This window comes from Nocardioides pymetrozini (assembly GCF_046058985.1).
GTDB lineage: Bacteria > Actinomycetota > Actinomycetes > Propionibacteriales > Nocardioidaceae > Nocardioides.
This window is the reverse complement of sequence record NZ_CP175556.1, coordinates 2,730,287-2,781,524: the sequence shown is the minus strand read 5'-3', so window position 1 is coordinate 2,781,524 and position 51,238 is coordinate 2,730,287. Positions and strand designations below refer to the sequence as shown.

Annotated in this window: 74 protein-coding genes and 2 tRNA genes (2 of these 76 cut by a window edge); 18 read left to right on the top strand and 58 right to left on the bottom strand. The window is 69.3% G+C overall.

The annotated features are described in order from the left end of the window. Together ACJ5H2_RS13685 and ACJ5H2_RS13680 are read right to left on the bottom strand one after the other, a co-directional pair. Positions 1-625: the 5' portion of an ACP S-malonyltransferase gene (locus ACJ5H2_RS13685; RefSeq protein ID WP_408895962.1), read on the bottom strand. It extends 353 nt beyond the left edge of the window; 625 of the gene's 978 nt are visible here — the first part of the coding sequence; the start codon lies at positions 623-625; its stop codon lies beyond the left edge, outside the window. 262 nt (positions 626-887) lie between these two features. Beyond that, entirely contained in the window at positions 888-2,075 is a 1,188-nt protein-coding gene (locus ACJ5H2_RS13680; protein WP_408895961.1) for a PucR family transcriptional regulator, read from the bottom strand. Between the two features lie 145 nt (positions 2,076-2,220). On the opposite strand from ACJ5H2_RS13680, the gene ACJ5H2_RS13675 reads away from it, so the two are divergent. Together ACJ5H2_RS13675 and ACJ5H2_RS13670 are read left to right on the top strand one after the other, a co-directional pair. Beyond that, a complete protein-coding gene (locus ACJ5H2_RS13675; RefSeq protein ID WP_408895960.1) occupies positions 2,221-3,219 on the top strand; it encodes an alpha/beta fold hydrolase in 999 nt (332 codons plus the stop codon). A 20-nt stretch (positions 3,220-3,239) separates the two neighbouring features. Beyond that, the gene (locus ACJ5H2_RS13670) at positions 3,240-4,358 is read left to right on the top strand and encodes an SLC13 family permease (RefSeq protein ID WP_408895959.1); all 1,119 of its coding nucleotides are present in this window, start codon (positions 3,240-3,242) and stop codon (positions 4,356-4,358) included. A gap of 30 nt (positions 4,359-4,388) precedes the next feature. Here the strand turns inward: ACJ5H2_RS13670 and aceE are convergent, their stop codons facing one another. Then, a complete protein-coding gene (aceE, locus tag ACJ5H2_RS13665; RefSeq protein WP_408899637.1) occupies positions 4,389-7,136 on the bottom strand; it encodes a pyruvate dehydrogenase (acetyl-transferring), homodimeric type in 2,748 nt (915 codons plus the stop codon). A gap of 296 nt (positions 7,137-7,432) precedes the next feature. On the opposite strand from aceE, the gene ACJ5H2_RS13660 reads away from it, so the two are divergent. The 4 genes from ACJ5H2_RS13660 to ACJ5H2_RS13645 all read left to right on the top strand — a co-directional run bounded on the left by ACJ5H2_RS13660 (position 7,433) and on the right by ACJ5H2_RS13645 (position 11,360). Continuing rightward, the gene (locus tag ACJ5H2_RS13660; RefSeq protein WP_408899636.1) at positions 7,433-7,810 is read left to right on the top strand and encodes a DUF3052 domain-containing protein; all 378 of its coding nucleotides are present in this window, start codon (positions 7,433-7,435) and stop codon (positions 7,808-7,810) included. 44 nt (positions 7,811-7,854) lie between these two features. Then, positions 7,855-9,582 (top strand): AMP-binding protein, encoded by a 1,728-nt coding sequence (locus ACJ5H2_RS13655; RefSeq protein ID WP_408895958.1) that lies wholly within the window; start codon positions 7,855-7,857, stop codon positions 9,580-9,582. Then, positions 9,579-10,079, top strand: a complete 501-nt coding sequence (locus ACJ5H2_RS13650; protein ID WP_408895957.1) for a peroxiredoxin — start codon at positions 9,579-9,581, stop codon at positions 10,077-10,079. Before ACJ5H2_RS13655 ends, ACJ5H2_RS13650 begins: the two co-directional genes overlap by 4 nt. A gap of 354 nt (positions 10,080-10,433) precedes the next feature. After that, positions 10,434-11,360, top strand: coding sequence for a tyrosine-type recombinase/integrase (locus ACJ5H2_RS13645; protein WP_408895956.1), 927 nt, complete (start codon positions 10,434-10,436; stop codon positions 11,358-11,360). A gap of 86 nt (positions 11,361-11,446) precedes the next feature. On the opposite strand, the gene ACJ5H2_RS13640 is transcribed toward ACJ5H2_RS13645, so the two are convergent. From ACJ5H2_RS13640 to ACJ5H2_RS13545, 20 genes are all read right to left on the bottom strand, one after another. Beyond that, entirely contained in the window at positions 11,447-11,632 is a 186-nt protein-coding gene (locus tag ACJ5H2_RS13640) for a hypothetical protein (protein WP_408895954.1), read from the bottom strand. Between the two features lie 8 nt (positions 11,633-11,640). Further along, a complete protein-coding gene (locus ACJ5H2_RS13635) occupies positions 11,641-12,201 on the bottom strand; it encodes a hypothetical protein (RefSeq protein ID WP_408895953.1) in 561 nt (186 codons plus the stop codon). 10 nt (positions 12,202-12,211) lie between these two features. Beyond that, positions 12,212-12,544, bottom strand: coding sequence for a hypothetical protein (locus ACJ5H2_RS13630; protein ID WP_408895952.1), 333 nt, complete (start codon positions 12,542-12,544; stop codon positions 12,212-12,214). Then, entirely contained in the window at positions 12,541-13,392 is an 852-nt protein-coding gene (locus tag ACJ5H2_RS13625) for a tail fiber domain-containing protein (protein WP_408895950.1), read from the bottom strand. Before ACJ5H2_RS13625 ends, ACJ5H2_RS13630 begins: the two co-directional genes overlap by 4 nt. Then, on the bottom strand, positions 13,392-14,498 hold the full coding sequence (locus tag ACJ5H2_RS13620) for a hypothetical protein (protein WP_408895949.1): 1,107 nt from the start codon (positions 14,496-14,498) through the stop codon (positions 13,392-13,394). The genes ACJ5H2_RS13625 and ACJ5H2_RS13620 overlap by 1 nt, the downstream gene beginning before the upstream one ends. Further along, complete coding sequence (locus ACJ5H2_RS13615) at positions 14,495-15,484, bottom strand: hypothetical protein (protein WP_408895948.1); 990 nt, start codon at positions 15,482-15,484, stop codon at positions 14,495-14,497. Before ACJ5H2_RS13615 ends, ACJ5H2_RS13620 begins: the two co-directional genes overlap by 4 nt. A gap of 60 nt (positions 15,485-15,544) precedes the next feature. Then, entirely contained in the window at positions 15,545-16,444 is a 900-nt protein-coding gene (locus tag ACJ5H2_RS13610) for a hypothetical protein (RefSeq protein WP_408895947.1), read from the bottom strand. 2 nt (positions 16,445-16,446) lie between these two features. Further along, on the bottom strand, positions 16,447-18,300 hold the full coding sequence (locus ACJ5H2_RS13605; protein ID WP_408895946.1) for a hypothetical protein: 1,854 nt from the start codon (positions 18,298-18,300) through the stop codon (positions 16,447-16,449). Further along, the gene (locus ACJ5H2_RS13600) at positions 18,291-19,352 is read right to left on the bottom strand and encodes a phage tail tape measure protein (RefSeq protein ID WP_408899635.1); all 1,062 of its coding nucleotides are present in this window, start codon (positions 19,350-19,352) and stop codon (positions 18,291-18,293) included. The genes ACJ5H2_RS13605 and ACJ5H2_RS13600 overlap by 10 nt, the downstream gene beginning before the upstream one ends. Positions 19,353-19,370: 18 nt before the next feature. Beyond that, positions 19,371-19,562 (bottom strand): hypothetical protein, encoded by a 192-nt coding sequence (locus ACJ5H2_RS13595; RefSeq protein ID WP_408895945.1) that lies wholly within the window; start codon positions 19,560-19,562, stop codon positions 19,371-19,373. A 17-nt stretch (positions 19,563-19,579) separates the two neighbouring features. Next, on the bottom strand, positions 19,580-20,029 hold the full coding sequence (locus ACJ5H2_RS13590; protein WP_408895944.1) for a hypothetical protein: 450 nt from the start codon (positions 20,027-20,029) through the stop codon (positions 19,580-19,582). A gap of 106 nt (positions 20,030-20,135) precedes the next feature. Continuing rightward, positions 20,136-20,585 (bottom strand): phage tail tube protein, encoded by a 450-nt coding sequence (locus tag ACJ5H2_RS13585; protein ID WP_408895943.1) that lies wholly within the window; start codon positions 20,583-20,585, stop codon positions 20,136-20,138. Positions 20,586-20,609: 24 nt separating this feature from the next. Then, positions 20,610-21,059 carry a minor capsid protein gene (locus tag ACJ5H2_RS13580; RefSeq protein ID WP_408895942.1) on the bottom strand — a complete coding sequence of 150 codons (450 nt, stop codon included), beginning with the start codon at positions 21,057-21,059 and terminating at the stop codon, positions 20,610-20,612. After that, positions 21,056-21,400, bottom strand: coding sequence for a minor capsid protein (locus ACJ5H2_RS13575; RefSeq protein ID WP_408895941.1), 345 nt, complete (start codon positions 21,398-21,400; stop codon positions 21,056-21,058). The genes ACJ5H2_RS13580 and ACJ5H2_RS13575 overlap by 4 nt, the downstream gene beginning before the upstream one ends. Before the next feature lie 14 nt (positions 21,401-21,414). Further along, positions 21,415-21,693, bottom strand: a complete 279-nt coding sequence (locus tag ACJ5H2_RS13570; RefSeq protein ID WP_408895940.1) for a hypothetical protein — start codon at positions 21,691-21,693, stop codon at positions 21,415-21,417. A gap of 35 nt (positions 21,694-21,728) precedes the next feature. After that, positions 21,729-22,124: a hypothetical protein gene (locus ACJ5H2_RS13565; protein ID WP_408895939.1), complete on the bottom strand. Its 396-nt coding sequence runs from the start codon at positions 22,122-22,124 to the stop codon at positions 21,729-21,731. A 3-nt stretch (positions 22,125-22,127) separates the two neighbouring features. Further along, positions 22,128-22,325, bottom strand: coding sequence for a hypothetical protein (locus tag ACJ5H2_RS13560; protein WP_408895938.1), 198 nt, complete (start codon positions 22,323-22,325; stop codon positions 22,128-22,130). A gap of 67 nt (positions 22,326-22,392) precedes the next feature. After that, complete coding sequence (locus ACJ5H2_RS13555) at positions 22,393-22,605, bottom strand: hypothetical protein (protein ID WP_408895937.1); 213 nt, start codon at positions 22,603-22,605, stop codon at positions 22,393-22,395. Beyond that, complete coding sequence (locus ACJ5H2_RS13550; protein ID WP_408895936.1) at positions 22,605-23,459, bottom strand: N4-gp56 family major capsid protein; 855 nt, start codon at positions 23,457-23,459, stop codon at positions 22,605-22,607. The genes ACJ5H2_RS13555 and ACJ5H2_RS13550 overlap by 1 nt, the downstream gene beginning before the upstream one ends. A gap of 17 nt (positions 23,460-23,476) precedes the next feature. After that, the gene (locus ACJ5H2_RS13545) at positions 23,477-24,271 is read right to left on the bottom strand and encodes a hypothetical protein (protein WP_408895935.1); all 795 of its coding nucleotides are present in this window, start codon (positions 24,269-24,271) and stop codon (positions 23,477-23,479) included. 388 nt (positions 24,272-24,659) lie between these two features. Here ACJ5H2_RS13545 and ACJ5H2_RS13540 point away from each other — a divergent pair, with 388 nt between their 5' ends. Then, complete coding sequence (locus ACJ5H2_RS13540) at positions 24,660-24,809, top strand: hypothetical protein (RefSeq protein WP_408895934.1); 150 nt, start codon at positions 24,660-24,662, stop codon at positions 24,807-24,809. A gap of 143 nt (positions 24,810-24,952) precedes the next feature. After that, complete coding sequence (locus ACJ5H2_RS13535; protein WP_408895932.1) at positions 24,953-25,108, top strand: hypothetical protein; 156 nt, start codon at positions 24,953-24,955, stop codon at positions 25,106-25,108. 368 nt (positions 25,109-25,476) lie between these two features. On the opposite strand, the gene ACJ5H2_RS13530 is transcribed toward ACJ5H2_RS13535, so the two are convergent. From ACJ5H2_RS13530 to ACJ5H2_RS13515, 4 genes are all read right to left on the bottom strand, one after another. After that, positions 25,477-26,571 carry a phage minor capsid protein gene (locus ACJ5H2_RS13530; protein ID WP_408895931.1) on the bottom strand — a complete coding sequence of 365 codons (1,095 nt, stop codon included), beginning with the start codon at positions 26,569-26,571 and terminating at the stop codon, positions 25,477-25,479. A 156-nt stretch (positions 26,572-26,727) separates the two neighbouring features. After that, positions 26,728-28,260 carry a phage portal protein gene (locus ACJ5H2_RS13525; protein WP_408895930.1) on the bottom strand — a complete coding sequence of 511 codons (1,533 nt, stop codon included), beginning with the start codon at positions 28,258-28,260 and terminating at the stop codon, positions 26,728-26,730. Beyond that, positions 28,247-29,539 (bottom strand): PBSX family phage terminase large subunit, encoded by a 1,293-nt coding sequence (locus tag ACJ5H2_RS13520; RefSeq protein WP_408895929.1) that lies wholly within the window; start codon positions 29,537-29,539, stop codon positions 28,247-28,249. Before ACJ5H2_RS13520 ends, ACJ5H2_RS13525 begins: the two co-directional genes overlap by 14 nt. Continuing rightward, entirely contained in the window at positions 29,536-30,069 is a 534-nt protein-coding gene (locus ACJ5H2_RS13515) for a helix-turn-helix domain-containing protein (protein ID WP_408895928.1), read from the bottom strand. Before ACJ5H2_RS13515 ends, ACJ5H2_RS13520 begins: the two co-directional genes overlap by 4 nt. Positions 30,070-30,173: 104 nt before the next feature. Between ACJ5H2_RS13515 and ACJ5H2_RS13510 the strand changes: the two genes are divergently transcribed. From ACJ5H2_RS13510 to ACJ5H2_RS13490, 5 genes are all read left to right on the top strand, one after another. Then, entirely contained in the window at positions 30,174-30,314 is a 141-nt protein-coding gene (locus tag ACJ5H2_RS13510) for a hypothetical protein (RefSeq protein ID WP_408895927.1), read from the top strand. Positions 30,315-30,579: 265 nt separating this feature from the next. Further along, positions 30,580-30,825 carry a hypothetical protein gene (locus ACJ5H2_RS13505; protein WP_408895926.1) on the top strand — a complete coding sequence of 82 codons (246 nt, stop codon included), beginning with the start codon at positions 30,580-30,582 and terminating at the stop codon, positions 30,823-30,825. Between the two features lie 103 nt (positions 30,826-30,928). Beyond that, the gene (locus ACJ5H2_RS13500) at positions 30,929-31,057 is read left to right on the top strand and encodes a hypothetical protein (protein WP_408895925.1); all 129 of its coding nucleotides are present in this window, start codon (positions 30,929-30,931) and stop codon (positions 31,055-31,057) included. Then, entirely contained in the window at positions 31,057-31,281 is a 225-nt protein-coding gene (locus tag ACJ5H2_RS13495) for a hypothetical protein (protein WP_408895924.1), read from the top strand. The genes ACJ5H2_RS13500 and ACJ5H2_RS13495 overlap by 1 nt, the downstream gene beginning before the upstream one ends. A 10-nt stretch (positions 31,282-31,291) precedes the next feature. Further along, positions 31,292-31,585: a hypothetical protein gene (locus tag ACJ5H2_RS13490; protein WP_408895923.1), complete on the top strand. Its 294-nt coding sequence runs from the start codon at positions 31,292-31,294 to the stop codon at positions 31,583-31,585. A gap of 255 nt (positions 31,586-31,840) precedes the next feature. Here the strand turns inward: ACJ5H2_RS13490 and ACJ5H2_RS13485 are convergent, their stop codons facing one another. The 4 genes from ACJ5H2_RS13485 to ACJ5H2_RS13470 all read right to left on the bottom strand — a co-directional run bounded on the left by ACJ5H2_RS13485 (position 31,841) and on the right by ACJ5H2_RS13470 (position 34,430). Further along, positions 31,841-32,674 (bottom strand): ribonuclease H-like domain-containing protein, encoded by an 834-nt coding sequence (locus tag ACJ5H2_RS13485; RefSeq protein ID WP_408895922.1) that lies wholly within the window; start codon positions 32,672-32,674, stop codon positions 31,841-31,843. A 356-nt stretch (positions 32,675-33,030) separates the two neighbouring features. Continuing rightward, the gene (locus tag ACJ5H2_RS13480; RefSeq protein WP_408895921.1) at positions 33,031-33,705 is read right to left on the bottom strand and encodes a hypothetical protein; all 675 of its coding nucleotides are present in this window, start codon (positions 33,703-33,705) and stop codon (positions 33,031-33,033) included. Positions 33,706-33,831: 126 nt separating this feature from the next. Then, positions 33,832-33,916, bottom strand: a tRNA-Ser gene (locus ACJ5H2_RS13475). A 319-nt stretch (positions 33,917-34,235) separates the two neighbouring features. Beyond that, positions 34,236-34,430, bottom strand: a complete 195-nt coding sequence (locus ACJ5H2_RS13470) for a hypothetical protein (RefSeq protein ID WP_408895920.1) — start codon at positions 34,428-34,430, stop codon at positions 34,236-34,238. Positions 34,431-34,470: 40 nt separating this feature from the next. Here ACJ5H2_RS13470 and ACJ5H2_RS13465 point away from each other — a divergent pair. After that, a tRNA-Val gene (locus ACJ5H2_RS13465) sits at positions 34,471-34,545 on the top strand. Between the two features lie 105 nt (positions 34,546-34,650). Here ACJ5H2_RS13465 and ACJ5H2_RS13460 read toward each other — a convergent pair. The 25 genes from ACJ5H2_RS13460 to ACJ5H2_RS13340 form a co-directional block, all read right to left on the bottom strand. Continuing rightward, positions 34,651-34,779, bottom strand: coding sequence for a hypothetical protein (locus ACJ5H2_RS13460; protein WP_408895919.1), 129 nt, complete (start codon positions 34,777-34,779; stop codon positions 34,651-34,653). 197 nt (positions 34,780-34,976) lie between these two features. Continuing rightward, positions 34,977-35,165, bottom strand: coding sequence for a hypothetical protein (locus tag ACJ5H2_RS13455; protein ID WP_408895918.1), 189 nt, complete (start codon positions 35,163-35,165; stop codon positions 34,977-34,979). A 468-nt stretch (positions 35,166-35,633) separates the two neighbouring features. After that, positions 35,634-35,816 (bottom strand): hypothetical protein, encoded by a 183-nt coding sequence (locus tag ACJ5H2_RS13450; RefSeq protein ID WP_408895917.1) that lies wholly within the window; start codon positions 35,814-35,816, stop codon positions 35,634-35,636. Beyond that, positions 35,813-36,145 (bottom strand): hypothetical protein, encoded by a 333-nt coding sequence (locus tag ACJ5H2_RS13445; protein ID WP_408895916.1) that lies wholly within the window; start codon positions 36,143-36,145, stop codon positions 35,813-35,815. Before ACJ5H2_RS13445 ends, ACJ5H2_RS13450 begins: the two co-directional genes overlap by 4 nt. Beyond that, positions 36,142-36,636: a DUF6378 domain-containing protein gene (locus ACJ5H2_RS13440; protein WP_408895915.1), complete on the bottom strand. Its 495-nt coding sequence runs from the start codon at positions 36,634-36,636 to the stop codon at positions 36,142-36,144. The genes ACJ5H2_RS13445 and ACJ5H2_RS13440 overlap by 4 nt, the downstream gene beginning before the upstream one ends. A 448-nt stretch (positions 36,637-37,084) precedes the next feature. Further along, positions 37,085-37,663, bottom strand: a complete 579-nt coding sequence (locus ACJ5H2_RS13435) for a hypothetical protein (RefSeq protein WP_408895914.1) — start codon at positions 37,661-37,663, stop codon at positions 37,085-37,087. Between the two features lie 358 nt (positions 37,664-38,021). After that, positions 38,022-38,189 carry a hypothetical protein gene (locus ACJ5H2_RS13430; protein WP_408895913.1) on the bottom strand — a complete coding sequence of 56 codons (168 nt, stop codon included), beginning with the start codon at positions 38,187-38,189 and terminating at the stop codon, positions 38,022-38,024. A 218-nt stretch (positions 38,190-38,407) separates the two neighbouring features. Next, on the bottom strand, positions 38,408-39,358 hold the full coding sequence (locus ACJ5H2_RS13425) for a phosphoadenosine phosphosulfate reductase family protein (protein WP_408895912.1): 951 nt from the start codon (positions 39,356-39,358) through the stop codon (positions 38,408-38,410). Between the two features lie 552 nt (positions 39,359-39,910). After that, positions 39,911-40,387, bottom strand: coding sequence for a single-stranded DNA-binding protein (locus ACJ5H2_RS13420; RefSeq protein WP_408895911.1), 477 nt, complete (start codon positions 40,385-40,387; stop codon positions 39,911-39,913). Positions 40,388-40,390: 3 nt separating this feature from the next. Then, positions 40,391-40,555, bottom strand: a complete 165-nt coding sequence (locus ACJ5H2_RS13415; RefSeq protein WP_408895910.1) for a hypothetical protein — start codon at positions 40,553-40,555, stop codon at positions 40,391-40,393. Between the two features lie 49 nt (positions 40,556-40,604). Continuing rightward, positions 40,605-40,898, bottom strand: a complete 294-nt coding sequence (locus ACJ5H2_RS13410; RefSeq protein ID WP_408895909.1) for a hypothetical protein — start codon at positions 40,896-40,898, stop codon at positions 40,605-40,607. Further along, a complete protein-coding gene (locus ACJ5H2_RS13405; protein ID WP_408895908.1) occupies positions 40,898-41,221 on the bottom strand; it encodes a hypothetical protein in 324 nt (107 codons plus the stop codon). The genes ACJ5H2_RS13410 and ACJ5H2_RS13405 overlap by 1 nt, the downstream gene beginning before the upstream one ends. A 97-nt stretch (positions 41,222-41,318) precedes the next feature. Continuing rightward, entirely contained in the window at positions 41,319-42,617 is a 1,299-nt protein-coding gene (locus tag ACJ5H2_RS13400; RefSeq protein ID WP_408895907.1) for a replicative DNA helicase, read from the bottom strand. Continuing rightward, positions 42,614-43,402 carry a hypothetical protein gene (locus ACJ5H2_RS13395; RefSeq protein WP_408895906.1) on the bottom strand — a complete coding sequence of 263 codons (789 nt, stop codon included), beginning with the start codon at positions 43,400-43,402 and terminating at the stop codon, positions 42,614-42,616. The genes ACJ5H2_RS13400 and ACJ5H2_RS13395 overlap by 4 nt, the downstream gene beginning before the upstream one ends. A 113-nt stretch (positions 43,403-43,515) precedes the next feature. Continuing rightward, on the bottom strand, positions 43,516-43,899 hold the full coding sequence (locus ACJ5H2_RS13390; protein WP_408895905.1) for a hypothetical protein: 384 nt from the start codon (positions 43,897-43,899) through the stop codon (positions 43,516-43,518). Between the two features lie 178 nt (positions 43,900-44,077). Then, positions 44,078-44,614, bottom strand: coding sequence for a hypothetical protein (locus ACJ5H2_RS13385; RefSeq protein ID WP_408895904.1), 537 nt, complete (start codon positions 44,612-44,614; stop codon positions 44,078-44,080). Beyond that, on the bottom strand, positions 44,611-45,267 hold the full coding sequence (locus ACJ5H2_RS13380; protein WP_408895903.1) for an ERF family protein: 657 nt from the start codon (positions 45,265-45,267) through the stop codon (positions 44,611-44,613). Before ACJ5H2_RS13380 ends, ACJ5H2_RS13385 begins: the two co-directional genes overlap by 4 nt. Then, on the bottom strand, positions 45,264-45,545 hold the full coding sequence (locus ACJ5H2_RS13375; protein WP_408895902.1) for a hypothetical protein: 282 nt from the start codon (positions 45,543-45,545) through the stop codon (positions 45,264-45,266). Before ACJ5H2_RS13375 ends, ACJ5H2_RS13380 begins: the two co-directional genes overlap by 4 nt. After that, on the bottom strand, positions 45,542-45,790 hold the full coding sequence (locus tag ACJ5H2_RS13370) for a hypothetical protein (protein ID WP_408895901.1): 249 nt from the start codon (positions 45,788-45,790) through the stop codon (positions 45,542-45,544). The genes ACJ5H2_RS13375 and ACJ5H2_RS13370 overlap by 4 nt, the downstream gene beginning before the upstream one ends. Before the next feature lie 26 nt (positions 45,791-45,816). Further along, complete coding sequence (locus ACJ5H2_RS13365; protein WP_408895900.1) at positions 45,817-46,020, bottom strand: hypothetical protein; 204 nt, start codon at positions 46,018-46,020, stop codon at positions 45,817-45,819. 71 nt (positions 46,021-46,091) lie between these two features. Beyond that, positions 46,092-46,454: a WhiB family transcriptional regulator gene (locus ACJ5H2_RS13360; RefSeq protein ID WP_408895899.1), complete on the bottom strand. Its 363-nt coding sequence runs from the start codon at positions 46,452-46,454 to the stop codon at positions 46,092-46,094. Then, a complete protein-coding gene (locus tag ACJ5H2_RS13355) occupies positions 46,454-46,975 on the bottom strand; it encodes a hypothetical protein (RefSeq protein ID WP_408895898.1) in 522 nt (173 codons plus the stop codon). Before ACJ5H2_RS13355 ends, ACJ5H2_RS13360 begins: the two co-directional genes overlap by 1 nt. Then, complete coding sequence (locus tag ACJ5H2_RS13350) at positions 46,975-47,337, bottom strand: hypothetical protein (protein ID WP_408895897.1); 363 nt, start codon at positions 47,335-47,337, stop codon at positions 46,975-46,977. Before ACJ5H2_RS13350 ends, ACJ5H2_RS13355 begins: the two co-directional genes overlap by 1 nt. Next, the gene (locus tag ACJ5H2_RS13345; protein WP_408895896.1) at positions 47,334-47,630 is read right to left on the bottom strand and encodes a hypothetical protein; all 297 of its coding nucleotides are present in this window, start codon (positions 47,628-47,630) and stop codon (positions 47,334-47,336) included. Before ACJ5H2_RS13345 ends, ACJ5H2_RS13350 begins: the two co-directional genes overlap by 4 nt. Positions 47,631-47,765: 135 nt before the next feature. After that, positions 47,766-48,038 (bottom strand): hypothetical protein, encoded by a 273-nt coding sequence (locus ACJ5H2_RS13340; RefSeq protein WP_408895895.1) that lies wholly within the window; start codon positions 48,036-48,038, stop codon positions 47,766-47,768. Between the two features lie 221 nt (positions 48,039-48,259). On the opposite strand from ACJ5H2_RS13340, the gene ACJ5H2_RS13335 reads away from it, so the two are divergent. Continuing rightward, entirely contained in the window at positions 48,260-48,703 is a 444-nt protein-coding gene (locus tag ACJ5H2_RS13335) for a helix-turn-helix domain-containing protein (RefSeq protein ID WP_408895894.1), read from the top strand. 93 nt (positions 48,704-48,796) lie between these two features. Here ACJ5H2_RS13335 and ACJ5H2_RS13330 read toward each other — a convergent pair whose 3' ends face one another. Continuing rightward, a complete protein-coding gene (locus ACJ5H2_RS13330; RefSeq protein ID WP_408895893.1) occupies positions 48,797-49,411 on the bottom strand; it encodes a TetR/AcrR family transcriptional regulator in 615 nt (204 codons plus the stop codon). Then, positions 49,408-49,956 (bottom strand): FBP domain-containing protein, encoded by a 549-nt coding sequence (locus ACJ5H2_RS13325; RefSeq protein ID WP_408895892.1) that lies wholly within the window; start codon positions 49,954-49,956, stop codon positions 49,408-49,410. Before ACJ5H2_RS13325 ends, ACJ5H2_RS13330 begins: the two co-directional genes overlap by 4 nt. A gap of 83 nt (positions 49,957-50,039) precedes the next feature. On the opposite strand from ACJ5H2_RS13325, the gene ACJ5H2_RS13320 reads away from it, so the two are divergent. The 3 genes from ACJ5H2_RS13320 to ACJ5H2_RS13310 all read left to right on the top strand — a co-directional run. Further along, positions 50,040-50,654, top strand: coding sequence for a hypothetical protein (locus ACJ5H2_RS13320; RefSeq protein ID WP_408895891.1), 615 nt, complete (start codon positions 50,040-50,042; stop codon positions 50,652-50,654). Positions 50,655-50,768: 114 nt separating this feature from the next. Next, positions 50,769-51,188: a hypothetical protein gene (locus ACJ5H2_RS13315; RefSeq protein ID WP_408895890.1), complete on the top strand. Its 420-nt coding sequence runs from the start codon at positions 50,769-50,771 to the stop codon at positions 51,186-51,188. Between the two features lie 6 nt (positions 51,189-51,194). Then, positions 51,195-51,238, top strand: partial view of a serine/threonine-protein kinase gene (locus ACJ5H2_RS13310; RefSeq protein ID WP_408895889.1) — the beginning only. It continues 835 nt past the right edge of the window; the window shows 44 of its 879 coding nt (coding positions 1-44); it begins with the start codon at positions 51,195-51,197; its stop codon lies beyond the right edge, outside the window.

Here is a 51,238-nt window from a genome sequence, read left to right as displayed (position 1 = left end):
CGGCCGCCACCGCCCGCGCGAGGCCGGCGACGTGGTCGACGGCCGGCGCCATGTGCGGGGAGTGGAAGGCCCCGGCGACCGACAGCGGCCGCAGCCGGGCGCCCTTCGGAGCGGCGTCGGCGAACGCCGCGAGCTGCTCCATCGTCCCGCCTGCGACGATCTGGCCGGGACCGTTGTCGTTGGACGCGGTCAGGCCGTGGGCGGCGATCGCGGCGCGGACCTCGTCGCGGTCCCCGCCGAGGACGGCGGTCATCCCGGTCGGGGTGACGGCGGCGGCATCCGCCATGGCGTTGCCGCGCTCGCGGACCAGGACCATCGCCTGCTCCGCGGACAGCACGCCGGCTCCGACGGCGGCGGTGATCTCGCCCACGCTGTGGCCGGCGACCGCGTCGGGGGCGGCGGCCAGCTGCCCTGCCGCGACCAGCCCGGCGGCCACCAGCAGCGGCTGCGCGATCTTCGTGTCGCGGATGGTCTCCTCGTCGGCCTCGGTGCCGTAGTGCACCAGGTCGAGCCCCGCGACGGCCGAGAGCCAGTCGGCGTACGCCGCGACGGAGGGCTCCGCCAGCCAGGGGCTGAGGAAGCCAGGGGTCTGCGCGCCTTGTCCGGGGGCCACGATCACGAGCACGTCCCCAGCCTGCCGTCCGGGTGCTCCGGATCGCGCCTGCACCCTCCACGAAGATGTCCGCGCGGGCTTGTGGAACCCCTACAAGTCTCGTGGGCCGAGCGTGTCGGATGTCGAGAGGCGCCTCGGAGAGCGAGGCCGCCTGTGGAGGAACCGGCCGGGTCCGGCGAGAAATGATGCGGTTTGGGACCAAACCCCGTGATCTCCGCGGCCGGACGTGCGGTCTGTGACCAAAGGGCGCTGTGGAGAACGTGCGGGGGAGCGGTCAGGCAGCCCCGGCCTGCCGGCCCAGCACCAGGGCCAGCTGGAGGGTGAGGGCGTCGCGGGGGACCGAGGGGGTCAGGCCGGTGAGGTCGGCGATCTGGCCGAGTCGGTAGCGCACCGTGTTGGCGTGCACGAACAGGGAGCGGGCGGTCGCCTCGATGCCGGCACCGTTGGCGAAGTAGGCCACCAGCGTCTCGACCAGCTCCCCGCGGGACTCCGCGAGCGGACGGTACAGGTCCTCGACGGCCTCCGTCCGGGCCAGGGCGTCGCCGGCGAGGATCCGCTCGGGGAGCAGGTCGTGCGCCGAGACGGGGCGGGGTGCGTCGGGCCAGCCGACCGCGGCGCGCAGCGCGTCGAGGGCGACCCGGGCCGAGGCGTGGGCGTGGGCGAGGTCGGTGGCGGTGGGTCCGACGACGACGGCTCCCTCGCCGAAGAGGTGGACGATGGCGCTCGCGTCCTTCTCGGGCCGGTCCACGCCGCCCAGGATCACCACGAGCAGATGTCCCTGGACCGCGCTGAGGGCGTCGAGGCCCCGGTCCTTCGCGGCACGCCGCACGTCCTCGAAGACCGCGGTCTGCGGTCCGTTCGCCTCGGGCGGGGCCGTGCCGACGACGACGGCGACCTCGCCACGGGAGGACCAGCCGACCGCGCTGGCGCGTGACAGCACCGCCTCGTCGGTCTCGGCGCGCAGCACCGCGTCGACCGCCAGCGCCTCGAGCCGCGCGTCCCAGCGGCCGCGGACCTCGGCTGCGCGGGCGTACACCTCGGCCGTCGCGAACGCGACCTCGCGGCCGTAGCGGAGCACGGCGGCGTGGACGTCGGGCAGGACCTCGGGGTCCAAGAGCCCCTCGATGTTGGCCTCGACCTCGTCGATCGTGAGCTTGATGAGGTCGACGGTCTGGTGCAGGTCGACGGTCCCGGCCATGGCGCGCGGCGCCGCGCCGAACACCTGTCCCACCAGCGCGTGGTCCCCGGGATCGGCGCCGCCACCGTCCGCGAACCAGTCCACGAAGCTCTTCACGCCGGCCTGGACGATCATGCCCACGTAGGAGCGCTCCTCGGCGCTCAGGTCCCGGAACCACGGCAGGTCGGCGTCCATCCGGGACGTCGCGGCGGTGCTGAGGGAGCCGCTCGCGGCGCGCAGCTGCCGCGTGGCCTCGGCTCGCTGTGCGGAACCGGTGGGGGACATGTCCTCAGCCTAGGGCGCCGCCGCCCGGCCGGGTCCGCCCGGTATCCGGAGGCGGGGATGTCGTGGCGCCCGTCCGCGTGGTTGAATCGTGCACCATTGCTAGCAGAAGCAAGCACTCTGCTAGCCGAGCGGAGGGGGCGCAGCGATGTCGGTGGGGGTCGACGACGTCCAGTACGTCACGCTGCACGGCAAGCGCCGTGCGTACGTCAAGAAGGGCTCGGGGCCGGCCGTCCTCCTGCTGCACGGGCTGGCGTGCGACCACACCACCTGGGCGGGGGTGATCGACCAGCTCGCCGAGAGGTACACGGTGATCGCGCCCGACCTGCTCGGCCACGGGCTCTCCGACAAGCCCCGGGCCGACTACACGCTCGGCGGGTACGCGAACGGGATGCGCGACCTGCTGACGGTGCTCGGCATCGACAAGGTGACGGTCGTGGGCCACAGCTTCGGCGGCGGGGTGGCGATGCAGTTCGCCTACCAGTTCCCGGAGCGCACCCAGCGGGTGATGCTCGTCTCCACCGGCGGCCTCGGCGGCGAGGTCACCCCGCTGATCAAGCTCATCCAGGTGCCCGGGTGGTTCCGCGTCGTCGGCGTGCTCACGCTCCCGGGCATCCGGCACGCGGAGACCTTCGCCCTGCGCGCCGTCGCCGCGCACGTCGACTTCGGGCCGCTGCGCAAATACACCCGCGACCTCGACGAGGTCGCCGACATCGTGGAGTCGTGGAAGAACCGGCGCACCCGGTTCGCGATCCGCCACCTGGTGCGGGCCGTCATCGACTGGCGGGGGCAGATCGTGACCATGTCGGACCGCGCCTACCTCAGCGAGGCGATGCCCATGGCCGTGCTGTGGGGCGCGCAGGACCAGGTCATCCCGGTCTCCCACGCCGACAACGCGCGGATGCTGGCCCCCGACGTGCGCGTCGACGTGATCGACGACGCCGGCCACTTCCCCCACAAGGACCACCCCGACCAGTTCGTGCGCCTGCTCGACGAGTTCATCTCGACGACCGCACCGGCGGCGTACAACCGCGCCCGGTTCCGCCGGATGCTCAAGGCCGGCGCCTCCGCCCCGCTCGGCCCCCTGGCCGCGGTCGCCGCCGCGGAGGCCCGCCACGATCGCGGCGACGTGGTCACCCCTGCCTGACGGACGGCGCTGATGAGCTGGTGAGGGCACGTCTCGTCGAGGTCGCGCGGCGTGAGCCCTTCCTCGTCGTCGCCGCGGTGGCCGCCCTCGCGTCGTGCGTGCTGCGCCCGCCCGACGCCGGCTATCGCGAGTACGTCGACGTCCGGACGCTGACCTGCCTGTTCTGCGTGCTGGCGGTCGTCCGGGCCCTCGAGCACACGCACTTCTTCAGCGTGCTGGCCGAGCGCATCATCGGCGTCCTGCGTACCCGCCGCTCCCTCGTGCTGGGCCTGGTGACGGTCACGCTCGTGACCTCGATGCTGATCACCAACGACATGGCGCTGCTGACGCTGCTGCCGTTGGCGGCGATCGCGTTGCGGGCGACGGGGAACGACGACCTGCTGGCCTTCGTGTTCGTGATGGAGACCGTCGCCGCCAACCTGGGCGGGATGCTCACGCCGTTCGGCAGCCCGCAGAACCTGTACCTGTACCACTTCTACGCGCTCGACCCGCGCGACTTCGTGCGGATCATGGCGCTGCCGTTCGCCGTCTCCGCGCTCCTGGTCACGGCCGTCTGCCTCGGCGTGCGTCGTACGCCGCACGACCCGGTGCGCTTCGAGGACCGGGTGCCGCGCTGGCCGACGGCCCTCCACCTCCTGCTCTTCGTCGCCTCCCTGGGCATCGCGCTGCGGCTGCTCCCGGTCGCGGCCGGCGTCGTCGTGGTCGCGGTGCTCCTCGTCGTGGACCGCGCCGCGCTGGCCCGGGTCGACTACGGCCTGATGGCCACGCTGGCGCTCTTCTTCGTCGTCGCCGGGAACCTCGCCCGGCTCCCGTCGGTCGGGGACGTCATGGCCGAGCTTCTCGACCGCGACCCCCTGGTCGTGAGCGCGCTCGCCAGCCAGGTGCTGTCCAACGTGCCGACGGCGATCCTGGCCGCGCCGTTCACCGGCGAGCACGCCCAGCTGCTCGTCGGCGTCAATGTGGGCGGCGTCGGCACCGTCGTCGCGTCGCTGGCCAGCCTGATCACCCTGCGCCAGTACGCCGCCCTGCGACCAGGAGACTCCGGGACCTTCCTGCGCCTCTTCACCCTGGTCAACGTCGCCTTCCTGGCCGCGTTGCTCCTGACGACGCGAGGGGCGGTCGCAGCGGGCTGGCTGTGACCGCCCCTCGCGTCGGACGCGTGCGACGTCTCAGGCGTCGCCGCCCTCCTGCTGCACTCCGGCGACGGCCGTCGGGTCGTCGATCCGGTAGCGCTCGGCGGCCTCCTTGACGCGGGCCGGGTCGATCTCGCCCGCGTCGGCCAGCGCGGCGAGCGCCTGGACCACGACCGACTCGGCGTCCACCTGGAAGAAGCGACGCGCGGCCGGGCGGGTGTCGGCGAAGCCGAAGCCGTCGGCGCCGAGGACGTGATAGTCGGCCGGCACCCAGGGGGCGATCTGGAGGGGGACCGCGGTCATGTAGTCGGAGACCGCGACGACCGGCGCCTGCGCGGTCGGACCGGAGGCGAGCACCTCGGTGACGTACGGCGTCCGGTGCTCCTCGCCCGGATGGAGGAGGTTCCACTTCCCGGCGGCCACGCCGTCGCGGGCCAGCTCGTTCCAGGACGTGACGGACCAGGTCTCGGCGCGCACCCCCCAGTCCTCAGCGAGGATCCGTCGCGCCTCGTCGATCCACGGGAAGCCGACGCCGGAGGCGAGGAGGCGGACCACCGGGCCCGCATCGCCGCTGACCTCGGCGACCCGGTACATCCCCTTGAGCAGCCCGGCCACGTCCAGGCCCTCGGGCTCGGCGGGCTGGGCGACCGGCTCGTTGTAGACGGTGAGGTAGAAGATGACGTCCTCGCCGCGCGGGTGGTCCTCGCTGGCGCCGTACATGCGCTCCAGGCCGGAGCGCATGATGTGGCCGACCTCGTAGCCGAAGGCCGGGTCGTAGTGCACGACCGCCGGGTTGGTGGCGGCGAGCAGCGGCGAGTGGCCGTCGGCGTGCTGCAGGCCCTCGCCCGTGAGCGTCGTACGCCCGGCGGTCGCTCCGATCAGGAAGCCGCGGGAGAGCTGGTCGGCCATCGCCCAGATGGAGTCACCGGTGCGCTGGAAGCCGAACATCGAGTAGAAGATGTAGAACGGGATCATCGGCTCGCCGTGGGTCGCGTACGACGATCCCGCGGCGATCGCGGAGGCCATCGCGCCGGCCTCCGAGATGCCCTCGTGCAGCATCTGGCCCTGAGCGGACATCTTGTACTGCAGCAGCATGTTGCGGTCGACCGACTCGAACTGCTGCCCGTGCGGGTCGTAGACCTTGGCCGAGGGGAACATCGCGTCCATGCCGAAGGTGCGGTACTCGTCCGGCGCGATCGGGACGATCCGCTGGCCGATGCCCGGGTCCTTCATCCAGTCCTTGAGCAGCCGCACGGCGGCCATGGTGGTCGCGACCTTGTGGCTGCCGGCGCCCTTCCGCAGCTCGGCGTACACGCTGTCGCCGGGGAGGGTGAGCGGAGTGGACCGGTCGACCCGCTGGGGGAGCGAGCCGCCCAGCTGGCGCCGGCGCTCGAGCATGTACTCGATCTCGGGCGAGTCCGCGCCCGGGTGGAAGAAGGGGGCCGCGCCGGTCGCCTCGTAGGCCGCCTCGAGGTCCCGGTCGCTGATCGGCAGGTAGAGCCGGTCGCGGAACTTCTTGAGGTCGTCCTGGGTCAGCTTCTTCATCTGGTGGGTGGCGTTCTTGCCCTCGAGGGCGTCGATCGTCCAGCCCTTGACCGTGTGCGCCAGGATGACCGTCGGCTGGCCGACGTGCTTGGTGGCCGCGTCGAACGCGGCGTACACCTTGCGGTAGTCGTGCCCGCCGCGCGGGAGCTTCTCGATCTGCCGGTCGGTCATGTGCTCGACCATCGCCCGCAGCCGCGGGTCGGGTCCGAAGAAGTGCTCGCGGTTGTAGGCGCCGGACTCGACCGAGAAGGTCTGGAAGGCGCCGTCGGGCGTGGAGTTCATCTGGTTGACCAGCACGCCGTCGACGTCGCGGGCCAGCAGGGCGTCCCACTCGCGGCCCCAGATGACCTTGATGACGTTCCAGCCCGCGCCCCGGAAGTTCGCCTCGAGCTCCTGGATGATCTTGCCGTTGCCGGTGACCGGGCCGTCCAGCTGCTGCAGGTTGCAGTTGACCACCCAGGTGAGGTTGTCGAGCTCCTCGCGCGCGGCGACGCGGATCGCGCCCAGCGACTCCGGCTCGGCCATCTCGCCGTCGCCGAGGAAGGCCCAGACGTGCTGCTGGCTGGTGTCCTTGATGCCGCGGTTGTGCAGGTAGCGGTTGAAGCGCGCCTGGTAGATCGAGTTGATCCCGGTCAGGCCCATCGAGACGGTCGGGAACTCCCAGAAGTCGGGCATCAGCCGCGGGTGCGGGTACGACGACAGCCCGGCGCCCTTGCCGTGCTGGACCTCCTGGCGGAAGCGGAACAGCTGCTCCTCGGAGAGGCGGCCCTCGAGGAAGGCGCGCGCGTAGATGCCCGGGGAGGCGTGACCCTGGATGAAGATCTGGTCGCCGCCGCCGGGGTGGTCCTTGCCCCGGAAGAAGTGGTTGAAGCCGACCTCGTAGAGGCTGGCGCTCGACTGGTAGGTCGCGATGTGGCCGCCGACCTCGAGCCCCTTGCGGTTGGCGCTGGACACCATCACGGCGGCGTTCCAACGGATGAACGCGCGGATCCGGCGCTCGGTGTCCTCGTCGCCCGGGAACCACGGCTCGCGCTCCGGGGGGATCGTGTTGATGTAGTCCGTGCTGCGCAGCGCCGGCACCCCGACCTGGGCCTCCCGCGCCCGCTCCAGCAGGCGCAGCATGACGTAGCGCGCGCGCTCGCGACCGCGCTCGTCGACCAGGGCGTTGAACGAGTCGATCCAGTCCTGGGTCTCGTCGGGGTCGATGTCGGGGAGCTGGGTCGGCAGGCCCTCGTGGATGACCGAGGGAGTCGACCCCGCGCGTACGGCGGGGGTGGGGCCGTCGGTGTTGGTGTCGGAGGTCACGCTGCCCATCGTTGCACCTCTCCCTGAGGCAGAAAATCTACCCACGGGTACGCATCCCGGGCCGTTCTGCGACCGGGAGGGTTGCGCCCGACACCCTGACTCCGCTGGACTACTCCTCAACCCGCGCCCAGCGCGACCCTCGTCGTACCCGAACCACTGGAGGACACACCGTGACTTCGACCGCCACCGGCGGCACCAGCGCATCCGGCCCGACCGGCCCCGCCGAGAGGATGGGCCTCAAGCAGGGGCAGGTGGTCCAGGAGCTCGGCTGGGACAACGACACCGACGACGAGCTGCGTGTCGCGATCGAGGACGCCATCGACGGCGACATGGTCGACGGGGACTACGGCAACGTCGTGGACGCCGTCGTGCTGTGGTGGCGTGCGGACGACGGCGACCTCGTCGACGGCCTCGTGGACGCGCTCACCGACCTCGTCGGAGGCGGCGTGATCTGGCTGCTGACCCCGAAGATCGGCCGGCCGGGCGCCGTCGACGCGGCGGACATCGCGGAGGCTGCCCCGATCGCGGGCCTCTCGCAGACGACGGCGGCGGCCGTCAGCAAGGACTGGGCGGCGACCCGTCTGGTCGCGCCGAAGTCCATCGCCTGAGCCCGGAGCGACCGGTGGCCGAGGCGGTGGGCTTGAATAGGGGCATGGGGAAGCTCGCCAGCCAGGCCGCGGATCGGGTCAAGGACGTCGGAACCAGCCTCAAGATCCTCACCGAGTCGGGGATCGTGCGGCCCTACTCGCCGCGGGTGCTCGCCGGCATGGCCAACGCGCTGCGGCAGTGGAGCACGACGCCCGCCGGCGGGTTCAAGACCATCGCGCTGCGCATGCCGCAGCAGACCGCGATCATCGACGAGCGGGGAGCCCTGACCTTCGCCGAGCTCCAGACGCGGACGAACGCGCTCGCCCACGGACTGCGCGCCCGCGGCGTCCGCCCCGGCGACGGCGTCGCGGTCATGTGCCGCAACCACCGGGGCTTCATCGAGGCGTCCATCGCCATCAGCAAGCTCGGCGCCGACGTGCTCTACCTCAACACGGCCTTCGCCGGCCCGCAGCTGGCCGACGTGCTCGCGCGGGAGAAGCCGCGCGTCGTCGTCCACGACGAGGAGTTCACCGGCCTGCTCTCCGGCGCCGAGATCGCCGACCGCGTCCTCGGGTGGACCGATGGCGACGCCGGCGAGGCCCCCGCGGACAGCATCGAGGGCATCATCGCCGCGGCGATGGTTGCGGGGCAGACCGCCGACCTCGCGCCGCCCGCCGCCAAGGGCCGCACGATCATCCTGACCTCGGGCACGACCGGTACGCCGAAGGGGGCCCCGCGCCCGCAGGGCGGCCTGCCGGCGGCGATCTCGCTGCTGTCGCGGATGCCGCTGCGCAGCGGCTGGAAGTGCCACGTGGCGGCGCCCCTGTTCCACACCTGGGGATTCGCGCACTACCAGCTCGCGATGATGCTCGGCACGACGCTCGTCCTCACCCGCAGGTTCGACCCCGAGGACGCCCTGCGGATCCTGCGCGACGAGCAGTGCGACTCCTTCGCGGTCATCCCGGTCATGCTCCAGCGGATCCTCGCGCTGCCGGCCGAGACCCTCGACCGCTACCCGCTCCCGCACCTCAAGGCCGTCGCGTCCTCCGGCTCGGCCCTGCCCGGCGACCTGCCCACGCAGTGGATGGACCGCTTCGGCGACAACCTGTACTCCATCTACGGCTCGACCGAGGTCGCCTGGGCGTCGATCGCGTCTCCCCAGGACCTTCGCGAGGCCCCCGGCTGCGCCGGCCGGCTGCCCCACCAGACGGTGGTGCGGATCCTGGACGCCGAGGGCCGCGAGGTCCCGGTAGGGGAGTCGGGACGCATCTTCGTCGGCAACAGCCTGCAGATCGAGGGCTACACCGGGGGCGGCGGCAAGGAGGTCATCGACGGCCTGATGTCCTCCGGTGACGTCGGACGCTTCGACGCGGAGGGTCGGCTCTACGTCGAGGGCCGCGACGACGAGATGATCGTCTCCGGGGGAGAGAACGTCTTCCCCAAGGAGGTCGAGGACTGCCTCGCGACGCACGAGCGGGTCGCCGAGGTCGCCGCCATCGGGGTCGAGGACCCCGACTTCGGCAAGCGCCTGCGCGCCTTCGTCGTCCGCACGCCCGGCACGGAGCCGGTCACCGCCGAGGAGCTCAAGGACCTCGTCAAGCAGAACCTCGCCCGGTTCAAGGTGCCGCGCGAGATCGTCTTCCTCGACGAGCTGCCGCGCAACGCCACCGGCAAGGTGCTCAAGCGGGAGCTGGCCTCCCTGGAGCCCGCGGCCGACGCCGCGGAGGCTGCCGACGCGGAGGTGGACGGGGACGCGGATGCGCGGCCCGCGTCGACCGAGTCGACCCGGTGAGGCCCGACGTGGCGGGACCCGCCAGCGCGGCCCTCGGGATCGAGATCGGGGGTCTCGCGCCCGACTTCACGCTGCGCGACCAGTTCGGCCAGGACGTCACCCTGTCGTCGTACCGGGGAGCCAAGGCGGTGGCCCTGGTGTTCTACCCGTTCGCGTTCAGCGGCGTGTGCAGCGGTGAGATGCACGGCATCCGCACCCGGCTCGACGAGTTCCTCACCTTCGACACCGAGGTGCTGGCGATCTCCTGCGACCCCGTCTACGCCCTGCGCGCGTTCAGCGACGCCGACGGACTCAACTTCGGGCTGCTGAGCGACTTCTGGCCGCACGGCGAGGTCTCGCGCGCGTACGGCGTCTTCGACGAGCGCGGCGGCAGCCCCGAGCGCTCGTCGTACGTCGTGGACAAGGCCGGCCGCCTGACGTGGGCCGTGCACAACCCCAAGCCGGCCGCCCGCAGCGCCGACGACCTGCTCGCGGCCCTGCGCGCCGCCGCCGGCTAGGCAGATCGGCCCGTCCGCCTAGTCCATTTGGATCATTTTTCAACCATTTTGCCCGGAGTGGTTGGATCGGCCGGATCCGGCGGCTAGTGTTCTCGTTGTCGAACCGCTGGTGACCCGAGACGCCAGCGGTTCGGCTCATTTTTCCGGGCGTTTCGGCCCGCGGCCGGCGCTTCGGTACGCTGTCCCGGCTTCGGGCGTATAGCTCAGCGGTAGAGCTCTGGTTTTACAAGTATCCGTTCTCCCCAGGTGCGAACTTTTCTTTGCACTTCGCGCGCTGACCTGCGACGATGGTGGCGAAGTGTCGAGCGCTTCGCAGTGCTGGCACTAAGCACACCGTTGGGAGAACTGATAACTGTGGACCGTCCCTTTACGCCAGAACCCGGCGACGAACGCCTGTGGGGGGGGCTCCTGGCCTCCTGGTTCCTCGCCCTCGAATCGGACAACAAGTCGCCCAAGACCATCGAGAACTACCGATGGGGCCCGGTCCAGCTGGCTCACTGGCTGCAGTCCAAGGGCCAAGACGACGACGTGCAGGCCCTCACCCCGGAACTGATCCGAGCCTGGCTCGTCCACCTCATCGAAACCCGGAGTCCCAACACGGCCCGGTCCCGCTATGTCGCCCTTCGGCAGTTCGTCAAGTGGTGCATCGATGAGGGCGAGCTGGACGCCGACCCCATGACGAACATCAAGCAGCCCAGCGTCCCCGAACAGCCGATGGCGATGGCCGCGGGCGACGTGGTGCGCGCCCTCCTGGCTACGTGCTCGAGCAACGACTTCGCAGACCTTCGAGACAGGGCGATCATCAGCCTGTTTGCTGACACCGGGGTCAGGCTGACCGGCCTCACCGATCTGCGGGAATCCGACGTGAACCTGCACGACCGGACCGCCCGGGTGCGACTCAAGGGTGGGCGGCACATCCTCATCCCACTCGGCGCCACCACGGCGCGAGCCATCGACCGCTACCTGCGTGCAAAGCGGAAGCGTCCGTACGGAGACCGGGACTGGCTGTGGATCAGCGCCACCAACAAGGGGCGATTCACCACCAACGGAGTGCAGCAGATGTTGAAGCGCCGCAGCCGGAAGGCCGGCGTCCGAGTGCACCCGCACATGTTCCGCCACGGCTTCGCGCACGAGTGGCTGTCGGCAGGTGGGTCCGAAGGTGACCTGATGGAGCTGATGGGATGGAGGTCGCGACAGATGCTCACGCGATACGCCGCAGCCACCCGATCCGAGCGGGCCCGGGCAGCGCATCGACGGTTCTCCCCGATGGACAATCTCTAACGGCCCCAGGACGGGCTACTGGCCCCGGAACGACAGAACGCCCCACAGGATGCCTAGACGGCGCCCTGCGGGGCGTTCTCACATGCTCAGGGGGTCGGGGTGACCCGGCGTCGTACGACGAACGCCAGGCCCGCGTTGACAACCGCCAGAATCGCGGCGATCTGCAGGTCCGACAAGTTCACGCCGAACGCCACCAGCAGGGCCAGCACGGACCCCACCAGAGTGGCCACCAGGACCGGCTCGCGCCGGACACGCTCGAGGAATGCGGACATGGTGTCTCCTATCGCTTGGGGAGGTCCCGCAGGCCCTCCCGGATCTTGTTGACCCGCCGCGTCTTGCCCTTCGTCTTGGCGGCGCGCAGCACCTCGCGCAGCTCCTTGCGCAGCTCCTTGAGGCGCGTCACAGCGCGCTCAACCCGCCACAGCGGCCACGGCTTCGTGGAGTCGTAGCCGCTCGTGCCCACCGACACATGCAGGTGCTTCGTGTGCGGGTTCGCCCCCGAGTACGGGCGCCAACCCTCGCGGAGCCGGTTCGCGCTGATGATCCGGCGATTCCAGATCACATAGGCGTCCGACCCCAACGCGGGATGCTTGTGCAGCAGCGCCGCCAGCCGGCGCGCGAGGTCGTGGCAGTCCAGACCGCCAGCAGGGTCGTGGGTGAAGTCGCGCGCCCGGACCACACCGACGCCACGAACGTCCTTCACCCAGGGGTTGTGGTCCGAGTTGCGGGAGGCGTGGGCGGCGTCACCGATCCACCCGTCCGACACCCTCGAACGGTTTGGGGCGTGCTGGTTGACGGTCACCAGCAGGATCTGCAGCGACCGCGCTTCGCGGTACGACATGGGTCTCCGATCAGAGGAAGGGAAAACGGCGGCGCTCCTGGCGCTCCAGCCGGTCGAACAGATGCGCCTCCGTGCGAGCGGAGGCGGTGAGGTGGTCGCGGAACTCCTGCCGCAGCAGGGCGATGGCCTCGCCCTGGTCCTGCTGGCGGGTCTCGATGCGGTCCAGAGAGTCTTTGACGTGCGACCCCCCGTTGTTCGTCGTGAGGGTCGCGCGCACCTTCTCCGTGTTGCCCGCCGCCACCTGCGCCTCGCGCTTGGCCTTCGCGGACTGGAAGGCGTTGTACGCCGTCAGGCACATGATGAAGAACCCCGCCACCGCGGTCCCGGCGCTCTCCCAGGTCATGGCGTCGCCTCCAGGGCATCCAGTCGCGCAGCGATGGCATCCAGTTGCGCCTGCTGCGACTTCACGACAGCCAGTAGCGCCACAGACATGCGGTCGTACTGGATGGCGTCGGGGCGTCCCTGGTCGTCGTACTCCACGAACTCGCTCAGGCCGGCGGCGTGCAGTTCCTCAGCGATGAACCCGACATGCCGCTTCGCGTCCGGGTCGCCCTCATCGCGGCGGTCCACCCATGTGCGGCCACGGAGCTGGAGCACCGCGGCAGGGTCCACCTCGGCGTCCTCCACCTCAGCCTTGTACCGAAGGGACGATGTGACACGGGAGAGCAGCCCGTTGTCCTCGAGCCGCGCATTGGCAGCAGAGGACGTAGTGCCGTGCCCGATGAACACGCCAGCGTTGCCGCCCAACCCAATCTGCACCTGACCAGTGGGGCCCGCGGTCAAGAACAAGCCGGTGATGCCGTGGACCTTCGCCGTGCCCCCCGATGCCTCAAACAGGCCGCTGGCTCGCAGGCCGTCCGCCCCGGTCCGGGCAACCAGGATCGGCGCGCCCTCGTGGTCCATGACAAGGGCGCCGGTCCCGAAGTAGTCGAGAGTGCCAGAGGCGTACATGTCACCCAGGTAGGTGCTGAGGTTGTCCACGTCGCCGGCAATGTCCTCGGGGAACGACACCCAAACACTGCCCCCGTCGCGGAGGATCACGCTGCCGCCTCCTGACACCACGAAGTCGCCTTCGGTGACAGAGAGCTGTTGCCGGCGCAGCGACGCCGCGGTGAGGGCGCGCACCTGCTGCTCGAGGTCTCGGATCTGCTGCACCAGATCCTGCTGCTTCGCGCCCTGAGGGGTAGCCACTACTCGTCTCCAAAGATCAGTTCGATGGACTCGTGTGTGCCCTTCTGCGATGCCGTCACCCGGCAGCCGACAGGGCGCACAGTCACGTCCGTGTTGACGTGCCACGAGTCGCGCAGCTTGATCCGCACCGGCTCCCCGATGCGGTTGGGGTTCCATCCCGACTCGCCCACCGTGACGGTGTACGAGTTCGTGACCGGGGCGCCACCCAGGTTCGCGGCGTTCGCGTTCGCGTAGCCGTCGAGAGTCGCGGCGTCCGTAACGCCGGGACGGTCCTCGGTGTGGTCCAGCAAGGGCCACCCGGCCTCCAGCAGGTCCGTGCGTTCCACGACCTGCGACAGGGCCGGGTCCACCTGCTGGCCTACGTTGCCGTTCGGGGCGTCGCCCCGAGTCTGGAACGAGGTTCCCCCCGCGGTGCCGTCAGCGAGCGACGACCAGTCCGTGATGGACCCCGAGCCGTTCGCAGTCCGGTGGAACACCAGCTGTGCGGTCTCAGCGCCGAGCCGGTTCGCCACCCGAAGGCGCTTCACCCGCTGGCCGTTCTCGTCCAACGACACGTCGATGGTGTGCTCCGGGCCGTTCTCGAGGTCCCCCATGTCCTCGATCAGCTTCCCGATGAACGACTGGTCCGCTGCCAGATAGGTGCGGTCGTGCAGGTTCCCGGTCGGCTGGTCCTCGGCAAGCACGCCGATGTTGCCCTCTGGTCGGGACTGCAGCCACCGCCACAGGTCGGGGATGATGATCCCGGCGTCCGTCTGGCTGTAGGTCTTGTTCTCCCGCAGGATCCGGCGATGGGCGTACGAGTCGAACGTCGTTCCCGACAGGTCGAGGTTCACCGACCCGCGGGGGCCTTGGTAGGGCCGGGCGTTCCACAGGACCCCGCCCCACCAGGCCACGTTGTTCCGGAGCACGTACAGCGCAGCGCGGCCCGCCAACTGGTGGACCAGGCGCGCGGTTTCGATCTGCTGCGAGCTGGCCGCGGAGAACTTCGCCTGCAGCGGACCGGGGCGGCTGATGCGACGCTCGTACGTCACGCCGTCAAGGGGCAGGTCCGCGATCAGCCGGTCGGTTCGTAGGTCGCACAGCAGGTATCGGTACGCGGCGCTCATGCCGTGCGGTGGAACGTGAAGCTGGAGTGCGGCGAGTTCACCCGGTAGTCACCAGTCGAAGCCGTGCCAGCACCCTGGACCTTGACTGTGTGGTTGCCGGCGCTCAGGCCGGTAAAGACGTACTCCTTCGTGACCGTGCACCGGGAGTTGATGCCGGGCGCCTGGTACACCATCTGCGCGGCAGCAGCCGCGCCATCCATGACCACGGTGCCGACGAAGATGTTTCCCGCGGTGGCGGTGGCGATCCGCTCAACGTCAAGGCTGACCGAGACCACGTAGATACCGCTGGTGCCAGCGGACACGAAAGACTTGGTGAGGCCGGGAACGTCGGCGCTCGTGCCGGACGTGGTGAGGGCCGCAGTGCTCACGACCTGCGAATGCTCCGAGCTGGCGATGGCGCGCCAGCCCGCAGGGGTCCCAACCTTCACCTCGAGCAGGTCGAGGTCCGTCCGGTAGACGACCTGTCCGAGCTGTGCCCCGAGGGCATCGCGCTCGGTGGCGGTCGCTACAGGGACGATGCCGCCGAGGGCCGACGTGTAGACGCGTCGGTCGGTGCCGAGGTTGCCCGCGACCAGTCCGCCCGTGCCGGTCGAGGCGCCCGCGGGGACGTTGATGTTTCGCAGCGCGATGGTGGTGGCGGGCAGGGCCGGCTGGCCGGCGCCCGGGGTGCCCTCCACGATCAGCACACGCATGTCGGTGAAGCCCGAGCCGTCCGAGGCCGTGTCGCGGACCTGAGCCACCACGGTGTCCACTCGCGCCAAGGTCGCGTGACCCGGGGAGACGGCCAGCACCTTCGCGGCGTCCAGCACGACCGGATAGCCGCCCTGTGCAGCCGATGCCGCCGACACCCACGCCGTGAACGGCTGGACCGTGACGCCCATCGTTCCACTGTTGATGGACACCGCACCGCCACCGTCCGGGCGCAGGCCGGTGCGAGCCAGCCCGTTGCCGGAAGGCAGCAGGGCGAGCGCGTCAGAGCGCCGCATCCGGGCCGCAGTGTCCTGGCCGTTCGTCAGCCGGGTTGCGTACTCAGCCACAGCAGTGCCTCACATTCGTGTGTCGTGATAGGAGACCTGGACCGTGCCGGTGCCGGACTCGGCAGCCAGGGAGAGCGTCGAGACGCCCACCGGGATGCGGCATACGTCCACGGGGTCAGAGGTCGTGGTGATCGTGGTCAGTCGGTCCGCGCTGCTGTCGCCATTCAGAAAGGCGGTGCCCGCGGCGGTGTCCACCACCAGGGTTTCGCCCTCCACGAGCGTGATCCCGAAGCCGAGGATCCAGTCCGGTCCAACGATGGAGGGATTCGTCAGCGGCCCCGCGAAGGTCGCCACGAACGGTGCGGGCACCCCGCCATCGTTCGCGACGCTGAACGAGCCCGATGCCGGCACCCCGTAGGTCAGCGGGTAGGTGAGCGGATAGGTCAGACCACCCGAACCGCCTGACAGGCTGCCGGAGCCAAGACGTTCGGTCAGCGAGTAGCGGAACGGGTCAGCACACACCCACTGGATGGAGCACTCAATCGGCGCATGCCGAAAGTGCACCTCCTGTGGGACGTTCCGACCGATCACGCGCGCGTTGCGCAGCCACGGCCCCGCCCCATCGTTCACGACCAGAGGCCGCTCCACGCCGTCCATCGGCGTCCACCGCTCGATGGCGTCCAACGCCAGCAGCTTCGCCTCCGGCGTACCGCGCAACAGGAAGGTGAACGTCACCACCGCGGCATCCGCAAAGACGGTGCCCGGTGACGCGCCATGCCCCTGTGGGCGCGGCGCGTCACCGATCTGCGCCTGCGGGTGATCCCGCCAGCCAACGATGTTTCGCCAGCCAGCAGGGGTGCCGCTGCCGAGCAGCATGGGTCCGAACTGCACCTGACCTGGAGAGGTCACCAGAGCCCCGGGGGCGCCGGTCTCATCAACCGGGATGCCACCCGTTTCGGGATACGCCATCGTCACCCTCTCGAAAGGCCCATGAACCACAGGCGCTCAGCCAGCGTCTCGGCAGATTCGCCCGGCTGCTGGACCACCTGGCCAACCAGGGGCGCCTGCCGGCCTGGAGCGAAGTCCTTCTTCTTGTCCTTCTTGCTCTTCGGCCCGCTGCCCCCGCCGTTGTTCCCGGGACCCTGGCCCTGCGGCTTTACCGAACCGCTGAGCAGCGCTGCGGGATCCACCTTGATGCCCAGCGCAGCCACCAGGGCCTCGGCCATCTGGAGGCCGATCTGCGTCGCGACGCTCGCCAGGTAGTCGGCCTGTGACTGCAGGCCCGCGGCGGTGTTCACGGCCATGTCCACGCCGGCCTGGTACAGGTGCTTGGACGCGTCCGACGCCAGACCTGCGGAAGCGGTCTTGATCTTCCCCTGCAGATCCGCGATGGCAGCCACCGACGCGTCGTCCTTCACGAGCGCGTCAGCGATGGCCCCGGCCCGGTCCACGCCGTCCTCCAGCATCTGCTGGTAGGAGGTCTCGTCCAGGCCCTTCTCGAGCAGCTTGGCCATGTTCTCGCGGAACTTCACGATTGCGTCGTACCGCGCTTGCATGCCCGCGACCATGCCCTTGGCGTCCGTCGCCCCGTCGGCGGCAGCTGTCAGCGACGCGTACGACAGAGTGGACTCGTTCACGCTGTCGTAGAAGCCGTCCCGAAGCTGGATCGCGGCCTCAACGGCTGCGGTCGCCTGGTTCAGCTTCTCGGCCACCTCGGCGCGCTGCGCGGCGATCTTGAGACCACGCTGGTACTGCGCCCTGACGGCTTCCTCGACCTTGGCCAGGCGCTTCTTGCCGAGATCCTTGGTCACGTCCCGCAGCAGCTTGCGCAGGTTCGGGATGCCGTCCGTGATCCCGTCGATCAGACCGCCCATGATCAGGCGACCGTTCTTCCGCAGGATCTTCTTGTCCGTCTGCGGGGGACCCTTCCAGCTGGTCAGCTTGTTCGTGATCCCCTGCAGGGTGCCCTTGAGGTCACCGATCTTGTCCTTGATGCCGTCGATGAGACCGCTCAGCACCTTCTTGCCGGCGTCCCGGAGGATCGAACCCAGGTCGCCCAGGGCGCCGAGGATCCGGCCCGGGAGGCCGGACACGTAGGTGACCAGTGCGCCCAGCTTCTTGGTGGCAGCGGACTTGGCGTTGCCGAACCACTCACCGATCTTGCCGGGAATGGAGGCCAGGACGGAGAACCCGGCCTTGATGCCGTTGATGTATCCGACCACCACGGCCTTGATCGCGGACCAGACCTTGCCGGTGACGGCCTTCACCTTGTCCCAGTGCTTGATGATGAGCCCGGGGCCGGTGAAGTTCAGGAACAGGTTCTTGAGGAAGTCGAACGCCTTGACCACTGCGCCCTTGACGGCGCCGAACACGGCGACCGTGGCGGACTTGATGGCCTCCCAGGCGCCGGTCACGATGGACCGGAAGGTCTCCGACTTCTTCCACGCCAGCACGACGGCGGCGACCAACGCCACGATGGCGGCGATGGCGATTCCCAGCGGATTCGCGGTCATGGCCAGGTTCAGGGCCCACTGCGTGGCAGCCCACACCTTGGTGGCGGCGCTGATGAGCATCGTGGACCGCAGCCAGGCAGCCATGCCGCCCGCAGCAGAGACGGCCAGGACGGCGGCGTGCGCCATCGTGACCGCCGTCAACGTCCCGACGACCGCGGCCAAGGTGATCGCGACCGCCTTGTGCTCCGACAGGAAGCCAGTGACCGACTGGACCGCCGAACCCACCGCAGACAGAGCAGGGCCCAGGGACGAGTTCAACGCGCCCGACCACTCGGTGACCTTCGGCAGCACGCTGCCGCCGATCAGGTCCACGAACCCGGTCTGGATGCCGCGGGTGAACGCGGACAGGTTGGACGACGACCGTTGTCCGAAAGGGTCTTGCCCATCCGGTCCGTGGCGCCCTGCCAGTCCTTCATCCCCTTGCCGCCGGCCTGCAGCGACTTGAGGAACTTCGGAATGTCCTTGGTGCCCAAGTCCTCGAGCGGCGTACCGAACAGGGCGATAGCCGCCTGTGACCGAGCGGCGGGGTCCTGGATCTTGAGCAGACCCTGTACCACCTGATCGAACGCCCGGGACGCGGTGCTCCCGCCCGCCAGGAGGTCGTTCGAGACCTTGCCGGCGTCCAGGCCGATGGCGCCGAGAGCATCCGACGTGAGCTTGGAGCCATCCGTCGCGCGGATGGTGAACTCCTTGATGGAGTCACCCATCTTGTCGATGCCGTACATGCCCTTGCCGGCGCTGTTCGCCAACAGGGCCATGGCCTGCGGGCCCTTGATGCCCAGCGAGTTGAAGAACTGGCCGTACTCGTCCGTGGCGTCCAGCACGTCCTCGCGGAGCTGCACCGGCACCTTGGACAACGCCTTGCCCAGCAGGTCCATCGCGGACACGCCGTCCTTGGCCATGCCGTTGGCCACCATGTTGCCGGCGACCTGGCTCGCGCGAACCACGTCCACACCCAGGGTCTGCGCCAGCACCAAGGCCGACTTCGTGGTCTTGACCAGCTCAGCCTCGGTGGCGTTCCGCATGCCCTTGATGGACGACATGACCGCCTCGAGCGCGGTATCCACGTGCTCCGCGGACTCGCCCCACCCATCGGCGTACAGCTGGCCGGAAGCCTCGCCTGCGCGGGCAGCCTGCTCCTTGGTGAGGTCGAGCGCCGCGACCACGCGGTCCCGGGACGGCTCGAGGTTGATGGCCCCAGCCAGGCCGGCACCGAACGCGACACCCGCGCCGACACCGATCCCGGCCAGAGTCTTGCCCCAGGCGCCGCCCTTGCCCTCGAAGAACGAAGTCAGCTTGTCGGCTGACGCCTCCGCGGGGGAGGTGTCGAGACCGACATACCCCACCAGCTCACCGATGGACATGGCCACGGGCGCGTCTCCTTACCTCAGGGCAGCCTCACGCAACGCGGCGCGCTCTGCGGGGTCGTGCAGCGTCTTGGGCTTGTCGGCCCACTCGCGTGCAAACCGGGACCGGCTCGAAAGGCCGATGAGCAGGGTGTGGAACTCCTGCAGCGACAGGCACGCCAGCTCGGCGGCGGACATGTGGTACTCGCGACGGAAGTCGGCTACCACCAGCGCCCACCGCTTCATCACGAACCGCCAGAACTCTTCCGCTTGCGCTTGTTCCGGCGTCGGGAAGGGTCCTGGTCTGCGGCGGCGTCTCCCTTGGCCACCTCCGCGGCCACCTCAGCGAGAGTGACCTTCTTGCCGGCCAGGACGCGGGGCGCCCAGGCGAGCAGGACACGGAACTGGTCAATGTCCACGCCATCGCTGGCCATCTGCTCGTAGGAGTCCTGGCCGAACAGGATGGCGACCAGCTTGGTCACGTCCTTGTCGCGCTTGGACGACTGGAGCCGGCGCGCCTCGAACTCGAACTGGAGGGGCAGCGCCGGGGGCAGGGTGTAGCTGCGGCCACCGAGCTTGAACGAGTGGGCGCGGCGGTTCTGGCTGTTCCAGAACGCGTCCATGTCCTCGTACAGGTCGTCCTCGGACTCGTCCACGTCGGGGGTCTCGAGGTCGTCAACGGGGTTGGTCTCCATGATGGAGTCCTCCTATGTGCGGGGTGCGGGATGGCGGGAAAAGCAGCAGGGCCCCCGGTCCCGCGTCCGGAGGCCCTGCTGGTCAGGGGTGATCTGTCAGCGCAGATCAGGGGGTGACGGCCACCTCGGTGGCGGCACCCGAGCGGGTGAACGTCGCGCCCCAGCTGGTCTTGTCGTTGTTGCCGCCGCCCTGGTTGGCGAGCGACACCCACGCAGTCCAGACGACCCACTCGGTGTCGTCCTTGTGGCGGAACCGGATGCCGCCCAGGGAGTCATCCCCGACCTTCGCGGCAAGGGCCTCGGTCGCGGCCTGGCCGGCGTCGGGCGTGGTGCCGTTGCGGACCCGCTTGCCCTCGAGGGACAGCGAGGCGCCGCGCTGCATCGCCTGCGACTCGGCCTGTCCGTTCGAGTCGAACACGGTGGTGTCGGCGGATTCCTCGTTCTCCGAGGGGTTGAGGTCGAACGACTCGAGGCCACCGATCTTGGCCCACACCGGGGTCACGATGGTGGGGTCCTCGGACGCCTCGAAGATGTAGTCGCGTGCGTTGATCTGCATGTGCCTGTGTTCCCTTCCGGGGGTCTAGAACGGTGGCGCTGGCTCCACCGCCAGCTGGTAGTTGCGGACGTACTCAGACCGTCCATTGGCGTCCTGGCCGAGCGGCTGCGCCTCGGACTGGAGGGCGTGGCAGTCCTGCAGGAACCAGGCGTCACCCGGCAGCCAGCGGGGCCGCGGGCCATCGGGCGTGAACTGCAGGGCGTCGAAGCACGCCCGGTCCAGGTCGAGCGCAGCCAGGGGATCCTCGGCGCGCACACGCACCTGGAGACGCGGGTACTCCCAGCCGTTGCGAGAGTCCGGCTCAGGGCCACCCGGGTAGGTGGTCACCGTGATGGCCGGCCCATCTGAGTCGGGGGACAGTGCGACCGTGATGGGCACCATGTCCGGGTTCAGAACGCGGTCCGTGGCGTAGTCGCCAACGCCCGCGGCGGCAAGCGCGAGGGCGACGCCCTCAACCACAGCCGGCGCCGTCACCGCAGTTCCTGACTGATGGCCGTTGCGACGATCTTGCCGACCGTCTCACGCTCCGAGGCCAGAGTGTTCTCCAGCCACTTCGCCTGACCTTTGCCGTGATGGTTCAGGGTCAGATCCTCGTGCTGCTTCACGGCGTACGGCGTGTCATACGACACGACGCCCCGGACGCCCTTGCCGGTGACCTGCACGCCCGTGCGCCCCGACCGCTCCAGCGTGCCCTCGTCGTGCGGGACGTGCTTGTTGGCCTCGGTCAGGACATGCTCAACCGCGAGGGCCACGCCCTGCTTGGCGCCCTTGCGGACGCCTCGCACAGCCTTGCCCAGGTCGATGTTCACGGTCACGGTGCCGGCTCGCCTCATTCGCAGATCACCTCTGTGTGCTGCGGCGTCCCCAACCCGCCGTCGTCGTGCGGGATGCACAGAATGACGGTGGTGGTGTCGCCGTTGTGGGTGACCTGGCTGCCTGCCGGCACCTGCCCGAAAGCCTCCAGCGGCGCGTACAGCGTCAAGCTGGACACGCGCTCGTTGCCGTCCGGGCCTCGAACCTGCCGGACTCCGCCCTGCGCCATGCACTGCAGGGCGAACGGGGCGCCGTAGATCGGGCCGGTGGAGGATCTGCCGGCGTACGGCTTCACGGTGACAGAGTGGACCAGGAAGCGGGCAGGTAGCCTCACCGCTGGATCACCGTCACCTTGCCAACCGTCCGCAGTGCGAGCAGCGCCGGCCCCGGGACGGGGATGCCGTCCACGGTCACGGTCTCATCGGTGGTTCCGCGGCCCGAAAGGGACACGTTCCCGATGCCGACCGAATCCCACTGCTGAGTCCCACCAGCCTGCAGGACGCCCGTAGCGTCCGCTTCGGCAGCGATGGCACACGTGGCATCCGCCATGGCTTCGGTCACGTCCGGGTTGGTCGGAACGCCCGAAGCGTCCACGTCGTACACCACCGCGGTCAGCAGCACGTCCACGACCCTCGAGGCGATCCGCAGCAGCGCGTCCACGTTCGCGGGAGCGGTGCCACCCGTGTAGGTGGCGTACTGCCCACTGGTTGCGTACACGCGCGCCATCGGTCAGCCTTCGGAGTCGTCGGGGTCAGGATCCCCGGTGGGGTCCTCGTCCTGGTGCGCGTCGGTCACGTCGTACGTGTCCGGGTCGTCCAGGAAGTAGAGCAGCATGTCCTCGTCGTTGGTCTCGGCCTCGCCGTTGACGAACACGACGGGGCCAACCTGCCCGGTGAACGGGCCGAGCCTGTGGCTGATGTGCGCCACGGTGGTGCCTCCCAAATCGGGTGAGCACCCGGCTGACAGGATTTGAAGCTGTCAACCGGGTGCGTGGTCACTCAGCGTCCAGAGCCTCAAGCGCGGCGATGAACTCGTCACGCGACTCTGGCAGGGACTCGGGGTCCTCGTCGCCCACCACGTTGGTGAGGTAGGCGTCCACCAGCTGCTCGTCCGTCAGGTCCGCGTAGGGAGACGGGTCCGGGGCCGGCTGCTCAGCTTCGGCAGCCTCCCGGTCCTCTCGGTGGCGACGGTAGAAACCGACGCTCATCAGGCAGCCGCCAGGGTCAGCACGCAGACGCCCTTGTCGTTCAGGCGCTTGACCGCGTAGTGCGCGGTCGTGCTGATCACGTCGGTGCGGGCCAGCTGGTCGCGACCCTTCTCGGCACTCGGGCGCTTCTTGTGGAGCAGGCCCAGTGCACCGCGCTTGATGATCAGCACCTTCTTGGCCGCCACGCGGTCGGTGACGAACACGGCGACGCCGGCGACGGCACCGATCTGGCCGCGGGCGATGGCGGTCCCGGTCGAACCGAGCTTGTCCGCGCTGATGAAGTTCGCGTCACGCATGAGGTCGGCCTGCTGTGCGCTGTTGATGTAGATGCCCGCGAAGTCCTCGGGCGCCCACTCGTCACCGAACTTGGCGATGGCGTCCACGATCCGGTCCCACGACAGCGTGGTCTGGCCGGCGCTCGCGTTGTGCGACAGCGGGAGGCCGCCGCCCTGCGCGGTCTCGTCGGCCTGCGCGCAAGCGATGAGGTCGGCGTCCACCTTGCGGGCGTTCATGATGCCGAACTGGCGGGCAGCCTCGGCCTCGGGGTCACCGAGGGAGACCAGCCGCGCCTTGTCGGTAATCTCGACAGCCTTGCCAACCTCCTTGATGGTGGCCGTGGCAGACGAGGTTGACATGGGCGCCGGGACCAGGGCGACGGTCTCGGACAGCTCGTCCAGCTCCCCGATCAGGCCCCACTTGGGGAAGGTCACGGTGTCGCCCGGGGAGCCCTCGAGCGTCGGGGACTCCACGACGGCAGCGGAGCCGGCGACGCGGACGGCGCCAGTGAACGCGGCCTGCGCGGTGTCCTCGTAGACCTCGGGAACGAACACGTTGGCAGAGGTGGTCTGAGTCATGCTTGATGCCTCTCGGGTCAGTTACCGGCGAGTCGCCGGTACAGGTCGGGGTTGGTACGGAACAGCTCGGACTTGTCGCGATACGACATGGCGTCGAACTGCTCCTTGGTGACAGCGCCGTCCGGCTCTGCAGGCCCCTGGCCCGATCCGGCTGCACCGCCGCGCGCAGGCACCTGGCCCTTGGCGCGGAGTGTGGCGTTCTTGCTCACCGCATCCTTGATGGCCTCAGCCACCTTGGTGCGGTAGTCCTCCGCGGACGGGTCCAGCCCGTGCAGGGAGGTGGTGAAGGCGCGCGAGTCGAGCAGTGCCACGGCGTTCGCCTGGTGCTCGCCGGCCAGCTCGTGGACCAGCAGCTCGGCGCGGACCTGTGCCAGCTCGGCGCGGGCCTGTGCCAGCTCGGCGCCGAGGGACTGGACCTGTCCAGTCAGCTCGGTGACCTGTGCGGCGGGGTCCTCGGGGGCGTCCTTCGGGGCGACACCGAGAGCCTGCGCGATGTTGGCCAGCAGATCCTGCTGCGCCTGCTGCGCGTCGGCCAACTGCTTCTGCAGGGCGTTGCGCTCGGTGCGGTACCGGGCAGCCTGCTGCCTGGCCCGCTTGTCCCCGTCCTCGCCCTGGTCGGCGGGGTCCTCGTTCGCGGGATCCGGCGTCGGGTCCTCCCCGCCATCCGGGTCAGGGTCGCCTGCGGCGGGATCCGCGGCAGGGTCTGCCTCCATGGACCAGCCGGCGAACCGGGCGTGGTTCCGCGCGAAGGTGTCAGCGAGCCATGCGGCCTGCTCGGGGTTAAGCGAAGGGGTGGTGTGCTCCTGGCTCACGCATCCGCCTTTCAAATGCAGGAAGCCACAGCGCCTGGCTGTGGCTTCGCGGGATGGTCTCTGTGCGGGTCTCCCCACTGTGTCACCCACCGTACGACAGTTCGCGCGAACTACGCAAGAAATAGTGGGACAAAGTGTTGACCGGAGGCGCTTGGTGCGCGAGAATAGAGACACCCCGGAGGGACCGGGGCAGAGAGGGGAAAGCGATGGAACTCATGGTTCAGATCGTGGCCATCGCAGCGGGCCTCTCCGTTACCGCCCGGAACGCGGCAGAGTTGATCCGACTCTGGCGCGACCGCAAGCGGGACGGATAGCCCGGAGCCGGGGGGTAGAGAAAGTACCCCCCGGCTCGCCCCTCGAGTGTACGACCAGAGGAAGGATGGACGCCATGAACGCACTGTGGATGGCGGTCGCGCTGCTCGTGCTCGCGCTGCTGCTGCAGGTCGGTGGAGTTGTCGCGTTCGCGTGGCCCGTGTGGGCGGTGCTCGCTGTCGCGGTCGCCACGGGGGCAGCGGTGGCGTGGGCCGCTCGGCGCTAAGCGCCGAAGGATACTCCTAGCGAGGGCGATTCTTGCGGCGACACGCCTTGTGTCGGAGCCCTCTCCTATGGTCTCGACCAAGCCCGATGGACGGGCTCGCGGTCACCCGGAGAGAGGACCAGTGACGATGGATGCCGCACACCATGCGCCCCAACCAGTACGAGCAGGAGTTCCACCTGCAGCAGGCTGCACTGCAGGAACTGCGTGACCACGCGCACCGCCTGATGGGTGGTCTGCCGTGGATCACGGACGACGTAGCCGAAGTGGTGGCGTCGATCAACGAGCTAGCGGAAGGATGAGCGGATGGAGACCGCCCAGCCAGTCACCCACTGCCACGCCGATGGGGCGGGTCCGTGCCTTGCATCGGATTGCCCCATCGCGGGCCAAGGTCCGCTGCGAGGCCACCTCCGGCCCTGCCTCGGGGCCCACGGCTCACAGCACCCAGCGGAGGGATGAGCGGATGGCGGTGTCAACGCTAGTCACCGTGTGGTGCAACGCCTGTGGTACGTGGGAGTTCACAGGAGACACCGCCAAGGGCGCTCGACGCAACGCCAAGCGCGGCGGTTGGAAGGTGGACCTGCCGGCGACCGACACTGAGCCAGCAGACCGCACCGCCGCGTCGCTATGGAAACCCGGCGCGCGGCGCGACCTGTGCCCGAGTTGCGCGTCAGCGAGCGGCGGTGACTGACTCTCGGTTCCGCTTCCGGGGTAGGCCCGTAGCCGCCGTGTGATCAGCCACGCGGGCCTGCCACTCACGGACCTTCGCCCGAGCGGCACGTTTCGCCTCGGGTGTGAGGGCAACGGCCTCGCGGCGCTTCCACTCGCGGACGCCGCGCTCCAGCCGGCGCTGCTCCTGCCGGTCCGCGTACCCCTTCGGGTTCGCGTCCGCCTGGCCGCGCTTCGTGGCGCCGTGCACGTAGCCAGACAGGTTGTGCGTGCAGTTCGGATGGAACAGGCCGGCGCTCGTCGCCTCACGCACCGTGCCATCCACCTGGACGCGCTCCATGCGGCCAGTGACGGCGTTGCGTTGCAGGGCCGACACCGGGCCCCGGGACAGCACCTTGCCCTCCCACGGGCGGCACAGGTCGCACTCACCCGACGAGTCCGACACGATGAACAGGCTGATCCCAGCATCCTCGAGCCGGTCCAGGTGCCCCTGAACCGCGGCCTGTGCGGTCGTCGTGCGGGTGGACATTTCGACGTAGGTCGCGAGGCCCCACTGTCGGCCAGCAGAGTCCACGAACCCCGTCAGCCCGCGCCGGCCCAAGTCGTCCAGGGCCCGCTGCGCGTCCTGCAACCGGGTGGCCCCGCCCGTCAGGGTGCCCGCGGACGCCTTCACCACGGCGCCGCGGAACGCGTCCACAGTGGACCGGACAATGCGCAGGTCCAACGCGTCGAGCGCGTCCGTCTGCGCCGCCACCAGAGCCGCCACAGCACGCTCAGCCTGCGGCGGCGGGGCGTCCAGATCGACACTCAGCAGTCGTTCCGCATCCACCTGGCCCGTGGCCACGCCACGCAGGTACGCGGTCTGCATCGCTGCAACCATCTCGGTCACAGCCTCCCCGCGCGCCTGCGCGGCCATCGCCATTGCACGCCTGCGGATCAGCTGCAGCTCAGCCAGCTTGGCCTCGGCCCACTCCGGGGCGTCGATGCCGCGGGCCAGGGCCTCACCGATCAGCTGGAGCAGCCGAATCTCCACGTCTGCGTACACCGCGGCCACGCGGTCCGCGAGACCGTCCGCAGTCAGTCGAGACACTGGCATGAGGCACCTTCCTGTCAGGGACAGTGAACCCCACCGGGCCCGTGGTCGGCATGTTTGACCGGGACAATTCGTCGGCGTCCAACACGGTGGACTCCGGGCCACCACCCACGTACACCTCAGGTGGTGGCCACGGCTCCCAGCGGCCTTCTGGTTCGATCACAGGCCCGTGTCGTCCGGGATGGGCAGCGGCTCACCGACACCCGTCTCTGAGTGGATGAGCGCCACCTCGTCGTCCACGGCCTGGTCGTCCCAATCCGGGTGCAGCATCTGCACCCGGGTGCGGGTCGATGCCGCTTCGGCGTTGCGGAGCGTCTGCAGGGTCTGGCCCATCGACATGGGGGATTCCTGCACGCCGTCCGGGAACTCCACCGACAGGTCCCCGTCCGGGATGCCGGCGCCGAGGTGCTGCGTGGCAATCTCCAGCTGTGCCCGGAGGTGGTCCTGCAGGGCTGCGGTCCAGTAGCGGACCTTCTTGCCGCGGGTCATGAACGACCGGGACTGATGGGCCCGCACCTCGGTGGCCGTGACCGCGCCGCCCGTGTCGGACGACAGGGACTGAGTGGAGTAGCCAGCGGCCTCCACGATGGTCTTGGTCCACGCCTCGCAGGTGTCCTTGTGCTCCTGCACGCGGATCTCGAACTGGTGGGCGTAGATGGACTGCGAGAGGCCCACATCGCCGCGGGCCAGAACGCCCTCCACGGGGACGTAAACCTCGCGGTCCAGCTCCACATAGCCCGGCTGCCCGGGGCCCGCGGAGTCCACCATCGACGCCGGCACATGGATGCGGGACTTGGCCAGGCGAATGTCTCGCCACCACCCCGAATACGCCTCATCGAGCGCATCCAGGAACGGCTCCACGCCCTGCAGGTCCGAACGTCCCTGCGGGCTGCGCCGGTCGAGCCGGTTGGGAAGCATGTTCGGGACGTACGCCGCGGTCAGCCGGTCGATCAGGGTCGGCTGGATGATCGTGTTGCCGTCGTAGAACGCCTGCTGGTCGGTCACCAGGTCCGCGAGGTACGCGGCATCCGGGTGCGACTGCACCGGCACCAGCTTCCCGACGTTCGTGGCGGTGCCCTTGTAGAGGGCGTACATGATCCCGCCCGACTCGTGGCGCTCGAACAGCCGATACACCTCGGTGCCGGTGCTGCCGTTGGGCAGCTCGTTCCACAGGGTCACGGCGTTCAGCCGTCCATGCCGCCACTCCGGGACTGCGCCGTCCGGGTGAGCCACCTCGGTCCACGGCATCGGGGACACCGACTCATCCCACACGGTGCGGAGGTAGACGCCACCGAGGGCAGCCTGCACCTCAGCGGCCTCATGGAGCTTGGTGTCCAGGCCACCGTCCTGCAGCGTCTCGAGCGCCTTCTGGATGCCCGGGTTGTCCGACGAGAGCCGCACCGACTCCGAGAACAGCAGGTCCGCCGATGTGCCGCAGATATCCGCAGCGAGCGGCACATGGAGCTTGGCGCGCTGCTCGCCCACAGGGGTGGGCTGACCCCACCACCAGCGAGCCAGCCGACCCACGACACCCCCGGCGTACTGCGCGGGACGAGACACGGCGCCAGTGCGGGGCCCGTAGAACGTGGACAGCTGCGACGGGTCGCCCGAGTACCACGCCGACCACTCGGCCAGCTTCTCGGTGTGCGCGTTGTGGGCGGGCCACGGTGCGCCCGGCTTAGGCAGCGGCATGGGTAAGCCTTCCGATGTGGGGACGCCAGAGCGTCTGAGTGGTGTGGATGCCGTAGCGCAGGGCGTCAACGGCGTGGTCTGCGACCTTCATGGGCTTGTCCTCGCCCTTCTCGGTCGCCTTGTCGTCCCAGCTGTACGAGGACAGTTCGCTGATGAGCGGCTTGCACGACTCGTGCACCCGCAGCCGGTCCATCGCGATCAGCGACGACACGGTGCGGATCCCGTCCAGCACGTGGTTGTCCGCGGGGGCGAGACCGTGCACCCGGTCCGCCATGAGCTGTTCCATGAACGACGCCGCCGAGGGGTCCACACAGATGAAGTCGGGGCGTACCCCGCGTTCCGTGCTGCCGTCCTCGCGTGGCGTCTGCTGCAGCCACTCCTGCAGGTTGCTGGAGTGCTGCGCGTCCGTCAGGCGGATCTTGGCCACCTTCGGGTCGTGCCGCCATTCGGAGCCGGCGTAGATCCGGGTGACGCCGTGTTCGTCGGTGCCTCGGCCCAGGAGGATGGCGTCCAACGGGTTCGTGGTGCCGTAGTCGAGCCCCACAGAGAACCAGCGGTCAATGCGCGGCATGGTGCGGACGACGTGCGCCTCCGGGGACCAGGCGTCATAGACGATGCCCTCAGCGGCCACCCACTTGCCGAGGATGAGCCGCTGATACCAGAGGCCGGAGTGCTCGCGCTTGATGGACTCCACGTACTCGGGGTCCAGGGACGGGTTGTCGTCCAGGGTGAACGTGAAGTGGCGGATGCCCAGCTCGCGGGCCCGGTCGATGTATTCGACCTTCAACCAGTGCGCCGGCCCATCAGGGTTGGTGGTGCCGAACATCTTGGCGCCCTTGAGGGACATACGCCCCAGCAGCTCAGTGAGGAAGTTCGGCGGGAGCAGCGTCACCTCATCGACGTAGGCACCCGCGCACGTGGAACCACGGATGCGGCGGAACGCCTTCACGTCGTTGGCGCCCACCAGGAACACCTTGCGGCCCATGATCCACGCGAAGTCAGATCCGGGGACGTAGTGCACGAACCGGGAGAGGGGTCCGTAAATCGCGGGGTCCTGCAGCGGCTCGAACAGGTTCCGGTTGATGGTGTCCTTGGTCTGCCCGACCATGAACAGAACACCGGACTGCGGGGCCTCGTTGGCGACGTACTGCAGCCACCGCAGCAAGCTGCTGATGGTCTTGCCGGATCGGATGGCACCGGTCCACAGATTGATGCGGGCCGTGGACTTCACCATGGACAGGTGCTGCTTCGGGCTGATGGCAGCCAGGTCCGGCGTCACTCGCCCGGGTCCTCGGGGTCGTCGTCCTCGGCGTCCGGGTCGTCCGGGACGGTGGCGGCGAACATGCCGAACAGGGCGCCCACCATGGACTTGCCGGCGGACGCCTCTGCGGTGGCCTTGTCGGTCTCCGAGAGCTTGATGGCCTTATCGATGGCGACGCCTGCGGCGCGAACCAGCGTGGCCTTGGCGGCTACGTCGGGCTCGTCCAGCTCCTGCTCGGCGTAGTCGTTCTCCTTGGACCAGTTGAAGATGAGGTGCGGCTCATGCAGTTGGTCGAGCAGGTTCGCGGCCTCATCGAGTAGGCGGGTCTCCAGCTCGGCGCGGCGGGCGCGGTTGGCGGTGACCCGCACCTCGGTGGCTTCGGCTACGCGGCTGGTGTCGAACTTGAGTCCCATGTCTCGGCAGTGGCGGGAGACGGACGAGAACGAGCGGCCTATCTCGTGGGCGATCTGTCGGCAGGACTTGCCCTCGGCGTGCAGGGCGCGGATTTCGTCCAGTTCTTCCTCGGTGATGGGGCGCGCTGCGGCCATGGGTGCGGTTCACCGCCTCTCATTCGTGTTGTGTTCGCGCGAACAGTGCGCGAAGTACGCAAAAAAGGTTGCGCAGAAGGTGCGAAGTGTCGTACAGTCTCCCCATGGAGACCGAGACCATCACCTGCGAATATTGCGAGGTCAGCGACCCGTACCGCCTCGGCACGTTGACCGTGACGAAGGACCACGGCGAGACCTTCGAGACCATCAAGGTCTGCCCTGACCACGTGGAGCTGTACCTGTGACCGGGCGTGAGTGGTGCCCCGACTGCCGCACCCGCCGCCAGGTCGAGGACGTATCCCACGAAGGACGCCTCACCCGCGCCGGAGAAACCACAGCCCGAGTCGTCTGGCTCGACTGCGGCCACACCAACGTCGGACCTGAACGCGTCGTCCACACCGCACCCGGGGCGCCCTACGCCGGCCCCGGTGTCGCGGTCGCCGCATCCACCACCGTCAGCGACCTGCACCGCGCAGCGGTCGCGGCTATCGACCCGTGGGGAGACCGGCTGTGATCCGCCGATGCGGCGCAGGCGCCGCCATCCTGGCCATGCTCGCCCTGTCCCTGGTCGGCGCTCCCAAGACCCAGCAGGGGCCCGAGTGGTGGCGTCTCACGCCGGGGGCAGTGGAGGCGTGCAACCTGCTCGGCTACACCGACGCGACACCAGGTGAGGTGATCGACTGGCTGGAGGCTCGAGGCCACCAGCATGCGACCGCGGCCACGGTGTCGGCGGTGTGGCACGGCTGCGCCTGGTGACCCGATGCGACGAGACAAGCGTGGCCGGCGCATCGGTCGGAACCCGTGGCGGGACTGGATCACCGACTGCTGGCGGTCAGCGGATCACGCCTGGTGGCTGCAGATGGAGGCAGAGACCAGCCTCTACGACACCGAGGTGCGGGAGTGGCGGGCAGAGCACCCGCGGCCCAACCTCAAGGACTTCATGCTGGCCTGCTCGGCAGGCTGGAGCAGTGGAAGGATGGCAGCCTGATGGCTCCCTACAAGGTCGACCGCAGTGGAACGGTGACCCACCGCGAATCAGGAACCATCATCGGTTTCGTGTACCTCGATCGCTCGGACGGCTGGACAGCGTTCGATGCGAGCCGACGCCGCATCAGGCGCCTGCACTGGAACGGCAAGAAATACGCCGCCCAGGTGGTGTGGGAGGCATCCGCGTTCTACGAGAGGCCCACCTACTATCGACACACCGACTAGCATCCGATCCATGCAGACCGTTCCGGGCTACGGCATCACCGCCACATACGACGGCCACACCCTCACCGTGGAGGGCAAGAACAAGGCCACCCGCATCGCCCTCGCCGGCGAGAACCACGGCGACGGCCCGGTGACCGTGACCCGCGACCAGATCACCAACGTGACCTGGAAGCCCGCAGGCAGGCTCACCAACGGCAACCTGTCCGTGCACACCGCCGCGGGCCAGCGGTATCAGCTGCACTTCCTGCGGAAGCACCAGGACGGCATGCAGGATCTGGCGCGCCAGCTGGGCGCCCAGGTCTAGAGCCGGCAGCCGCAGCGGTATTCACCGCACAACGGGCAGCCAGTCACTCGGTCCCCATCGGGTCCACCTCGCGCTCAGCGAGTGGCGTGGCGTACTCGGCGCGCGCTCGAGCGCAACCCAGCTCATGGTTCGGGGTGTCCCGGAGATAGCCGCACTCCCGACAGAGGGACCCCATGCAGGCGCCACGCAGCGAGCCGTCCGGCAGTCGGCGCTCATTGCACACCGGCTCGTACGGCGGATGGTTGCGAACGACCATCAGATCCCCCTAGCGTCCACGGACTGCACCGCACGCTTGCCACGCGACCACGACCGGCAGCACGGACAGCGGTAGCGCCGGTACGTCCCCAGCGGCGTCCGTGCGTACCCGGTCGGCTCGAGCCCTTCACGGCCACACCGCTGACACCTGTTGACCCCGGATTCGTCGTACAGCCCTGCGTGCGGGTGGCCCTTGATCCACGGCAACAGGGCGTCGTACAGCGGCTCTAGCGTCTCCGTCACGTCGCCTCGGTTGTACGCCTCCATCGTGGCCTGAGCATCAGGGTCACCCCTACCGCCCAGGTCCACCGGCATGGCCCCGACCCACAGGTCGAACCCGCCCGTGTCGAGCTTCGCGCCCAGGTCCAGCCGTTCGGTCACGTACCCGAGCTTCTTGGACAGCATGCCGGCGCCGACGTGCCGCACCGTGTTGAACAGGTCCACCGACGTGAACGGGGACACGGGCCCGAGGCCGGCGTCCAGCTCCACATAGGTGCGGAGCTTCGGCAGGTCGAACCTGTTGCCGTTGTACGTCACCACGGCGTCCGCTTCGCACAGCAGTGCGTGCATCCGCTCGGCCATGCCCTGCCGGCCATCTGTCCAGAGGGCAGAGAACACGGTCTCGTCCTCGGCGTACCACTTCGCCGCCCACGACAGCAGCCCGCCCTCACGGACGATGCGCTCCACGGGGGTGAACTTGTCCCACAGGGACCACTGCCAGGTGAGTGCCGGGTAGGTCTCGATATCGAGCAGGAGGATGCGCAGGTGCTCGGTGCGGGGGTCGGGTTGGGGGAGGTCGGGGAGGATCTTGTCCAGCTGCGCCTGCAGGCTCACGCCCACCACGTCCCGTCTGCGGCCTCATGGTCCCCGGGGTGGCCGGCGTCGAGCGTGCACGCGAACACTTCCCCGTCCAGCTTGGGAACAGGTCCGACAGTGCTGCTGCAGGTCATGCATTGCCCTCTCGATAGCACGCGCAGCGCCCGCCGCGGTGATCCTTCAACGTCGTAGGCCCCACCCGATGACCCTCGGCCCGCAACACCACAGACAGCACCTCAGCCGACACGCGCCGGCCACGACCGTCCTGGCCGTCCTGCAGCCACCTGAGGATCAGGTCCCGGTCCGGCTTCGTCAGCCTCGCAGCAGACAGCCGATGGCCGGCCAGCAGCGTTCCGAGCTTGCACATGCGTGCCTCACTTCTTCGTCAACGTGAAGATGGCCCACCCATGCATCCCCCGCGGGGAGTTCAAGTGCTCCACCGAGGTGTGCAGGCCCTTGGACATGACCGCATCGACACCAGAGGACATACGGACACGCACCCAGCGGGGGAGCAGCCGGTTGAGCTGCTTCCGGTTGGCGTTGGCGTCACCGATCCCAGCGCCGGCCTCCACGGCAGCCAGCCACGCCGTGAAGTCCTTCATGGACTCGGCCCACGCGCCAGCGTTCGCGCCACGGGTGAGGACCCCTCCAGAGGGGCCACCGGGAGGCCAGTGCAGCAGGTACAGCGGCCACAGGACACCGTGGAACCGCACCTGCAGGATCTGGTAGACCCGCGGTCGGCGCTTCGACTTCGGGTAACGGAACGGCCCCCACCAGACGCGCAGCATCTTGCGGAACCAGCGACCCACGATCACGCCGTCACGACGGACCATGACCGCGATATCCGGAGCCTCCGCACCATGCCGGCGCCCCGGGTGCTTGAGCCGATACCCGTACAGGGTGCACAGCAGCCGCAGGAACACGCGGACGTGGTACGCCTCAGTGAGGACGACCAGCTCGGGGCGGCGGTTCTTCACCAGGTTGCGGAGGCGCGGGACCCTCCGTCTGCCGGCGATGTTGCCGTAGAGGACCCGGATGTGGGCGGTCACCAGCTCCAGCCGGTGTCAGCGACAGCGGCCACGGCGGTGGCGGCGACGATGGCGAGGGAGCCGAGGACAGTGAAAGCGGCACGGAGCATGATGGTTCCTTTCGACGGGGTGAACGGGTGTTCAGCGCGGAGAGGGTGGGAGTCGAACCCACACGCCCGTGAGGGCAGGCTGTGTTCGAGACAGCTGCCGCCGCCTATCGGCTGGCCTCTCCAGGTGCCCCGTGGTGGCGTCGCGATGGCTTCGGTGGGCCACTCGCCGGGGACTTCCGCACGGCCTCGCGTGATCCCGTCAGCTGTGCAGCCTGAGGCTGCGGCCAACGGGCGCTCGGCCCATGTCGGGGGTGCGTTCCTCAACCCCGCTCGCGCTCACAGAGCCATCCGTGTCGCGAGTCCTCGCAGACTGCCCAGGGATCGAACCTGGCATGGCCGGCTTTGGAGACCAGCCTGCGCCCAGCGCGCAGCCTCAGAACCCCGGATAGATGGTGCTGGTCAACGCCTCTGACCCTCCGGGGCAGGCGAGGCGAGTCGGTGTCAGGAGACAGCGGCGGATGCCCAGCAGCCGGGCGCGTACACCGCGACCACGGGGCCGTCGCTGGCGTACACCTCCAGCGTGTGACCGGCTTCGTGGCCAACCCACGCGAATCCAGTGGCGCCGTCATGCTCGACGGGAGCGGGCGGCGGGGTGCGTGGGTCGAAGTGCGGCAGGGTCACGGTGACCTTGGCCATGATGGTGTCTCCCTCGAGAGTCGGTAGTGTGTGCCGCTGCGCGCCTGTAGCTCAGCGGTAGAGCATCCGCCTTACACGCGGATGGTCGGGGGTTCGATCCCCTCCGGGCGCACCAGACCAAGGCGGCAAGGACGGCACCACGTGGCGCGCTCCCTGCCATCGGATCGGTGGAACTGGTGGGCATCCCACTGCAGGCCGGCGATGAGCCGCTGCAGTTCGCTCACAGGATCACCAGCGCCTTGAGCGACCGGATGGACTGCAGCACCCGGCCAGCCAGGTCGGTGCGCAGCTCCAGCCGGTCGGCGTGCCGGCGCTGACCCAGCGTGCAAGCCACCAGCTCAGCGCTCACAGCCTCGGTCCACGGGTCAGGATCCTCGGCCTGCGCAAGCGCCTGACGCTCGTAATCCAGCCACGCCAGGAACCCCTCATCGCCACACGGGAACACGCCAGGGCTGACCCCTTCATCCGCGCGCGCGTGAGACACAGCAGGAGGAACGTGCGCGCTGCGTGCGTCGGTTGTTCCTCCCGTGTTCGCGCGAACAGTCATCACTCCACGTCCTTGACCAGCTCGTACCGCTGGAGCAGCGTGCGCGTCCTCATCGTGGATCGGCGCACACTCTGCACGGTGACGAACCCGCTGTGGCTGGTGGCCCCGATGAGCACGGTCACGGTGCGTCCGTTGTCGCGCTTGTCCTTGCTGCGCCACACCTGGCCGCGCTTGGCAATCTCCCGCATGTCTCTCCCTACTTCCTCTTGCGCTTCCGCTCGGGACACTTCTCGTGACCCTCAGCACGCTTCCGGACCACAGCGGCGTCCGCGTCGAACACCAGCCACCCGCAACCCATGCACGTAGCGACCGTTCCGCCACCCTCGGACGTGTAGTCGATACGGCGCCTGCGGTTGAACCCGATCGGTCGCGTGTTCCCGTACCGACGCTGATCCCGCGGCGGCAACACCCGATGCCGCAACAGAGCCGCATCACCCACACACGTGCACGGCCCACCTTGATGAGGATCAGCCGAGAACCCCACCGACCCGGCCCGCGCGAGCCTCCAGCGCCATGTACGGCATCAGTCACCCAGGTCCGGACGGTCCTCATCGAACCGCTGCAACCAGCGAGCGAGGCCGAAGCACACGCCCGACACGGCAGCCATCACGACCCCCGGAAGGATCGACACGTACTCAGCCCTACGGAGCTTCACGTCACTCGTCCGTCGCCGGCAGGTGGGCAACCAGGAACCTGCGCAACACTTGCGTGCTGTCGTGATCCAAGACAACCGTGCGACCGCCAGTGGTGCGCACCTCAAGGCTGCGGGGCAGGGCGTTCACCGTCAGGGCGTCACCGAGATCATCAACGACGGTCAAGCTGTGCATCGTGTCGCTCACGACTCGTCCCTCCGGTCGATGGCCTCCACCCAGGCGACAGCAACAGCGGCCACCTGCAGCAGCTCGGTGCGCAGATTGGTTACGTCGTCCCCTGCGGCAGCCTCGTAGACTTCCTCCAGCAGAATGTCCAGCCACGACCCATGGCCAGCGGCGTGGTTCTGCTCGCACTGCAGGCGGGCCATGTCCCGGTGAAGGTCGTAGTCCACGCCCGTGCCATCAGGGTGGTTCTGCTCACCCCACTTGGCGTGCTGAGCATCGCGCTCGCGGCCTACCTCAGACAGCACCCGCGCAACGACCCGCCGACGCTCAACGCTCGTGAGCGTGCTCATCGGCCCGTCTCCAGACGGTCCAGGCTGATGAGATACCCGATCCCATCCACACGGTTGTCCCGCTTCGGATTCGCCACATCACGCGCCAGCTTGAACGCCACCATCAGGCGGGCCACGTCCTCCGGCGCGATCCACTCGCCATCCTCGAGCTTGTCCCCAAGCAGGATCGACCACAGCGCAGCAATGCGCGTGAACGACTGCCGCGGATGCCCGTAGTCGTCCTCCCGATCCCCGAACACCAACGCCTTGGCCTCGTCCTCCACTGGCGTCGGGGGAGCAGCCGTCACCTCGGCCACCTCACCCTCACCAGCCAGCACCCGCAGGTACTCGGCCACGGCACGCGCCTGCTCCATCGTCAGGTCCACATGACAGCCCGAGCCGCCATGGCCAACCGTCAGGTGCACCGTGTTGCGCTTGAGCCTGCGCGACACCCGCAGGTGGTCACCGTGCTCGTCCTCGAGCATCAGCGCTGTGGGGATCTGTCTCGGCATGTCTCTCCCTCTCCTTGGGATCGAAATTCGGGGTCTCTCAGTGCTTGGAGCCACCCCGGTGTCCAGGAGCGACTGAGCGCGCAGGAGGGAGAGACCGAAGGGTCACGCGCCTGGCTCAACCGGACACCGGGGTGGGTTTGCTAACCGCTGGTCGTCGCTCACGGAGGATGCGCGCTCGTTGCGTGGGCTCCGGGTCAGAGCCAGCGGTCAGATATAGGGAGGCAGTTTCAGAACGTGCCCAGGTACCTGCTGTCACAGCTCGCAGCCGCTGGCCGTGTGTTTCCGCTGACTTGTCCCACCCGGGCCCGGGCGCAGCTCTCGGCTGACACGGCGTCAACCTTTAAGGGATCGTGGTGGCCACACCTCTGTGACCGTGACACACACTCTACGACACTACGCGCGAAGTGTGCAAGAAATAGTGCGACATACCGCGACATTTCTCGCCACCTCAGACCACCGCCACGGTCGCCGTGTGCGCGCACTCGCCGTGCGGCAACTCGCACAGGTCGCACCGCCACACCTCCCGCAGCAGCACCATCCCGCCCGGGCGCCGCTCAGCCGGAACACGCCGCTGGATCGTCCGCACCGTGCACCCCAACATCCGTGCCGCGTCAGCCACCCGCACCCGCTGATCCATCGCGGCAGCCGGCAGACCCACCCGGACCTCACCGCCGTCACCCAGCAGCTCCCACGAACGCAGCAGCCACTCCTGCAGGTTGCTGTGCAGCGTCGCCCGGTCCTCTTCCTCCATCACCGGGAGAGCAGCCAGCAGCGCCCCGCACATCAGTGCCACGTCCTGCCCGACACGCGGCACCTTCCCCTCCCGGGGATGCACGGCGTCCACCCACCAACGCAGCCCGCGCATCAGCTTGTGCCGGTGGTCAGCAACGTTCAGCTTCGCGGGCGCCGGCCTGTTCCGCGGGTCCGGGCTCGAGTCCGGGGGTTCCAACGACCGGCCCGGGACCAACGCGTCCTCCAGGTCCGCGTACACCCCAGGGATACGACGCAGATCGCTCTCCAGGCTCATGCCACCCACCTCCTTGGTTGATCCAGCGCGCCCTCTTCGCGCAACCTCTGCACTGCCTTCAACAGCGCCCCCGGGGTCATGCCGAGACGCGGCCCCAAGGCGGCGGCGTTGTCCTCGTCCGACTTCCACGGCGACGCGAGGAAAGCCCATTCCTCGAGCACCACCAGGGCCCGCACCTGCTGCCGCGTCAGCGGCTGCCGTGTCCCTTGGCGTTTGCGGCGCTTCGCACACGTCCGACAGAGCCCACGCCCGTGATGGATCGCATGGCCTTGGGCCCGGTGCTCCCTCCACTGCTCCGGCGTCATGCGACTCCGCGCGTGGTTCGTGACCATCGGCCTTGAGCACTCCGCGCACTCCCTCATGGCGTCGGCCCCGTGAAGGCCGGCTCAGTGTCGAGCAGGTGGAACCCCGTGGCGTTGTCGAGCATCGCCCAACCCCGCCACGTGTAGACCGCCAGCTCGGCGGGGTCGCGGTGTCGCTGCACCGCGAGGCCCAGTTCGTACGCCTGCCGTGGATGCGCAGTCACCCATCCGTGACAGCCAGTCGTCCCGGACCCGCACAGTGTCAGCAGGTTGGCCGGCAGGTTCAGCTCCGGGCGGCTCGAGCCACCCATGCCGCGGTTCACTCGGTGGTGGGTGGTCAGGGCTCGCGCTCCGTCATGGGCGCCGCACATGGCGCACCGCCACAGGTCGCGTTCTCGGACGGCCACGACGGTGGCCCGGGTCGGGTCAGTCCGGCGGGCCATCAGGCGCCGGCTTCGAACAGCGCCGGCTGGAACCTGTCGTCACACGACGAACACAGGGCGCCCACCCTGCTCGGCTCGGCGTCGCGCAGGCCCTTGTTTCCGGGATCAGATCCCCACCCCCACACGCGGCGGTGCGGCGGTATGTCGTCGCGGTCTGCCAGCAGCCCCTCGAGCTCGGCAACCTCCGCGAACGCGTCAGGGAACCAGTAGCCCACCTCAGCCCGCTCACCCGGAGAGGCAAACGAGCCACACAGGCATTCCCCGGACATGTGGATCAGGTCTGACACCTCGTTCACCGGCACGTCGTAGTGCAGGCGGTACGTGTTCATGTCCACCTTGGTCCAGTTGACCAGCGGAGACACCCACACGACCGACCCCCGGCGCTCCATATCGGGAACGTTGGCGCGGCGCTGGGACTCCTGCCGACGCCGGCCCGCGATGAACACGGTTCGGTGAGTCCGCGGCGAAGGGTTCAGCTCGCGCGCCACCTGACGCAGCGCGCGCTCCTTGAGTCGCTGGAACATCTTGAAGTGGTGACCCGGGCCGGGGAACCCCTGGTCCAACACCAGCGCCCGGTAGTGGTCCCGGTCGTTCGGGGGAGTCCTCTCGAGCAGCGGGAGTCCCCAGCTTGCGCAGGTGTCGCGGACGTACTGCCGGGTGCGCTCAATGCCTATGGTGGTGTTGGCGTGCGCGGCGTGGGTTGCCTGCGTGCGGAACAGGTGCGCCAGGGTGGTGGAGTCGTTGCCGCCAGAGAACAGCGCCACGACCGCGGCCACCTGCTTGCCCTCGTCGGTGATGTGCGAAGCGATGGCCTCGGCCAGCAGGCCCTTGGACTCCGCAATGAGGTTGTCCAGGCGCGCCTTGCGCTGGGACGCGGTGAGGGTTCGCGCTTCCTGCTCGGTCATGGCCAGCGGCGACGTGTAGCCAAGGTCCAGCTGCGCGAGGCTCACCGGGTGCGCCCCGCGTGGGTCTCAGCCCACTGCGCACAGGACCCCTGCGCCTCACCGGGAGCCGGATGCGTGTTCCCCTCACCACACGCCCCACAACACGCCGCCTGCTTGCTAGGCTTCCGCAGCCCATCCAGACACGCCTGGCCCTTCGTGCCACACATCGTGCACGCACGGCTGCCGCCAATGGAAACGAAGTCCTCACGGTCCAGCATCAGGCTGATGCGCCCCACCAATGCGGGATGCCGCGGGTACTCCGCGCGCTTGCGCTCCGCGGGCTTCGGCGCGTCGATGGCTGCACGAGCAGCAACACACGTGGCCATGTGGCCGTACAGCTCGCTGCGGTCCATCCGCACAATCACGTTGTGCCCGCCGTCCGTGCCGATCACCTCAGACGGAACATCGAACAGTCCCTTGCAGGAAGCGCACTGCACCCGCACCGGACCAGCCATCACTGCACCTCATCCCACGTCGGAGACGCCAAGATTGCGTCAAGAACCACGACCGCGACCCACGCGGCCACCAGCAGCAGAACCGCCCCGTTGAACGCGCCCATCAGAACGGCGGCTCACCGCTCGAGGGCGACGCCCACGGGTCACCAGCCGGTGCGCCCCATGGGTCGCTGGCCTGCGGCTCCTGCCGCTGCGACTGCCCACCCGAGTACGAGCCCTGACCACGGGCAGCGCGCGTCACCTTCGCCGTAGCGAACTGCAGCGACGGGCCAACGTGATCCACGTCCAACTCCAGGCTGGAACGCTTCTCGCCGTTGTGCTCGTACGACCGGGTACGCAGCCGGCCCTGCACCAGCACCTGCATGCCCTTCGTCAGAGACTCCGCGACGTTCTCACCGAGCTGGCGCCACGCCGCGCAGCGGATGAACAGCGCCTCGCCATCCACCCACTGGTCGCCGTCCTTTGTGCGAGGCGTGGACGCCACCGTGAAGTTGGCGACCGCGGCGCCACCAGAGGTGAACCGCAGCTCCGGGTCCGCGGTGAGGTTCCCCACCACGGTGATGATCGGCTCGTTGGCCATGGGTCAGTTCTCCTTGCTCCGGCGCTCGGCGCGCGCGGCCTTCTCGAGTCGGTAGGCGCGGGTGCGCTCGGTCAGGGTGTTGGCGTTTCGGGCCTCGGCCTCGGCGCGGCGGATGGCTCGCGCGTCGGCTGCAGCGCCCTTGCGCTGCGGGCCGGTGAATCGGGGCATGTCTCGGTCTCCTTGGCGTTGATGGCTTCTGGTGTCGCGCTCGGGCGGCTCACCAGGCGGTTTCGTTGACGACGTATCCGCGGGCGCTGCACGTGGGGCACGCCAGCCGCGCCTCTCCGCGGCAAGTGCGGCACTTGCCTGAGCCCCTCAGGCCGGTCATGTCGCAGTCGTCGCAGCCGTCGAACCCACCGCCGCCACAGTCGTCGCACTCCACGATCAGGTCCCCCAGCTCGTTCAGAGCGTTGACCGCGATCCGGTACGCCTGGTTCGAATCCACCGCCGAAACGCTGTCGTTTACGAGGTTCGCCAGACGCTCGCGGTATGAGCGCTCGTGCCGTGGCATCAGCGCCACCCCAAGTCAGCGCGAAGGGTGTCCAGCGCGTTGATGCGGTCGAACTCGTCGCGGTCGATCACGCGCCATCCGGCCACCTCGTGATACTGACCGCGGTCGCCCGACTTGGCGCCGAGAGCGACGTACAACATCGGGCCCTGAGCGATGAAGCGGCCAGCGGAGTCGGTGGGGCCCTCGAGCCTCACGAACGCGCCGAGGGTGCCGTGTGCCGGGTGCGTGTGCAGTCCGGTGACGATGCCGCGTTGTCCCGCGAGATAGGCCGTCGTGCCGGTCACCTCGGTGTAGAGCACGTTGGTTGCGGTCTCGGTCTCCATGCGTAGATCATCGCACACTACGCGAGAAGTGCGCAACAGAAAGACGCACAGAAAATGCGAACAACCCCCGCCCGTAGGCGAGGGCTGCGCAGCCGGCTCAGACCAGCGACATGATCCGCGAATAGTGCCCCTGGAACGCCAGGGGGATCGTCATGGGCGCCGGCCCGTTCCGGTTCTTCCCTACGATCAGGTCCACCTCACCCAGCCGTTCGTTGCCGTACTGGTCCGGGCGATGCAGCAGCCACACCTGGTCACTGTCCTGCTCGAGGTCGCCGGACTCCTTGAGGTCCGTCACCATCGGCGTGTGGTCCGAACGTTGCGTGTTGCCGCGGTTGAGCTGTGCCAGCAGCAGCACCGGGCAGTAGAACTCCTTGGCCATCGACTTCGCCGCAGCGGACACGTGGCCCATCGCGATGCGCCGTTCTGACGGAGGGATCCCGGGGACGCGGACGAGGCCGGCGTAGTCGATGGCGATCAGGCCGAGGTCCCCGTAGCGGCGTTGCGTGCGGCGCGCTGAGGCGCGGATCTGCGCCATGGTCTGGCCCTCGCGATCATCCAGGTACAACGGCAGGTCCCGCACCCGGCCCGATGCCTCAGCCATGCGTGACCACTCGCCATCCTCAAGCTGGCGGCGCAGCGCCTTGCCGAGGTCAACCCTGGCCATGCCGCACAGGATCCGGGTCATGTATTCGTTGCGGGTCATTTCGAGGGTGGCGATGTGCGCCGGCTTCCCCTGCTGCGCGGTGAACAGGCCAACGTCCTTCGCCACCAGAGACTTGCCGTGCCCCGGGCGCCCAGCGACCGTGACCAGCTGGCCAGCCAGGAGACCGTTGGTCAGGCGGTTCACGTCCGGCCACGGCGTGTCCGCGCCCACCGGGGGAGTCTCCAGCCACTCCAGGGCTTCATCGAGGCTGTCCCCGACCGACGCGCCACCACCGTCGGATGCGGCATGCGAGGCGGCTGCGTCGATGGTCTGCCGGGCGTCCTCCGCGGCCTGCGCTGCGTCGTCGGCCTCGAGCGCCTGCTGGATCACCTTGTGGCCGGCGTCCACCATGCGGCGCCGCAGCGCCTTGTCCAGAACCGTGCGGGCGTAGTGCACCGCCGCCCCGGGCGCGGGGACGCCGTGGGCCAGCTCGTGGAGGTACATCGGCCCGCCGACACGATCCAGGACCCCGCGGCGCTGCAGCTCGCCGGCCACGGTCACCATGTCCACCGGCTCCTTGCGGGCGTACAGGGCCGCGATGGCGTCGTGGATGGCTTCGTGGGCCGGGCGGTAGTAGTCGCCGCCGCGGATCACGTCGCCCACCTCGGGGATCATGTGGGCCATGCCCTGGCCGGCCATGAGCAGGGCGCCGAGGACCGCGCGCTCGGCGGCTTCGTCCTGCGGTGGGGTCACGCGCCCACTCCCTGGCAGTGGAAGAGGTTGCGGGCGTCCTCCCACTGGTGCGGGACGCCGGGGCAGCTGGTGCCGTCGCACTGGTTGAGGGTGGCGCCTCGAGCAGGCGCAGTATCGACCAGGGTCGGCTGCGTCTCGTCCTGCCAGCGGCCACCGTTCAGCCAGGTGGCCGGGTGAGGAATGAACTGGCGCTCGCGGTTCTCCGCGGTCCACAGGGCGACAGCAGCCCGGGCGCCGGCAGTGATGGTCTCAGCGTCAGCGATCTTCACGGCCTTGAGCCATGCCCTCGCTGCTGCCTCCTTGCCCTCACGCTTGGGGTAGATCGACCAGAACGCGGCGAAGTCGGGTCCGGCCTTGTCGCTGTCCGAGCGCTTGCGCGACGGAGTGTTTTCCTTGGTCGGGTCGGGTCGGGTCGGGGTAGGTGTCACTTCCCGCGAAGTGCGCGCACCGTTCGCGCGAACACGGTTCATGCGCTCCCGAGCCTGCTCCCGCTTCGCCTCCAGCTGCGCCCTCGTCGGCTGATACTCGGCCCACTGGTGGAACCTGTAGCCGGCCTCGCCGTCGTGCTCGTCCTCGAGCCAGAAACCCGCGCTGACCAGCGAAGATGCCAGAGACTCGCCCTCGGCGCCAGCGAGCTTGGCGACCATGTACGACGGCACGAACCCGTCCAGTTCCTCGCCCGCGGACCAGCATCCAGCCAGTACCCACAGGCCCATCGCGGCCACGCCTGCCTTGGCTGCTTTCCGGGACGACGGAAGCCTGTCGTCGCACTTGAACCACGTCATTTGATCGGTCTCCATCCGATTTCGTGTTGCATCAAAAGCGGCACGGTGACCCCCGAGAGTCGGTCACCGTGCCGCACGTTCAGCGAAGTGCGCGAACGGTTCGCGCGAACACGTCACGCACCGGGCCCCGAGCCCGCCAGGGACATTTCGGCCTTCATCAGCGCAGCCAACGACTGCACCACCGACGCCTGATCCCGCGACACACGCAGGGCGTCCTCCGCGGCCTTCCGATGCGCCTCAGCCACCTCAGCGGCCAACCACTCGTCGTGGGTTCGCTGATCCACCCACGAGTCCCGGTCGGCCACCGTGACCCCGTTCTCGCCCCGCTTCGGCTTCGGGCAGTCGGGATCCAGGAACGCCCTGGCGCGGGCAACCCGCAGCGTCGCAGCGGCCTCTACTTCCGCGTCGCGCGCCTCCCGCAGCCGGAGCTGCGCGTACGCCATGTCCTGGTGGACACCATGCAGCCGCTCAGCGACCTGTCCGAGGGTCAGCTGCACGGTTCCACCGCCACACCCGAAGGGCTCGGGTTGGTCGTGATCGAGACCACCCAGCGGCCATTTCCGCCCGAGGGGCGCGCGACACGACACCGGACGCGGTTGCGGCGCGCGAACCTGTCGGCGTACAGGAGTGCGTAGTCCTGCCCCCACCACTCGCTGAACGGGATCTGAACCTGCATCACGCCGCCCCCTTCGTCTCGTCGGCCATCCGGGTGACCTTCACCCGCCACGTCCCGGGCGCCCGGGCGCAGTAGTCATCCGGGTCCAGCCCGAACTGCCGAAGCTGCGTCAGCCGAGGGCCCGCCGAACCGTGCACCGACTGCAGGTCAGCCAGGACCGCATGCAGCTCCGACGCCGGCACTTCCTCGCCATCCGTCGTGATGAGCGCAGCCACCCCGGCCAGACCGTGGGCCCGCAGCACCTTGGAACGCACGTCCTTCTGCCAGCCCTCGTGGTCCCATGTCTTGCGCTCCGCGGCCCGCGTGCGCTCCACGCGCAGAGTCGGCGTCTCGGCGTGGTCGCCCAGCATCGCCTTCGCGGTCGCCACCTCGGTCTCCAGCTCGAGCCGCGCCAGCAGGATGCGGGCCTCACGGATCGACGCCAGAACCTCGGCCATGTCGGTGGCCTGAGGGTCCGTGCACTGCTCCAGCAGCCCGGGCAGCGCCTTCTCCAGTGCCTCCACCGCTTCGTTGACGGCGGTCACCACGTCGCTCATGCCGGCACCCCCTCGGGCTGCGCCGCGGAGAGGAACGCCAGGCGCTGCTGCACGAACTCACGAACCGTGGCCTGCTGGCCGTTCGGGCCATGCACCCGCAGGTCCAGCAGATCCTTGCCTGCGGCGCGGTTGCCCCATTCGCGGACCGCTTCCTCGGTGGTTGCCTCGAAGATGCGGCGCACGGCGTCCACGGCCAGCTCAGCCGGCGACAGCTCGACGGCACGCTCGTACTGGTGAGTGTCGGGGTCCGGCTCGTCCGTGGGGAGGCACAGCGCCTCCAGGAGGAAGGTGCGGAACGCCACGGACATGGCCTTGGGCGTCGCCTTGTCGCCCGAGTCCGCGGCTTCGCCCGCGGCGGCGCCGGGCATCGAGTCGCCCGCGGGGCCGTTGATCGAGTAGGTGACGAACACCGTCACGTTGCGCATCACGGCGCCGCTGCGGGTGGTGACGGTCTCGGGGGAGTGGGTCACCGCCGTGGGGACGACGGACACGCCGTGCTTGCGGAGCACCGGGCCCACGGCGTTCATCACATCGTCCACGCCGCGGAAGTTGAACCGCGCGGGCCCGGAGTCCACACGCTGGTTCTTGCCCAGCGCCTGCACGTCGGCCATGACGTTGGCCCACGCCTGCTGGACGGTCAGCTGGTCGCTCATGCCTTCACCCCCAGGGGCGCCATCGGAAGGAGGTTGCCGGTGAACGGGTCAGGTGCCCACCAGTTCCCGGCCTCGTCACGCTCGGCCACGATCACCCGCTGTGCGCGGTGGTTCTGCCAGAGCTGCACGTAGCCGCGCAGGCCGGACTCATCGAGCGCGCGCCGCGCCTCGGTCAGCGTCTTGCGCTGTCGCGCGACCTGCCGACCGAACTGCTTGCCATCGCGAAACTCGGTGCCCGTCGCGTAGTAGTTGCCGCCCGCGGCAGAGAGATAGCTCATGCCGACACCTCCGCACGGTGGCGAGCGGGCAGCAGCGGCGCGGACATGTCGCGCAGCCGCTGGTCCACCCGGCTAATGGTGGCGCGGTGCCGGGGGTAGCAGTAGCAGTCGCGGCACCAGGACTCGCCCGTGGACGGAGTGGGGTTGCTGCCCCACACGCCGATGACGCCAGGGCGCCCCAGGTCGGTGCCGCAGATCGCGGTCAGGGTGGTGCTCCCGAAGGGCACGCGGTGAATGACGGTCATGGTCTCGGTCTCCATCCGATCCGTGGTCAGTCGTTGAACAGGGCGACGGACGCCGTGCCGTCGTCGTGACGGGACACCGAGAACCCGAAGTGGCGCCCCCCGAACCCAGCGGCATCAGCCAGTTGGCGGTCGGTGGCGCCACTCGGACAGGTCACGGTCACGTGGCCCGTGGGCATGCGGCGGGCGCGGGAAGCGTCCAGCACGGTGATGGTTGCGGTCTCGGTCTCCATGCGTAGATCATCCCACACTACGCAGGAAGTGCGCAACACTTCGCGTCAGGTTCGCGCGAACATTTCGCGAACTAGGCGGGCACAGTGGTGCGCGCATGATGCGAACGGCACGCCCGCGAACAGAACCACTCCCCGCTGCTGCCATACCGCTGCCGCACCCGAGACGTGGCCCCACACGACGGACACGAGCGCTCAACGAACCACACCGGATCCGGCCCGAACCACTCGCCAGCATGGATGCCGTACGCCCCGTCCTGGTCCACCGCGTGCTGCCGACACTGCTCGAGCACCGGACAGCCGTGGCACACCTGCTTGGCTTCCTCAACCTCGGCGCGGGTCGGCTTCTCCGGCTGCATCACGTCAGGGGAGACGCGCAGCTGGAAGCAGCGGGCATCGTTCTGCCAGTGCAGCGGGTCGTACTTGGGAAGGTCCATCACGCCGGCACCGCCAGGGATCCGTAGCCAGCGGCGGCGAGCAACTGCGCCGCGGTGCGCAGGTCGGTGTGCCAGATGCCCGACAGGTTCGCCGGCTGGCCGAACTCGCCGGCCCCGACGAGTGTCGCCATCTGCCGGTGGGGGAGGTAGGCGTCCCACTCTCCAGCCCGTGCCGCGCCGTACCCCCTGCGCTTCCGAACCAGCAGGCCCACGTCCGCGCCGGCCACTCGGCGCTGCTCGTCGGTGCGGCGCATGTCCTCGGCCAGCGGCTTGTAGCCGGACCACTTCACCTGGACCACGACGCCAGGAATGCCGGTCAGGTCGCCAGCATCGGCGGGCACAGGACGCCCGTTGGAGTGGTCGCACCCTGGAGCCTCATCCATCCCGACGCACTCGCAGGGCAGGTAGACGATGCCCCCGCGCTTAGCTCGGCGCTCGGCGCCGGCCATGCCGTGCTGACGCAGCACCGCGGCCACCGCGTTCTCAGCCTCGCGCCCCTTGTCCACGTTGCGGTTCGCCATCAGGCTTCACCCGCCTGGTAGCGCAGAACCTCGCCCCGCTCGCTGCTCAGAATCGTGGACATGGCTTGCCCGTCAGTCAGGGCCTGGCCCCGGTCTCCGGCACGGCGCCATCTTCCGCCGCTCCGCGCCCACACGTGCTGGTCGTTCAGGCTGTCCCGGAATAGCAGCACGTCTCCGTCCTGCCAGTTGTAGGCCGGTGCCACGTCCTCCACCGTGACCCCCTCCCACTCCGGGTTCACCATCACCACCGGCACGCCCGTCTCATCGGCAGGCAGGTCGATCCGCAAGATGCCGCACTTGTCCGAAACGGCGTGCGCCATGCCCTCCACCACGACGCGCACCGGGCGCTTGACCCCGGTCACGCGAAGCCCCGCGGCTGCTTCGCCAGCGCGTCAAGGTAGTCCGCGGGCAAGCCGTTCTCCGCCTGCTGCGCGTGCGCCTTGTTCACGTGGTCATGGATCATCTGCAGCGGGTCCAGCTCGGGCGCCCGCTCGGCCTCACGCTCCAGCGACGGCTCCGCGAGGATGCCGTGTGCGTCGTAAGCCCACTGGACCAGCTCCTGCAGGTCCACCAGTTCGACGGCTGCCACGGACACGCGTCCGCGCGTTTCGATCACCTGCGCGCCGTACGGTGGCGCCTTGGTCTCGGTCTCCATGTCGTATCCTCCTGTTGTCTGCCCCTCGGTTCCGCGACTTGCAAGGTCTCGGTCTCCAAGCCGGGGGGCGGTCCCATTCCTGCGCCGCTTCATGTCCTGCCGCCACGCTCGGCGCATCGCGCGAGGCTGCATCACTCAGGCCGACTTCCGGCCACGCGCGAACGCCATCCGCTGGAAGTACGCCCGCTTGGCCGACTCCGCGCGCCGCGCCCGCTCCTGCGGCGGCAACACCCCATCCGGGTCCACCTCAGCCTCAAACCGAGCCAGGAACGCGTCCCGAGCCGCCTGCGTCCCCGCGTGCCCATCGGCCTTCGCCCACCGGGCAGCGGCGGCGATCTTCGCCCGCTGTGACCGCTGCGAAGCGGACAGAGAGCTGTGCTCAACGGTGCGGCGGTCGGCGTGTTGCATGTTTTTACCGTACGCGCACAGGCCCGCACTTCGCAACACTTCGCACCAAGACACGCCGAAAAATCGCAAAGTACGCGAAATCTGTCGTACAAGGTGTAGAGGATCGAACACCTGTTCGATAGACAACCTGTTGCAGTTTCCACAACACTGCTCGCGAAGTGTCGTTACCACATCTCGGGCCGGCATGGGGCCGGAAAGCGACCAAAAGAAAGGGGCCAGCAGTGGCTAGCGAGAACGATACGAACGACCAGTGGCCGCTCCAGGCGTTCCTGCAGAAGTACCGCCGCGCAGCTGCGCCCGGCAAGGGAATGTCCGTGCGGCAAGCGGCACGACTGGCGGGGATCAGCGAGACCCGTTGGCGACAGGTGGAGGCCGGCAGGGCGTCCGTGGCTACCAACCAGTTCGTGCCGGTGATGCCGAAGCCGGAAACCCTGTTCAAGATGCTCCGCGCCGTGCACGCGCCCGTAGAGGAAGGGATGCGTCTGGTCGGCTACGACCTGGCCAACTACCCGTGGCTGCTCGAGGATGAGGCCGCTGCGTCAACGGACGGGGTGGACCTGTCGTGGTTCCCGCGCCTACCGAAGGACCAGCGGGAGCAGGTGCTCACTGACCTGCAGCGGATGCACATTGAGGCCGAGGTTGAGGCGGCGAAGCGCGCCAGCTGACCATCTAGAATCCGACCACATAACTGTTAGCACTGCGTTGGCCTCAGTCACGCTTGGCGAGCGGGTAAGCACTGCGCATAACCATGCCTTGCTTTACAAACCAGCGGTCGGGGGTTCGATCCCCTCTGCGCCCACCGACGGCCCGCCGGTCTCGGCCTGGATCGCCGAGCGCATGACCTGCTGGACGGAGACGGGCGGGGGCCCTGCGATGCGGGTCGTCCCGGCCAGGCCCACGCCGAGCATGAGCAGCCGACCGGCGGCGTCGCGGGCCCGGGCCGGATCGGCGTGCCCGGGGGACAGGACCGCGGTCAGGACGTCGGTCAGCAGCGCCAGGGTGCCGAGATAGCTGGCGCCGACGAGCGGACGCAGCTGGGCGTGCGCCCCGGCCTCGGCCCAGCGGGCGAGTGCCTTCCCCTGCGCGGCCCCCTCGCCCAGCAGGTCGCCGAAGAAGTCGGTCAGTGCCGCGCGCGCGTCGAGCCCGGCCACCGCCTCGCGGTAGGCCTCGATCTCGAGCTCCGCGTAGTGCCGCCACGCGTCGGCCGCGAGCTGGTCGGTCGAGGTGAAGTGGTGGTGGATCTGGCCGGGCGAGCCACCGAGCTCGTCGGCGACGGCGCGGGCGGTGACCGCGCCCAGGCCGTCGCGGGCCACGACGGCGGCGGCCGCCTCGACGATGGAGCGGCGCCGCTCGGCGCGCGGGAGGTAGGTCATCGGGACCTCCGCGGCGTACCGACCCTGTCGGGGACCGAGCGCAGGAAGTCGGCCGTGCGCCGGCGCAGTCCCTGGCGACGGCTCGCCACGACCTGCTCCGGTGGAGGGTCGTGGGGTCCGGTCACCGGCGTCCGGTGCACGGCGCGGACGCAGCCGAGATCCACGCACAGCAGGAGACCCACGGCGCTCAGGCGCCGGCGCTTGTCCGCCGAGGCGCGGGGCGCGGTGAACAGCGCGACCTCGTTGAACCGGCGGGTGAACCGGCACAGGTCGCACATGACCGCGCGGGACGCGAGCGCCGGCTGGCTGGGGTTCTGGCGCAGCACGACGCCGCGAGCCTCTCCGTCGACCTCCGCGACCAGGTAGACGCGCTGCTGGGCGCGGGTGTCGCGCCAGCCGAGATAGTCGATGCGCTCCCAGCGGATCTCGTCGAACCATGCGGGCAGCCGGACTCTCCCGGTCGGCGGGTCGAGGTTCATGATCGAGCCCCGTACCTCGTCGCGGCCGAGCGGACGCATATCGTGCCTCTCCTGGTAGTTGGACATTGGTCCAAATTGTACCGAGATCCAATTCTTCGGCGCGAGGGCTTTTGCGCGACGGCTTGGCAGATGTGTGGGAGGGTGCGCCCATGTCGATCCTCACCGCGCCCCGGGCCGCTGCCGCCCTCCTGCTCTCCCTGATGCTGACCTCCGGCGCGGTGGTGCTCGCGGGGCCGGCCCAGGCCGACCGATGGACCTACGAGGACGCCGCCGGCGACGTCAGCCACGTCGTCGAGACCGACACCTCGCTGACCGTCGAGACGCTGCCCGACCAGGCGAACGGCGACGTCGTCCGGGTCGACGCCACCCACACCCGCCGCAAGATCACCCTCCGGCTCCAGATGCGGACCCGGCTGTCCGGCATGTTCATGCTCAGCGGCACGATCCGCACGCCGGCCAGCCGGTTCATGTTCATGAGCTCCCGCGTCCCCGGCATGGGCGGCACCGAGCTGCTCGACCTCGGCACGGAGAAGGACGACCCGACCGTGCGCTGCGCCGGGTTGAAGCGCACGTTCAGCAGCGACCGGACGGCGCTGCGGATCGCCATCCCGCGCACCTGCCTGGGCAGCCCGCGCTGGTTCCGGTTCCGGGCGTCGCTGACCACCATGGCCGTCTTCACCGACGACTCCTACGACGACGACGCCCTGCGCGCCGGCTCGGGGCTCTTCTCGTTCCCGGCGTCGTCGCCCAAGATCCGCCGCTGACCCGGACCCGACGATGAGAGCCCTCTCATCGTCGGCTCATGGCTGCCTCACCCCGCCTCGCCAGGGTGGTCCCCGTCGGCGCGAGCCGACGCCCACCGACCGAGGAGGAGACCCATGAAGAAGCCCCTGATGCTCGCGGTCAGCGCCCTGGGCGGCCTGACGGCCGCCGGAGTCGCAGTGAGCGTGCTGGCCTGGCCCGCGCAGGCGGGCGACGCGCAGCTCGCCGTCAAGCGCGAGCAGGACACCGCGGACGTCGTACTGGTGACCGACGAGGACGACGACGCCGACGACGACCTGCGGGCCCGCGTCGCCGACGACGACACCGACACCGCGGCGACGAACGGAGACACCCGTACGGGCGACACCGGGAACACCCGGGCCGACAACAGCCGGACGGGGACGCGCAGCGGGCGCGACAACAGCCGGACCGGACGGGCGAAGGTCGACTGGACCAACGACGGTCCCGGGACCAGGACCCGTGACTGGTCGCGCAACCACACCAACGACCGCAGCCGCCACAACACCCGGGGCTGACCTGCGATGAGCGCCTCGCCGTCGTCCTGGCACCTGGCCGAGGGGGACGC

Coding starts and splice junctions, on each gene's coding strand:
- ACJ5H2_RS13655 (WP_408895958.1), top strand. CDS start 7,855: ATGGGGAAGCTCGCCAGCCAGGCCGCGGATCGGGTCAAGGACGTCGGA.
- ACJ5H2_RS13410 (WP_408895909.1), bottom strand. CDS start 40,898: ATGCCACGGCACGAGCGCTCATACCGCGAGCGTCTGGCGAACCTCGTA.
- ACJ5H2_RS13600 (WP_408899635.1), bottom strand. CDS start 19,352: ATGTCCATCGGTGAGCTGGTGGGGTATGTCGGTCTCGACACCTCCCCC.
- ACJ5H2_RS13640 (WP_408895954.1), bottom strand. CDS start 11,632: ATGTCCGCATTCCTCGAGCGTGTCCGGCGCGAGCCGGTCCTGGTGGCC.
- ACJ5H2_RS13405 (WP_408895908.1), bottom strand. CDS start 41,221: ATGGAGACCGAGACCGCAACCAACGTGCTCTACACCGAGGTGACCGGC.
- ACJ5H2_RS13500 (WP_408895925.1), top strand. CDS start 30,929: ATGGAGGCAGAGACCAGCCTCTACGACACCGAGGTGCGGGAGTGGCGG.
- ACJ5H2_RS13540 (WP_408895934.1), top strand. CDS start 24,660: ATGAACGCACTGTGGATGGCGGTCGCGCTGCTCGTGCTCGCGCTGCTG.
- ACJ5H2_RS13495 (WP_408895924.1), top strand. CDS start 31,057: ATGGCTCCCTACAAGGTCGACCGCAGTGGAACGGTGACCCACCGCGAA.
- ACJ5H2_RS13325 (WP_408895892.1), bottom strand. CDS start 49,956: ATGTCCAACTACCAGGAGAGGCACGATATGCGTCCGCTCGGCCGCGAC.
- ACJ5H2_RS13365 (WP_408895900.1), bottom strand. CDS start 46,020: ATGGAGACCGAGACCGCAACCATCACCGTGCTGGACGCTTCCCGCGCC.
- ACJ5H2_RS13380 (WP_408895903.1), bottom strand. CDS start 45,267: ATGAGCGACCAGCTGACCGTCCAGCAGGCGTGGGCCAACGTCATGGCC.
- ACJ5H2_RS13675 (WP_408895960.1), top strand. CDS start 2,221: ATGTCGGTGGGGGTCGACGACGTCCAGTACGTCACGCTGCACGGCAAG.
- ACJ5H2_RS13510 (WP_408895927.1), top strand. CDS start 30,174: ATGGAGACCGAGACCATCACCTGCGAATATTGCGAGGTCAGCGACCCG.
- ACJ5H2_RS13385 (WP_408895904.1), bottom strand. CDS start 44,614: ATGAGCGACGTGGTGACCGCCGTCAACGAAGCGGTGGAGGCACTGGAG.
- ACJ5H2_RS13610 (WP_408895947.1), bottom strand. CDS start 16,444: ATGGCGTATCCCGAAACGGGTGGCATCCCGGTTGATGAGACCGGCGCC.
- ACJ5H2_RS13550 (WP_408895936.1), bottom strand. CDS start 23,459: ATGACTCAGACCACCTCTGCCAACGTGTTCGTTCCCGAGGTCTACGAG.
- ACJ5H2_RS13620 (WP_408895949.1), bottom strand. CDS start 14,498: ATGAGCGCCGCGTACCGATACCTGCTGTGCGACCTACGAACCGACCGG.
- ACJ5H2_RS13320 (WP_408895891.1), top strand. CDS start 50,040: ATGTCGATCCTCACCGCGCCCCGGGCCGCTGCCGCCCTCCTGCTCTCC.
- ACJ5H2_RS13435 (WP_408895914.1), bottom strand. CDS start 37,663: ATGAGCCTGGAGAGCGATCTGCGTCGTATCCCTGGGGTGTACGCGGAC.
- ACJ5H2_RS13535 (WP_408895932.1), top strand. CDS start 24,953: ATGCGCCCCAACCAGTACGAGCAGGAGTTCCACCTGCAGCAGGCTGCA.
- ACJ5H2_RS13420 (WP_408895911.1), bottom strand. CDS start 40,387: ATGGCCAACGAGCCGATCATCACCGTGGTGGGGAACCTCACCGCGGAC.
- ACJ5H2_RS13630 (WP_408895952.1), bottom strand. CDS start 12,544: ATGACCTGGGAGAGCGCCGGGACCGCGGTGGCGGGGTTCTTCATCATG.
- ACJ5H2_RS13395 (WP_408895906.1), bottom strand. CDS start 43,402: ATGACGTGGTTCAAGTGCGACGACAGGCTTCCGTCGTCCCGGAAAGCA.
- ACJ5H2_RS13615 (WP_408895948.1), bottom strand. CDS start 15,484: ATGCGGCGCTCTGACGCGCTCGCCCTGCTGCCTTCCGGCAACGGGCTG.
- ACJ5H2_RS13660 (WP_408899636.1), top strand. CDS start 7,433: ATGGGCCTCAAGCAGGGGCAGGTGGTCCAGGAGCTCGGCTGGGACAAC.
- ACJ5H2_RS13590 (WP_408895944.1), bottom strand. CDS start 20,029: ATGGAGACCAACCCCGTTGACGACCTCGAGACCCCCGACGTGGACGAG.
- ACJ5H2_RS13445 (WP_408895916.1), bottom strand. CDS start 36,145: ATGAGCACGCTCACGAGCGTTGAGCGTCGGCGGGTCGTTGCGCGGGTG.
- ACJ5H2_RS13415 (WP_408895910.1), bottom strand. CDS start 40,555: ATGCCCCGATTCACCGGCCCGCAGCGCAAGGGCGCTGCAGCCGACGCG.
- ACJ5H2_RS13330 (WP_408895893.1), bottom strand. CDS start 49,411: ATGACCTACCTCCCGCGCGCCGAGCGGCGCCGCTCCATCGTCGAGGCG.
- ACJ5H2_RS13565 (WP_408895939.1), bottom strand. CDS start 22,124: ATGGCGCGCGTGTACGCAACCAGTGGGCAGTACGCCACCTACACGGGT.
- ACJ5H2_RS13490 (WP_408895923.1), top strand. CDS start 31,292: ATGCAGACCGTTCCGGGCTACGGCATCACCGCCACATACGACGGCCAC.
- ACJ5H2_RS13585 (WP_408895943.1), bottom strand. CDS start 20,585: ATGCAGATCAACGCACGCGACTACATCTTCGAGGCGTCCGAGGACCCC.
- ACJ5H2_RS13470 (WP_408895920.1), bottom strand. CDS start 34,430: ATGGCCAAGGTCACCGTGACCCTGCCGCACTTCGACCCACGCACCCCG.
- ACJ5H2_RS13515 (WP_408895928.1), bottom strand. CDS start 30,069: ATGGCCGCAGCGCGCCCCATCACCGAGGAAGAACTGGACGAAATCCGC.
- ACJ5H2_RS13315 (WP_408895890.1), top strand. CDS start 50,769: ATGAAGAAGCCCCTGATGCTCGCGGTCAGCGCCCTGGGCGGCCTGACG.
- ACJ5H2_RS13555 (WP_408895937.1), bottom strand. CDS start 22,605: ATGAGCGTCGGTTTCTACCGTCGCCACCGAGAGGACCGGGAGGCTGCC.
- ACJ5H2_RS13530 (WP_408895931.1), bottom strand. CDS start 26,571: ATGCCAGTGTCTCGACTGACTGCGGACGGTCTCGCGGACCGCGTGGCC.
- ACJ5H2_RS13635 (WP_408895953.1), bottom strand. CDS start 12,201: ATGTCGTACCGCGAAGCGCGGTCGCTGCAGATCCTGCTGGTGACCGTC.
- ACJ5H2_RS13360 (WP_408895899.1), bottom strand. CDS start 46,454: ATGGACCTTCCCAAGTACGACCCGCTGCACTGGCAGAACGATGCCCGC.
- ACJ5H2_RS13455 (WP_408895918.1), bottom strand. CDS start 35,165: ATGCGGGAGATTGCCAAGCGCGGCCAGGTGTGGCGCAGCAAGGACAAG.
- ACJ5H2_RS13355 (WP_408895898.1), bottom strand. CDS start 46,975: ATGGCGAACCGCAACGTGGACAAGGGGCGCGAGGCTGAGAACGCGGTG.
- ACJ5H2_RS13440 (WP_408895915.1), bottom strand. CDS start 36,636: ATGCCGAGACAGATCCCCACAGCGCTGATGCTCGAGGACGAGCACGGT.
- ACJ5H2_RS13370 (WP_408895901.1), bottom strand. CDS start 45,790: ATGACCGTCATTCACCGCGTGCCCTTCGGGAGCACCACCCTGACCGCG.
- ACJ5H2_RS13375 (WP_408895902.1), bottom strand. CDS start 45,545: ATGAGCTATCTCTCTGCCGCGGGCGGCAACTACTACGCGACGGGCACC.
- ACJ5H2_RS13525 (WP_408895930.1), bottom strand. CDS start 28,260: ATGCCGCTGCCTAAGCCGGGCGCACCGTGGCCCGCCCACAACGCGCAC.
- ACJ5H2_RS13345 (WP_408895896.1), bottom strand. CDS start 47,630: ATGGAGACCGAGACCAAGGCGCCACCGTACGGCGCGCAGGTGATCGAA.
- ACJ5H2_RS13340 (WP_408895895.1), bottom strand. CDS start 48,038: ATGCAACACGCCGACCGCCGCACCGTTGAGCACAGCTCTCTGTCCGCT.
- ACJ5H2_RS13680 (WP_408895961.1), bottom strand. CDS start 2,075: ATGTCCCCCACCGGTTCCGCACAGCGAGCCGAGGCCACGCGGCAGCTG.